This is a genomic window from Pseudomonas sp. (assembly GCF_050739775.1).
Classification (GTDB): Bacteria; Pseudomonadota; Gammaproteobacteria; order Pseudomonadales; family Pseudomonadaceae; genus Aquipseudomonas.
The window spans coordinates 1-48,969 of record NZ_JBOICA010000035.1; the positions used below are offsets into that span (position 1 = coordinate 1).

The 48,969-nt window shown below is 60.5% G+C and carries 43 protein-coding genes and 1 pseudogene; 24 read left to right on the forward strand and 20 right to left on the reverse strand.

From position 1 onward, the window contains the following. Positions 1 to 107 precede the first annotated feature (107 nt). Complete coding sequence (locus ACRESH_RS18225) at positions 108 to 656, forward strand: tyrosine-type recombinase/integrase (RefSeq protein WP_431743284.1); 549 nt, start codon at positions 108 to 110, stop codon at positions 654 to 656. Between the two features lie 352 nt (positions 657 to 1,008). Here the strand turns inward: ACRESH_RS18225 and ACRESH_RS18230 are convergent, their stop codons facing one another. Together ACRESH_RS18230 and ACRESH_RS18235 are read right to left on the reverse strand one after the other, a co-directional pair. Beyond that, on the reverse strand, positions 1,009 to 1,299 hold the full coding sequence (locus ACRESH_RS18230; RefSeq protein ID WP_431743285.1) for a hypothetical protein: 291 nt from the start codon (positions 1,297 to 1,299) through the stop codon (positions 1,009 to 1,011). 314 nt (positions 1,300 to 1,613) lie between these two features. Further along, the gene (locus ACRESH_RS18235) at positions 1,614 to 2,561 is read right to left on the reverse strand and encodes a LysR family transcriptional regulator (protein ID WP_431743286.1); all 948 of its coding nucleotides are present in this window, start codon (positions 2,559 to 2,561) and stop codon (positions 1,614 to 1,616) included. A 137-nt stretch (positions 2,562 to 2,698) separates the two neighbouring features. On the opposite strand from ACRESH_RS18235, the gene ACRESH_RS18240 reads away from it, so the two are divergent. Together ACRESH_RS18240 and mmsB are read left to right on the forward strand one after the other, a co-directional pair. Then, positions 2,699 to 4,225: a CoA-acylating methylmalonate-semialdehyde dehydrogenase gene (locus ACRESH_RS18240; RefSeq protein WP_431743287.1), complete on the forward strand. Its 1,527-nt coding sequence runs from the start codon at positions 2,699 to 2,701 to the stop codon at positions 4,223 to 4,225. A gap of 10 nt (positions 4,226 to 4,235) precedes the next feature. Beyond that, positions 4,236 to 5,123 (forward strand): 3-hydroxyisobutyrate dehydrogenase, encoded by an 888-nt coding sequence (gene mmsB, locus ACRESH_RS18245; RefSeq protein ID WP_431743288.1) that lies wholly within the window; start codon positions 4,236 to 4,238, stop codon positions 5,121 to 5,123. 102 nt (positions 5,124 to 5,225) lie between these two features. Here the strand turns inward: mmsB and ACRESH_RS18250 are convergent, their stop codons facing one another. After that, complete coding sequence (locus ACRESH_RS18250) at positions 5,226 to 5,570, reverse strand: cupin domain-containing protein (protein ID WP_038614945.1); 345 nt, start codon at positions 5,568 to 5,570, stop codon at positions 5,226 to 5,228. Between the two features lie 100 nt (positions 5,571 to 5,670). After that, positions 5,671 to 5,985: a putative quinol monooxygenase gene (locus ACRESH_RS18255; RefSeq protein ID WP_431743289.1), complete on the reverse strand. Its 315-nt coding sequence runs from the start codon at positions 5,983 to 5,985 to the stop codon at positions 5,671 to 5,673. Positions 5,986 to 6,182: 197 nt separating this feature from the next. Here ACRESH_RS18255 and ACRESH_RS18260 point away from each other — a divergent pair, with 197 nt between their 5' ends. The 3 genes from ACRESH_RS18260 (at position 6,183) to ggt (ending at position 9,523) form a co-directional block, all read left to right on the forward strand. Beyond that, a complete protein-coding gene (locus tag ACRESH_RS18260; RefSeq protein ID WP_431743290.1) occupies positions 6,183 to 6,773 on the forward strand; it encodes an NAD(P)H-dependent oxidoreductase in 591 nt (196 codons plus the stop codon). Between the two features lie 67 nt (positions 6,774 to 6,840). Beyond that, positions 6,841 to 7,737, forward strand: coding sequence for a LysR substrate-binding domain-containing protein (locus ACRESH_RS18265; RefSeq protein WP_431743291.1), 897 nt, complete (start codon positions 6,841 to 6,843; stop codon positions 7,735 to 7,737). 118 nt (positions 7,738 to 7,855) lie between these two features. After that, on the forward strand, positions 7,856 to 9,523 hold the full coding sequence (gene ggt, locus ACRESH_RS18270; protein WP_431743292.1) for a gamma-glutamyltransferase: 1,668 nt from the start codon (positions 7,856 to 7,858) through the stop codon (positions 9,521 to 9,523). A gap of 110 nt (positions 9,524 to 9,633) precedes the next feature. Here the strand turns inward: ggt and ACRESH_RS18275 are convergent, their stop codons facing one another. The 3 genes and pseudogenes from ACRESH_RS18275 to ypfJ form a co-directional block, all read right to left on the reverse strand. Next, positions 9,634 to 10,497: a methyl-accepting chemotaxis protein gene (locus tag ACRESH_RS18275; protein ID WP_431743323.1), complete on the reverse strand. Its 864-nt coding sequence runs from the start codon at positions 10,495 to 10,497 to the stop codon at positions 9,634 to 9,636. Further along, positions 10,489 to 11,589, reverse strand: a pseudogene (locus ACRESH_RS18280) (methyl-accepting chemotaxis protein); the annotation flags it as partial. The pseudogene ACRESH_RS18280 and the gene ACRESH_RS18275, both read right to left, overlap by 9 nt. 164 nt (positions 11,590 to 11,753) lie before the next feature. Then, positions 11,754 to 12,635 (reverse strand): KPN_02809 family neutral zinc metallopeptidase, encoded by an 882-nt coding sequence (gene ypfJ, locus ACRESH_RS18285; protein ID WP_431743293.1) that lies wholly within the window; start codon positions 12,633 to 12,635, stop codon positions 11,754 to 11,756. A gap of 199 nt (positions 12,636 to 12,834) precedes the next feature. On the opposite strand from ypfJ, the gene pcaH reads away from it, so the two are divergent. The 4 genes from pcaH (at position 12,835) to ACRESH_RS18305 (ending at position 16,017) form a co-directional block, all read left to right on the forward strand. Beyond that, complete coding sequence (pcaH, locus tag ACRESH_RS18290; RefSeq protein WP_431743294.1) at positions 12,835 to 13,554, forward strand: protocatechuate 3,4-dioxygenase subunit beta; 720 nt, start codon at positions 12,835 to 12,837, stop codon at positions 13,552 to 13,554. Positions 13,555 to 13,565: 11 nt separating this feature from the next. Next, entirely contained in the window at positions 13,566 to 14,171 is a 606-nt protein-coding gene (pcaG, locus tag ACRESH_RS18295) for a protocatechuate 3,4-dioxygenase subunit alpha (protein WP_431743295.1), read from the forward strand. Between the two features lie 108 nt (positions 14,172 to 14,279). Continuing rightward, positions 14,280 to 15,056: an IclR family transcriptional regulator gene (locus ACRESH_RS18300; RefSeq protein WP_431743296.1), complete on the forward strand. Its 777-nt coding sequence runs from the start codon at positions 14,280 to 14,282 to the stop codon at positions 15,054 to 15,056. 82 nt (positions 15,057 to 15,138) lie between these two features. Further along, positions 15,139 to 16,017 (forward strand): DMT family transporter, encoded by an 879-nt coding sequence (locus ACRESH_RS18305; RefSeq protein ID WP_431743297.1) that lies wholly within the window; start codon positions 15,139 to 15,141, stop codon positions 16,015 to 16,017. On the opposite strand, the gene ACRESH_RS18310 is transcribed toward ACRESH_RS18305, so the two are convergent. Continuing rightward, the gene (locus ACRESH_RS18310) at positions 16,014 to 17,354 is read right to left on the reverse strand and encodes an MFS transporter (RefSeq protein ID WP_431743298.1); all 1,341 of its coding nucleotides are present in this window, start codon (positions 17,352 to 17,354) and stop codon (positions 16,014 to 16,016) included. The two genes, ACRESH_RS18305 and ACRESH_RS18310, sit on opposite strands and share 4 nt — an antisense overlap. 302 nt (positions 17,355 to 17,656) lie before the next feature. On the opposite strand from ACRESH_RS18310, the gene quiC reads away from it, so the two are divergent. Both quiC and ACRESH_RS18320 read left to right on the forward strand, forming a co-directional pair. Further along, entirely contained in the window at positions 17,657 to 19,564 is a 1,908-nt protein-coding gene (gene quiC, locus ACRESH_RS18315) for a 3-dehydroshikimate dehydratase (RefSeq protein WP_431743299.1), read from the forward strand. 77 nt (positions 19,565 to 19,641) lie between these two features. Beyond that, positions 19,642 to 20,310, forward strand: coding sequence for a TetR/AcrR family transcriptional regulator (locus ACRESH_RS18320; protein ID WP_431743300.1), 669 nt, complete (start codon positions 19,642 to 19,644; stop codon positions 20,308 to 20,310). Between the two features lie 36 nt (positions 20,311 to 20,346). Here the strand turns inward: ACRESH_RS18320 and ACRESH_RS18325 are convergent, their stop codons facing one another. Beyond that, positions 20,347 to 21,207: a shikimate dehydrogenase gene (locus ACRESH_RS18325; protein WP_431743301.1), complete on the reverse strand. Its 861-nt coding sequence runs from the start codon at positions 21,205 to 21,207 to the stop codon at positions 20,347 to 20,349. 159 nt (positions 21,208 to 21,366) lie between these two features. On the opposite strand from ACRESH_RS18325, the gene ACRESH_RS18330 reads away from it, so the two are divergent. Further along, a complete protein-coding gene (locus tag ACRESH_RS18330; RefSeq protein WP_431743302.1) occupies positions 21,367 to 22,536 on the forward strand; it encodes an alkaline phosphatase family protein in 1,170 nt (389 codons plus the stop codon). Positions 22,537 to 22,608: 72 nt separating this feature from the next. On the opposite strand, the gene ACRESH_RS18335 is transcribed toward ACRESH_RS18330, so the two are convergent. The 4 genes from ACRESH_RS18335 to ACRESH_RS18350 form a co-directional block, all read right to left on the reverse strand. Beyond that, positions 22,609 to 23,055: a cupin domain-containing protein gene (locus ACRESH_RS18335; protein WP_431743303.1), complete on the reverse strand. Its 447-nt coding sequence runs from the start codon at positions 23,053 to 23,055 to the stop codon at positions 22,609 to 22,611. Positions 23,056 to 23,155: 100 nt separating this feature from the next. Next, positions 23,156 to 24,061, reverse strand: a complete 906-nt coding sequence (locus ACRESH_RS18340; protein ID WP_431743304.1) for a LysR family transcriptional regulator — start codon at positions 24,059 to 24,061, stop codon at positions 23,156 to 23,158. A 72-nt stretch (positions 24,062 to 24,133) separates the two neighbouring features. Next, a complete protein-coding gene (gene trmA, locus ACRESH_RS18345) occupies positions 24,134 to 25,219 on the reverse strand; it encodes a tRNA (uridine(54)-C5)-methyltransferase TrmA (RefSeq protein ID WP_431743305.1) in 1,086 nt (361 codons plus the stop codon). Further along, entirely contained in the window at positions 25,216 to 26,511 is a 1,296-nt protein-coding gene (locus ACRESH_RS18350; RefSeq protein WP_431743306.1) for an NCS2 family permease, read from the reverse strand. Before ACRESH_RS18350 ends, trmA begins: the two co-directional genes overlap by 4 nt. A gap of 216 nt (positions 26,512 to 26,727) precedes the next feature. Between ACRESH_RS18350 and ACRESH_RS18355 the strand changes: the two genes are divergently transcribed. The 5 genes from ACRESH_RS18355 to ACRESH_RS18375 all read left to right on the forward strand — a co-directional run bounded on the left by ACRESH_RS18355 (position 26,728) and on the right by ACRESH_RS18375 (position 30,731). After that, positions 26,728 to 27,207, forward strand: coding sequence for a GNAT family N-acetyltransferase (locus ACRESH_RS18355; protein ID WP_431743307.1), 480 nt, complete (start codon positions 26,728 to 26,730; stop codon positions 27,205 to 27,207). Positions 27,208 to 27,245: 38 nt separating this feature from the next. Continuing rightward, on the forward strand, positions 27,246 to 27,794 hold the full coding sequence (locus tag ACRESH_RS18360) for a DJ-1 family glyoxalase III (RefSeq protein WP_431743308.1): 549 nt from the start codon (positions 27,246 to 27,248) through the stop codon (positions 27,792 to 27,794). A gap of 318 nt (positions 27,795 to 28,112) precedes the next feature. Further along, the gene (locus tag ACRESH_RS18365; RefSeq protein WP_431743309.1) at positions 28,113 to 29,552 is read left to right on the forward strand and encodes a cytochrome ubiquinol oxidase subunit I; all 1,440 of its coding nucleotides are present in this window, start codon (positions 28,113 to 28,115) and stop codon (positions 29,550 to 29,552) included. Positions 29,553 to 29,555: 3 nt separating this feature from the next. Continuing rightward, a complete protein-coding gene (cydB, locus tag ACRESH_RS18370; protein WP_431743310.1) occupies positions 29,556 to 30,563 on the forward strand; it encodes a cytochrome d ubiquinol oxidase subunit II in 1,008 nt (335 codons plus the stop codon). 12 nt (positions 30,564 to 30,575) lie between these two features. Further along, a complete protein-coding gene (locus ACRESH_RS18375) occupies positions 30,576 to 30,731 on the forward strand; it encodes a DUF2474 domain-containing protein (RefSeq protein WP_038614870.1) in 156 nt (51 codons plus the stop codon). 102 nt (positions 30,732 to 30,833) lie between these two features. Here ACRESH_RS18375 and ACRESH_RS18380 read toward each other — a convergent pair whose 3' ends face one another. Continuing rightward, a complete protein-coding gene (locus tag ACRESH_RS18380; protein WP_431743311.1) occupies positions 30,834 to 31,958 on the reverse strand; it encodes a methyltransferase in 1,125 nt (374 codons plus the stop codon). Positions 31,959 to 32,045: 87 nt separating this feature from the next. Further along, complete coding sequence (locus ACRESH_RS18385; RefSeq protein WP_431743312.1) at positions 32,046 to 32,753, reverse strand: autoinducer binding domain-containing protein; 708 nt, start codon at positions 32,751 to 32,753, stop codon at positions 32,046 to 32,048. 245 nt (positions 32,754 to 32,998) lie between these two features. Between ACRESH_RS18385 and ACRESH_RS18390 the strand changes: the two genes are divergently transcribed. Then, complete coding sequence (locus tag ACRESH_RS18390) at positions 32,999 to 33,775, forward strand: ferredoxin--NADP reductase (protein ID WP_431743313.1); 777 nt, start codon at positions 32,999 to 33,001, stop codon at positions 33,773 to 33,775. A 51-nt stretch (positions 33,776 to 33,826) separates the two neighbouring features. Here ACRESH_RS18390 and mscL read toward each other — a convergent pair whose 3' ends face one another. Beyond that, complete coding sequence (mscL, locus tag ACRESH_RS18395) at positions 33,827 to 34,240, reverse strand: large-conductance mechanosensitive channel protein MscL (protein WP_431743314.1); 414 nt, start codon at positions 34,238 to 34,240, stop codon at positions 33,827 to 33,829. Positions 34,241 to 34,415: 175 nt separating this feature from the next. Between mscL and radA the strand changes: the two genes are divergently transcribed. Then, positions 34,416 to 35,783: a DNA repair protein RadA gene (gene radA / locus ACRESH_RS18400; protein WP_431743315.1), complete on the forward strand. Its 1,368-nt coding sequence runs from the start codon at positions 34,416 to 34,418 to the stop codon at positions 35,781 to 35,783. A 72-nt stretch (positions 35,784 to 35,855) separates the two neighbouring features. On the opposite strand, the gene ACRESH_RS18405 is transcribed toward radA, so the two are convergent. Together ACRESH_RS18405 and ACRESH_RS18410 are read right to left on the reverse strand one after the other, a co-directional pair. Continuing rightward, complete coding sequence (locus tag ACRESH_RS18405) at positions 35,856 to 37,376, reverse strand: nucleobase:cation symporter-2 family protein (RefSeq protein WP_431743316.1); 1,521 nt, start codon at positions 37,374 to 37,376, stop codon at positions 35,856 to 35,858. Positions 37,377 to 37,638: 262 nt separating this feature from the next. Beyond that, on the reverse strand, positions 37,639 to 38,004 hold the full coding sequence (locus ACRESH_RS18410) for a PilZ domain-containing protein (RefSeq protein WP_431743317.1): 366 nt from the start codon (positions 38,002 to 38,004) through the stop codon (positions 37,639 to 37,641). A 182-nt stretch (positions 38,005 to 38,186) separates the two neighbouring features. On the opposite strand from ACRESH_RS18410, the gene ACRESH_RS18415 reads away from it, so the two are divergent. From ACRESH_RS18415 to yjiA, 3 genes are all read left to right on the forward strand, one after another. Next, a complete protein-coding gene (locus tag ACRESH_RS18415; protein ID WP_431743318.1) occupies positions 38,187 to 40,253 on the forward strand; it encodes a carbon starvation CstA family protein in 2,067 nt (688 codons plus the stop codon). An 18-nt stretch (positions 40,254 to 40,271) separates the two neighbouring features. Further along, positions 40,272 to 40,469, forward strand: a complete 198-nt coding sequence (locus ACRESH_RS18420; protein WP_008094130.1) for a YbdD/YjiX family protein — start codon at positions 40,272 to 40,274, stop codon at positions 40,467 to 40,469. An 85-nt stretch (positions 40,470 to 40,554) separates the two neighbouring features. Further along, the gene (gene yjiA, locus ACRESH_RS18425) at positions 40,555 to 41,526 is read left to right on the forward strand and encodes a GTPase (RefSeq protein ID WP_431743319.1); all 972 of its coding nucleotides are present in this window, start codon (positions 40,555 to 40,557) and stop codon (positions 41,524 to 41,526) included. Between the two features lie 75 nt (positions 41,527 to 41,601). On the opposite strand, the gene glyA is transcribed toward yjiA, so the two are convergent. Next, on the reverse strand, positions 41,602 to 42,855 hold the full coding sequence (glyA, locus tag ACRESH_RS18430; RefSeq protein ID WP_431743320.1) for a serine hydroxymethyltransferase: 1,254 nt from the start codon (positions 42,853 to 42,855) through the stop codon (positions 41,602 to 41,604). A gap of 196 nt (positions 42,856 to 43,051) precedes the next feature. Continuing rightward, entirely contained in the window at positions 43,052 to 46,879 is a 3,828-nt protein-coding gene (locus ACRESH_RS18435) for a sensor domain-containing protein (RefSeq protein WP_431743321.1), read from the reverse strand. 267 nt (positions 46,880 to 47,146) lie between these two features. On the opposite strand from ACRESH_RS18435, the gene ettA reads away from it, so the two are divergent. Then, the gene (gene ettA / locus ACRESH_RS18440; RefSeq protein ID WP_431743322.1) at positions 47,147 to 48,811 is read left to right on the forward strand and encodes an energy-dependent translational throttle protein EttA; all 1,665 of its coding nucleotides are present in this window, start codon (positions 47,147 to 47,149) and stop codon (positions 48,809 to 48,811) included. Positions 48,812 to 48,969 lie beyond the last annotated feature (158 nt).

Sequence of the window (48,969 nt, forward strand, 5' to 3'; positions counted from 1 at the left end):
TTTGGATAAGAGCTTCGTTGGCGCATGAGAATCCTGGCGATAAGGGTGATCGCGTCCGCTTAAAGATAGGCGGACACCATCGCCCTTAATACGGGGATTCTGAAGGTGTGTTCGCTGGCCGCTTACAAACCTCGTGGAAGCGCTGGCTGCTTAGCCTTGGAGCAATCACAGGCGGGCGTCTAAACGAAATCTCTCAATTGACGGTAGGTGATATTCAGACCCTCTCATCTGGCATCACGGTCATTCATATCAATGAGCTGGGTGAAGGGAAGTCAATCAAGAACAAGCGCAGTGAGCGTCTGGTGCCTCTGACTGACGGTGCCTACGGATTCGACCTCACAGCGTTCTTGCGGTACGTCGATGAGTGCCGGACAGGCCCTTTGGCTCAGATTGGCTACAAGACAGCCGGTGAGTGGGTGAACCAGCAAGCAATCCCAGCTGCTTTAAAAGATTCATTTGGACCCGGCTTAACATTCCACTCACTGCGGCACTCGTTGGCGTCCTTGATGCAGGCCAAGGGCGTTCCTACGGCTTACGCACAGGCCGTAATGGGCCATGCATCGGGTACGATTACTTTTGATGTTTACGGTTCTGGAGTGCCTGTGGAGACAGTTGCGGAGATGCTTGTGGGGTTGTTCGTAGGTGATTGGCAATGACTGGATTGTTGAAAACTGTTCTGGCAGTTCCCTATCTGTACAGACGGAAAGAAGTCTTTTACCTCCGCTTGCGGACTCGGGGAGTAGCGTCAGATAGCACCACTATTTCGTTGCGCACTTTCGATAAAGCGGTAGCTACGAAAATCACTGCTGACATCTTGAAGCGACTTGAGGAGTTTCATCTTGGAGAACCCTCCGCGACATGGGAGCGACTCAAAGAAAATCTGCATGACATTGTCCAAGGTTGTTTGGTCAATGCTCACGGCGACCCCTCGCTCACAGCTTACGGGGCTGGTCGTTCAAAACCTCGTGGCTCGGATGGTTTTAATCAGGCGCCCCTCAAAAGAGCGTTTTACATCTTGTCATTCTGAAATCTGAGTGTTTTCTCCTTAAGGATGTCGAGTTCTCGCTTGGTCGCCTCAAGTTTAGAGGCAAGCTCTGCTTTGGTCGCCTCAAGCTCAGACGCATGAGTCTTCTTGATCGCCTCAAGCTTGGAGGACAGTTCGAGGCCCTGTTTAGCCAACATACTGCCAACCACGAGCTTGGAGACTAAGGCGGACAGCCCGACAATGACCACGCCAAGCCCGCCTACCGCTGCGAGTCCCGTGCCGATTATCTGCAATGCTTCTTCTTGCCAGCTCATAGGTTGCACCCTTAGAGGAAAGGCTAAGTATGGTCGATTTAACACCTGCCCCTCCCAAGGCCTTTGAGAATCTGGCAGAAAAATCTGAATGACCACCTCACTACAGGTACGTGCGCGCATCCCCCGTGGGTGCCCTCGCGTGGCCCTTAATCGCGCCTGCGTGGGTCCTTATCACGTGCCCATGCGCGCCTCTGGATGAGTGACTTTGAGGCGCTCTCAGGTGTTACAAGTCACGTATCAACCCCTGACACAAAACCTTGGCAAAGGCCTGCTGACCTCGTTACGATGCGGCCACCTGATTCCTTGAAATTCTGTCAGTCGGCAAACTGCATCTCCCGGGTCTGACCCAGCAACAACGGGCTATTCAGCTCGGTCACCTCGCGGATGTAATCCCACAACAAGGTGATCCGCTTCAACTTGCGCAAGTCCTCCCGGCAGTACATCCAAAACTGCCGGGTAATCTCCACCTCTTCAGGCAAAATCGCCACCAGGCGCGTATCCTGTGCGGCCAGAAAACACGGCAGAATCGCCAGTCCGCGACCTTGTTGCGCCGCCACATACTGGGCAATCACGCTGGTGCTGCGCAGGTTGGCGCTGGCGGCCGGAATCAGGTTGGCCAGGTACAGCAGTTCGGAACTGAAGGCCAGGTCGTCGACGTAACTGATGAATTGATGACGCGCCAGGTCGCTGCTGCGGGTGATCGGTTCGTGGCTGTCGAGGTACTCCTGGGTGGCGTACAGGCGCAGGCGGTAGTCGCACAGCTTGCAGCAGACATACGGGCCATGCTCCGGGCGCTCCAGGGCAATGACGATGTCCGCTTCGCGCTTGGACAGGCTGATGAAGTGCGGCAGCGGCAGGATGTCCACGGAGATGGCCGGATAGGCATCGACGAAATGGCTTAGCTGCGGGGTGACGAAGAAGCTGCCAAAGCCCTCGGTGCAGCCCATGCGCACATGCCCGGAAAGCGCCACGCCGGAACCTGAAACCTGCTCGCAGGCCATGTGCAGCGTACTTTCGATCGACTCGGCATAGCTGAGTAGGCGCTGGCCTTCGGCGGTCAGGACAAAGCCGTTGGTCCGCGATTTTTCGAACAGTAAGGTGCCCAGCGCCACTTCCAGCGAACTGATCCGCCGCGACACCGTGGTGTAGTCCACCCCCAGACGCTTGGCCGCGCTGCTGGCCTTGCGAGTACGGGCCACTTCGAGAAAGAACTTCAGGTCATCCCAGTTCAAGGCGCCCAGGGAGGTGATGTTTTTTTGCATGTTGGTCCGGCTTTTATGTGCGTTTTTATTGGATCTTTGCACATCTATACTCCAAAACAACCCCTAGACCCAAGCGTCCGTCGAGGCTGCCCCGGCGACGTCGATCTCTCCCTAACAACAATTTCAGGAGAACGCCCATGAACGCAACCCTCACTCCCGGCCAGACCAAGGTCGAGCAGGTCAAGCTGCTGATCGACGGCCAGTGGGTCGAATCGAAAACCAGCGAATGGCGTGACGTGGTCAACCCGGCCACCCAGCAAGTGCTGGCTCGCGTGCCGTTCGCCACTGCCGAAGAAGTCGATGCCGCCATCGCCGCCGGCCAACGTGCCTTCCAGACCTGGCGCGACACCCCGATCGGCGCGCGCATGCGCATCATGCTCAAGCTGCAGGCGCTGATCCGTGAACACTCCAAACGCATTGCCGTGGTCCTCAGTGCCGAGCAGGGCAAAACCATTGCCGACGCCGAAGGCGATATCTTCCGCGGCCTGGAAGTGGTCGAGCACGCTTGCAGCATCGGTAGCCTGAAGATGGGCGAGTTCGCCGAGAACGTCGCCAGTGGTGTCGATACTTACACCCTGCGCCAACCCATTGGTGTCTGCGCCGGTATCACCCCGTTCAACTTCCCGGCCATGATTCCGCTGTGGATGTTCCCGATGGCCATCGTCTGCGGCAACACCTTCGTACTCAAGCCGTCCGAACAGGATCCGCTGTCGACCATGATGCTGGTGGAGCTGGCGCTGGAAGCTGGTGTACCGGCTGGCGTGCTCAACGTCGTACACGGTGGCAAGCAGGTGGTCGATGCCCTGTGTACCCACCCGGATATCAAGGCAATCTCCTTCGTCGGCTCCACCGAGGTCGGCACCCACGTCTACAACCTCGCTGGCCAGCACGGCAAGCGTGTGCAGTCGATGATGGGGGCGAAGAACCACGCGGTGGTCCTGCCTGACGCCAACCGTACCCAGACCCTCAATGCCCTGGTCGGTGCCGGCTTCGGTGCGGCCGGTCAGCGTTGCATGGCCACCTCGGTGGCGGTGCTGGTGGGCAAGGCGCGCGAGTGGCTGCCGGAACTTAAAGAGCTGGCCGCCAACCTCAAGGTCAACGCTGGCAGTGAGCCGGGCACCGATGTCGGCCCGCTGATTTCCAAGCGTGCCAAGGAGCGCGTGCTGGGCCTGATCGAAAGCGGTATCAAGGAAGGCGCCAAGCTTGAGCTCGATGGTCGTGAGGTGAGCGTGCCGGGTTACGAGCAAGGCAACTTCGTCGGCCCGACCCTGTTCTCCGGGGTGACCACTGACATGCAGATCTACACCCAGGAAATTTTCGGCCCGGTGCTGGTGGTGCTGGAGGTCGAAACCCTCGACGAGGCCATCGCCCTGGTCAACCGCAACCCCTTTGGTAACGGCACCGGCCTGTTTACCCAGAGCGGCGCTGCGGCGCGCAAGTTCCAGAACGAAATCGACGTCGGCCAGGTCGGTATCAACATCCCGATTCCGGTACCGGTGCCGTTCTTCAGCTTCACCGGTTCCCGTGGTTCCAAACTCGGCGACCTGGGCCCGTACGGCAAGCAAGTGGTGCAGTTCTACACTCAGACCAAGACTGTCACCAGCCGCTGGTTCGATGACGACAGCGTCAACGACGGTGTGAACACCACCATCAGCCTGCGCTAAGGAGCTCATCATGCGTATTGCATTTATCGGCTTGGGCAATATGGGTGCGCCAATGGCGCGCAACCTGATCAAGGCCGGGCATCAACTGCAGCTGTTCGACCTGAACAAGACCGTGCTGGCCGAGCTTGCCGAACTCGGTGGGCAGATCAGCAGCTCGCCGCGCGATGCCGCGCAGCAGAGTGATATGGTCATCACTATGCTGCCAGCTGCCGCTCATGTGCGTGCTGTGTACCTGAACGAAGACGGCGTGCTGGCGGGTGTGCGAGCCGGCACCCCGGTGGTCGAGTGCAGCACGATTGATCCGCAGACCGCCCGTGATGTATCGGCGGCCGCGGCGAAGCAGGGTGTGGACCTGGCCGACGCGCCGGTGTCCGGTGGCACTGGTGGTGCGGCGGCAGGCACCCTGACCTTCATGGTGGGCGCCAGCGATAAGCTGTTCGCCACGCTGCAGCCGGTGCTGGCGCAGATGGGCCGCAACATCGTGCATTGTGGTGAGGTAGGGACCGGGCAGATCGCCAAGATCTGCAACAACCTGCTGCTGGGCATCTCGATGATCGGTGTGTCGGAAGCCATGGCCCTGGGCAATGCCCTGGGCATCGATACCAAAGTGCTGGCGGGCATCATCAACAGCTCCACCGGGCGTTGCTGGAGTTCGGACACCTACAACCCGTGGCCGGGCATCATCGAAACGGCTCCGGCCTCGCGTGGCTACACCGGCGGTTTCGGTGCCGAGCTGATGCTCAAGGACCTGGGCCTGGCCACCGAGGCGGCGCGTCAGGCGCACCAGCCGGTGATCCTCGGTGCCGTGGCGCAACAGCTGTACCAGGCCATGAGCCTGCGCGGTGACGGCGGCAAGGATTTCTCGGCGATTGTCGAAGGCTATCGCAAGCCCGAGTAAAAGAGCATCGCCAGCAAGGCTGGCTCCTACAGGTACTGCGCACACCTGATTCTGTAGGAGCTGGCCTTGCCAGCGATGGGCTGCGCAGCAGCCCTGAGATCGTCAGGCAAAAACGAAGTATTTGCGCACCGTCTCGACCACCTCCCAGGTGCCTTTCATCCCCGGTTCGATGACGAACACGTCCCCCGCTTTCAGATGCACCGGCTGCTCACCTTCAGGGGTGATCACGCAGTAGCCGTCGAGGAAATGGCAGTACTCCCACTTCTCGTAGTTCACTTCGAACTTGCCCGGGGTACAGATCCAGGTGCCCATGATCTTGCTGCCATCCTCGGACAGGTAGGCATTGAGGTTCACCGTGTGCGGGTCGCCGCCGATGCGCTTCCACTTGGTTGCGTTCAGCACGGGGGTAGGGCAGGTGTCGCGCAGGACAGTGATGAAATCGGACATGTCAGCTCCAGATGATCTGATGAGAGGTCCGTCACCATAGGTCCGATCTAACCTTGGGAGTTGTCTGGGGTCGACGTCAAGCGCTCGATCTGCGCCTCACTCAACGGCTAGCGGAGGACGGGCTGAGCATTTCGATCGGTTGAATGTCGAAGTCGCGTTCCAGGTAGTCCATGCGCTTTTCGAAGAACTGCTGCATGTGCGGCAGGGCCGAGTGCACGTCCAGGGCGGCCTTGCTGGCCCAGATCTCGTAGAACACAAACAGGCTCGGGTCTGCCTTGTCGCGCAGCATGTGGTATTCGATGCAGCCGGGCTCGGCACGGCTCGGTTCGACATAGGCGCGGAACAGCGCTTCGAAGGCCTCGGCTTTATGCGGATGGGTCTTGGCTTTGAGAATGAAGCCGTAGGGTTCGCTCATGAGGTCGACCTCTGGTTGGGGAGGACCTGATTTTATTTCAATAATGTGCTTGTCATTCGTGCTTTTAAGTCAAAAGTATTTTGCGCCGACGACGGTGTTTCCAACACTGTGCATCCCCTAATCTGCCGCCATCCAAATTCACCCGATCCCGGCCGTCGCAGACACCGCAGTGGATCGAACGACAGATGAGGCAAGCGATGAAAAAAGTCCTGTTGCTCAACGGCGGTAAAAAGTTCGCCCATTCCGATGGCCGCCTGAACGAGACCCTGCACGAGGCCGCCCTGGCATTGCTCGACCGTGCCGGTTTCGACATCAAGACCACTTACATCGACGGCGGTTACGACAACGCTGAAGAAGTGCAGAAATTTCTCTGGGCCGACGTGATCATCTATCAGATGCCGGGCTGGTGGATGGGCGCGCCCTGGACCGTGAAACAGTACCTGGATGAAGTCTTTACCGCCGGTCACGGTAGCCTCTACGCCAGTGACGGCCGCACCCGCTCCGATGCTTCGCAAAAGTACGGCAGCGGCGGTCTGATCCACGGCAAGCAGTACCTGCTCTCGCTGACCTGGAACGCGCCGCAGCAGGCGTTCGATGACCCGAGCGATTTCTTCGAAGGCAAGGGCGTGGATGCGGTGTATTTCCCGTTCCATAAGGCCAACCAGTTCCTCGGCATGAGCGGTCTGCCAACCTATTTGGCTGTGGATGTGATGAAACGCCCAAACGTCGAGGCCGCGGTAGCCGCCTATGAGCAGCACCTGGCCCGGGTTTTCCAGATACAGGCCTGATGAATCCTTGCGTTGACCGCGCCAAGCGGCTATCTATCACGGCTGTCGCTCACCCCGGGGTACAGCTGTGAAAGCCAGGTCCGATGAATTGCAGGTGTTCGTCTCGGTAATCGAGTGCGGCTCGATTAGCGCTGCCGCCGAGCAAGGCGGGCAAACGCCCTCGGCGATCAGCCGGACCCTGTCGCGCCTGGAAGCCAAGCTCGGCACTACGCTGATCAACCGCACCACCCGGCGCATGGACCTGACCGAAGAAGGACGGTTCTTCTTCGAGCGGGCCAAGTCGATCCTGCAGCAGATGGATGAGCTCGAAGAGCAGCTGTCGGTGCACCACCAGACGCCTTGCGGACGTCTGCGGATCAATGCCGCCTTGCCTTTCATGCTGCATGCCATCGTGCCCTGGATTGGCGAGTTTCGTGCGCTGTACCCGCAGATTCAGCTGGAGCTCAACACCAGTGACCTGATCATCGACCTGATCGAGCAAAGCACTGATGTTGCCATCCGCATCGGCGAACTGGCCGACTCCAGCCTGCATGCCCGTTCCCTTGGCTGCAGTCCGTTGAATGTACTGGCCAGTCCCGAGTACCTGGCGCGTCACGGTACACCCGAGCGGGTCGAAGACTTGCAAGCGCATTCGCTACTCGGCTTTACCCAGACCGAAACCCTCAACCATTGGCCGCTACGTCATGTCGAAGGTGATCGCCTGCTGATTCGCCCGAGCCTGTCGGCTTCCAGCGGTGAGACCGTGCGCGAACTGGCCCTGGCCGGCGAGGGCATCGCCTGCCTGTCGCACTTCATGACCCATGAAGATATCCGCGCCGGTCGTCTGCAGGTGGTTCTACCCGAGCACAACAGCGGTTATCGCCAGCCGATCAACGCGGTGTACTACCGCAACTCGCAGTTGGCCCTGCGCATCCAGTGCTTCCTCGATTTCATCCAGCACAAGTTGGCGATCTACGCCTGCTGAACGCTCCCGCTGCGACAGGACTTTCCTGCGAGCGGCGATTTCTTCCTATGGTGTTTGATTACTTTTCGGACATAAGCCTTAATGGCTGTTCAACGAAAACAACACCAAGGAAGCTCTCATGCGCGTTGTGATGTTTCGAACCCTGGGCCTGAGTGCCGCGATAATCGCCAGTTCATCGGCTTACGCGGTGACGTTGGACGGTGGTGCAGTGGCCGCCCCCGATCAATATGGTGCACAGGTAGCCGCCGAAGTTCTCAAGAAAGGCGGTAACGCGGTAGACGCCGCTGTCGCCACCGCCTTCACCCTGGCCGTGACCTACCCCGAAGCCGGCAACATTGGCGGCGGCGGTTTCATGACCCTGTACATGGATGGCAAACCCTACTTCCTCGACTACCGCGAAGTGGCGCCCAAGGCTGCCAGCCGCAACATGTACCTGGATGAAAAGGGCGAGATCATCGAGAACCTGAGCCTGGTCGGTGCCCGTGCCGCTGGTGTGCCGGGTACGGTAATGGGCTTGTGGGAGGCGCATCAGAAGTTCGGCAAGCTGCCTTGGGCCGAGTTGATCACCCCGGCAGTGGGCTACGCGAAGAACGGCTTCAAGATCGCCGCCAAGCAGTACCAGTACCGCGAAGATGCCCTCGGCCTGTTCAAGGACAGCACCAACTTCAACGACTACTTCGGCACCATGAAAGTCGGCGAGACCTTCAAGCAGCCGGAGCTGGCGCAAACCCTGGAGCGCATTGCCGACAAGGGTGTCAGCGAGTTCTACCAGGGCAAGACCGCCGACCTGCTGGTTGCGCAGATGCAGGCCGACAAGGGCCTGATCAGCAAAGACGACCTCAAGGATTACAAAGCGCTGTGGCGTGAGCCGATGGGCATCGAGTGGCGCGGCAATATGGTTTACACCGCACCGCTGCCAAGCTCCGGCGGGGTGGCGCTGGCGCAGCTGCTGGGCATCAAGGAAAACCGAGCGGCCGATTTCAAGGGTGTCGAGCTGAACTCGGCGCGCTATATCCACCTGCTGGCGGAAATCGAGAAGCGGGTGTTCGCTGACCGTGCCGACTACCTGGGCGACCCGGATTTTTCCAAGGTGCCGGTGGATCAGCTGATCGCCAAAGACTACATCGCCAAGCGTGCCCAGGAGGTCAACCCGACTGCCATCTCGGCAACCGAGAAAGTCCGCCCTGGCCTGGAACCGCATCAGACCACGCACTTCTCCATCGTCGACAAGCAGGGTAACGCGGTCAGTAACACCTACACCCTGAACTGGGACTACGGCAGTGGTGTGGTGGTCAAGGGCGCAGGCTTCCTGCTCAACGACGAGATGGACGACTTCAGCTCCAAGCCGGGTGTGGCCAACGCCTTCGGCGTGGTTGGCGGCGACGCCAATGCCATTGAACCGGGCAAGCGCATGCTCTCGTCCATGGCTCCGACCCTGGTCACCCGTGATGGCCAGGTCACTCTGGTGCTAGGTACGCCGGGCGGTTCGCGGATCTTCACCTCGATCTTCCAGGTGCTGAACAACCTGTATGACTACAACCTGCCGCTGGAGAAAGCCGTGGCCGCGCAGCGCGTTCATCACCAGTTGCTGCCTAAGGACACCATCTACTTCGACGCTTATGCACCGCTGACTGGCAAGGTCGCGGACGAGCTGAAGAAGATGGGCTACACCCCGGAGGATCAGGGTTGGGAGATGGGTGATATCCAGGCCATCCGGGTGAATGGTACGGTGCTGGAGACCGCTTCCGATCCACGTGGTCGTGGGGTAGGGCAGGTCGTTAAGTAAGCGGAGTCGGTGGGAGCGGATTCATCCGCGAAGGACTGCGCAGCAGGCCCAGCCCTTGGGGCCGCGTTGCGGCCCTTCGCGGATGAATCCGCTCCCACACCAATCAACGGTCAGACGCGGAAGTGGCTGACCATGGTCTGCAACTGATTACCTAGCCGCGCCAACTCGACACTGGAGGCCGCCGTTTCATCGCTGGCCGCCGCTGTCTGTTCCGACACATCGCGCACGTTGATGATGCTGCGGCTGATCTGCTCGGCCACCGCGCTCTGCTGTTCCGCTGCCGCCGCGATCTGCTGGTTCATCGACTGAATGTTCGACACTGTGCGGGTGATGCTTTCCAGTGAGGCGCCGGCCTTGCGGGTCAGCTCGACACTGCTGTCGGTCAGGTTGCGGCTGCCGAGCATTACATTGGCCACTTGCTGAGTCCCGCTCTGCAGGCCGGCGACAAGCTCTTCAATCTCTTCGGTGGACTTCTGCGTGCGCTGGGCCAGGCCGCGAACCTCGTCGGCAACCACGGCAAAGCCACGTCCGGCTTCACCGGCACGAGCCGCTTCGATGGCGGCGTTGAGCGCCAGCAGGTTGGTCTGTTCGGCCACCGACTTGATCACATCCATGACGCTGCCGATCTTCTGGCTTTCCTGCTGCAACAGGCCCATGGCTTCGGTGGAACGGTGCACTTCTTCGGCCAGGCGTTCGATCTGGCTGATCGCCTCGGCAACCACCTGGTCACCGGCACGCGCTTGCGCGTCGGCATCGGTGGCGGCAGACGAAGCGTGCTCGGCGTTGCGTGCGACTTCCTGCACGGTGGCGGCCATTTCGTGCATGGCCGTGGCGACCTGGTCGGTCTCGACTTTCTGGCTGTTGACCCCGGCGCTGGTTTCTTCGGTCACGGCCGACAACTCTTCGGCGGCGCTGGCGATCTGGGTGACGCCATCGCGGATGCCGCTGATCAGGTCGCGCAGGGTCGAGCCCATGCGCTGAATGCCTTGCTGCAGCACGCCCAGTTCGTCGCGACGGGTGACGCGCAAGTTGTGGGTGAGATCGCCGGCAGCGATCTTTTCCACCACGGCCAGGGTTTCGCGCAGTGGACGGGTGATCTGGCGGGTGATGATCACCGCGGCCAGCACGCCGACCAGCAAGGCCAGCAGCGTAGCAGTGAGCTGCAGAGTACGGGCCTGGGCGCTTTCGTTGTCACGGCGTTCGAGCTGAATCTTGTACAGCGCATCGCTGATCTTGACGATGGTGGCGCCTTGTACGGTCATTTCCTGGCGGGCGACGGCCACATCGGCGGTGGCATCGCGGAACTGGCGCACAGCATCACGGTAGCCCAGCACCGCGCTTTCGAACTGCTGGATGCGCGCGGCTTCGTTCGGCATCTGACGGTCCAGGCTGGCAATCTCGGCCAGGGCACCATCGAGCTGGCGCAGCGCCAGTTGTTCGGTTTCGCTGCTGATATCGGCAATGTAGCTGCGCACAGCCAGGCGCACCTGGAACAGCTGCTCCTTGGCCTGGGTGATAGTGCGGAATTGCTCCAGGCGGCTGGCGTCACCTTCAGGCAGGGCGAGGATGTCGCGGTTGATCGCCTCGACCAGCTCGATGGCGCGTGAAGCGGCCAGGTTCATCGCCTCCCGAGCGGCAAGACTGGTCTTGTAGCCGGCGCGCATCTTGTTGATCGAAACCTGATACTCGCTGATGGTCTGGCCCAGCTCCTGGAGCAACTTGACGTTCTCCGGGCTCTTGAAGCTCTTGAGCAGCTTTTGCTGCTGTTCACTGAAGGCATTCAACTTGACCTGGACATTGCCAGCGGCGGCATCGTCGCCATTGGCCAGCATGTATTGCAGGCGGGTGATCCGCAGGTTGGTCAGGTCACTGTTGAGCTGGGTGATGTCGCTCATCCAGTTGCTGCGATCGATCAGTCCACTCATGCTGTTCCAGCCGGTCAAGGCCAGCAGGCTGGTGAGCAGCAGCACCAGGCCGAAGCCCAGGCCGAGTTTCAGGTTGACGCTGATGTTGGCAATCCAGCTATTCATGCAATCCCTCCAGGAACGTTGTGGTTCTTGATCCATATCGCTGGAAGGTTGTTGTTATTTATGGCCAGCCGATGTTCTGAGCAGGGTTTATCGGCGGATTGCGTCGGAGCTGAAACGCTTTTTCAGCAAAAATGCTCAGCGGTAGTTTCTGGGTATGTCCGCGGCAGTTTCAAGGGCTGCCGCGGATCAACAGGGAGGGATTACAGCGAGCGGGCGGTGAAGGTGTCGCACTGGTTGACGTCGCCCTTGGCAAAGCCGGTTTTGAACCAGCGCACACGTTGCTGCGAGGTGCCGTGAGTGAAGGAGTCCGGTACCACCCGGCCCTGGCCCTTCTGTTGCAGGCGGTCGTCGCCGATGGCATTGGCGGCGTTCAGGGCTTCCTCGATGTCACCGGGTTCAAGCCAGTTCAGGCGTTGCTGTGCCTGGTAAGCCCAGACGCCGGCGAGGCAGTCGGCTTGCAATTCCTGACGCACCAGCAGGCCGTTGTCGCCTTCCATGCGTTCACCACGCTGGCGCGCGGCCTGGACCTTGGCCGAGACACCTAGCAGGGTCTGCACATGGTGGCCGACTTCGTGGGCGATGACGTAGGCCTGGGCGAAATCGCCAGCCGCCGAGAAGCGCTGCTCCATCTCGCGGAAGAAGCTCATGTCCAGGTAGACCTTCTGGTCGGCGGGACAATAGAACGGGCCGACAGCCGAGGAGGCGAAGCCGCAGGCCGAGTTGATCTGGCCGCTGAACAGGGTCAGGGTCGGGTCTTTGTACTGGCGCCCGGCCTGGGCGAAGATCGCCTGCCAGGTATCTTCGGTGTCGCCCAGGATAGAGGCGACGAATTCGGCCTGTTCGTCGTTGGCGGGCGGAGCCTTGCCGGTGCCGGTACTGACTGGTGCGCTTTGCTGGCCCATCTGCCCGGTCAGTTGGCCGAGGATCTGCAGCGGATCCTGCCCGGTCATCCAGCCGATGCCGACGATCAACAGGATCGCACCGATGCTCAGGCCCTTGCCACCGCCCAAGCGCATGCCGCCGCCACCCTCTCCACGGGCATCGACCACATTGTCGCTACGCCTGCCTTTTCGCCATTGCATGAGTGCTCTCCCGAGCGTGGAAACATGAGCACAGAGATTAGTTCACCGTGCGTCGCTCTGTCAGATTCCTGATAGTCACATAACCATATGGTTATGAATGACTGGCTTATTTTCAATGTTCCCCAAGCCGAACATGCCGGAAACTGCAAGCGCGCCTGCCACGCCAGGCGCTCCAACAATTCTAAAGCAGGAGAACGGCATGTCTGCGCAAGACCCTAGTCGCTTCGCTATCCGTGATCGCAACTGGCACCCGAAAGCCTTGACCCCGGATTACAAAACCTCCATTACCCGTTCGCCACGTCAGGCGTTGGTGAGCATTCCCCAGTCGATCAGCGAAAGCACAGGACCGGACTTTTCCCACCTGAAGTTTGGCCAACATGACCATGACCTGCTGCTCAACTTCAACAACGGCGGGCTGCCCATTGGTGAGCGGATCATTCTCGCCGGCCGTGTTTGTGATCAATACGGCAAACCGATCCCGCATACCCTGGTAGAAATCTGGCAAGCCAACGCTGGTGGCCGCTACCGCCACAAGAACGATCGCTACCTGGCGCCGTTGGACCCCAATTTCGGTGGTGTCGGCCGTGCCCTGAGCGACAGCGAGGGCTACTACAGTTTCCGCACCATCAAGCCGGGCCCGTACCCATGGCGTAACGGTCCGAATGACTGGCGCCCGGCGCACATTCACGTATCGATCAGCGGTCCGTCGATTGCTACCCGGTTGATCACCCAGCTGTATTTCGAAGGTGATCCGTTGATCCCGATGTGCCCGATCGTCAAATCGATCGCCAACCCTGAGGCAGTACAGAGCCTGATTGCGCGGCTGGATATGAGCAACGGTAACCCGATGGATTGCCTGGCCTATCGCTTCAACATCGTCCTGCGCGGCCAGCGCAAAACCCACTTCGAAAACTGCTGAGGAGAATCCCCATGCCTATCGAACTGCTGCCGGAAACCCCTTCGCAGACCGCTGGCCCGTATGTGCACATTGGCCTGGCTCTAGAGGCAGCCGGCAATCCGACCCGCGACCAGGGAATCTGGAACTGCATGGCCCGCCAGGATGCGCCGGGTGAACATATACTGGTGTTCGGCAACGTCTATGACGGCAACGGTCATCTGGTCAGGGATTCGTTCCTGGAGTTCTGGCAGGCAGACCACAATGGCCAATACCGGGGCGACTTCGATCTGGAACAGCCCTTCAACAGTTTTGGCCGCACCGCCACCACATTCGATGCGGGTGAGTGGACCCTGCACACCATCAAACCCGGTGTCGTGCGCAATGCCGCAGGCGTGCCGATGGCGCCGCACATCAACGTCAGCCTGTTTGCCCGGGGCATTAACATCCACCTGCAGACGCGCCTGTACTTCGATGATGAAGCCCAGGCCAACGCCCAGTGCCCGGTGCTTAACCTGATCGAGCAACCGCAGCGGCGCGAGACGCTGGTGGCTACACGTTGTGAGGTGAATGGCAAGTTGGCTTATCGCTTTGACATCCGTATCCAGGGTGAGGGTGAGACGGTGTTTTTCGACTTCTGATTTGTGTGGTCCTATCGCGGGGCTTGCTCCGCGATTACGCCTGTTCCTGTAAATTTGCGCTTTCGCCGTGGCTCTTTAAAATCGGCACAAACTTCAGGAACCATGACCATGGCCGGCAGTCAGATCGAACGCGCGTTCAGTGTTCTCGAACGCCTCACCAGCGAACCGCGCGGGTTGCCCCTGCAGACCCTGGCCGAAGAGCTGGATATTCCCAAGAGTGCAACACATCGCATGCTCGCCGAGTTGATGCGCCTGGGTTATGTGCGCCAGAACCTGGAGAGCAGCCGCTATCATCTGAGCACTCGCCTGGTGGCCATGGGTTTTCGCTATTTGGCCAGCAGCGGCGCTGACATCGTCCAGCCGATACTCGATGAGTTGGCCCAGCAGACTGGCGAGCTGGTGCGCCTGGGAGTGGTCGACGGTGACCGCCAGACATGGATCGCCAAGTCCCAGGGGGCTCGCTCGGGTCTGCGCTACGACCCGGACATGGGCCGTGATGCGCCGCTGTTCTACACCGCTTCCGGGCATGCCTGGCTGTCAAGCCTGAGCAATGCCCAGGCCTTGCTGCTGGTCGAACGCCAGGGCATTGCCAAGCGTGAAGCGTTCGGTCCCAACGCCCCAGCCTCCAATGCCGAATTGTTCGAGCGCCTGCGTCTGGCCCGGGAGCATGGCTACGCCTGGGTGGTAGAGAGTTCGGCGGTGGGCACCTCGGCACTGGCGGCAGTGGTGCGCCATCCTGTGGATGGCCATACGGTGGGTGTTCTCAGCGTTGCTGGGCCCAGCGCGCGGATGAGTGAGGCGCGCATGCACGAGTTGGCGCCGTTACTGCTGGCCGCTGCGGCGGAGTTGTCGGCAGCAAGTCCAGCGTCCGAATTGTTTGTTTAATCCCCGGCGATGTTTCTGCTTGCAATAAAAATGGAACTTGGTTCTAAATAACTGAAATTCCAGTTCCCCGAGATTGCACCGCATGCCCCGTCCCACTGCGCTCAACGATGCCAGCCAGCCACTGCGGGGCATTTTGCTGGTGGTATTGGCAACGTTCCTGTTTGCCAGCCATGACGCCCTGTCCAAGTACCTGGCCGGGTTCTATCCGATTCTCTGGGTGGTCTGGGCCCGCTACCTGGTGCACACCCTGCTGATGATGGCGATCTTCCTGCCACAGTCCGGGTTGCGCGTGTTACGCACGCGTCGGCCGGGGCTGCAGGCCTTGCGCGCACTGTGCTTGCTGGGCACCAGCCTGTTGTTTACCACCGCCTTGCAGTACATCCCGCTCGCCGAAGCCACCGCGGTCAACTTCCTTGCACCCCTGCTGGTGACGGCATTGTCATTGCCTTTGCTGGGCGAGAAGGTGACCCGTGGCCAGTGGGTGGCGGTGCTGGTGAGTTTCGTCGGGGTAACAGTGATCATCCATCCCGGAGGCGCACTGTTCACGCCCGCAGTGCTACTGCCCTTCGGTTCGGCGCTGTGTTTCTGTTTCTACCAGCTGCTGACCCGCAAGCTCAGCGGCATCGATAGCCCGACCACCAGCAACTTCTTTACCGGTGTGCTCAATACGCTGGTGATGAGTGCCATTGTGCCGATGTTCTGGCAAACCCCGAGCCTGATCCACGGATTGATGGCGGTGGCGCTCGGTACTTGCGGGATGACCGCGCACCTGTTTCTGACCCAGGCCTTCCGCCATGCCCCACCGGCCATGCTGGCGCCGTTCAGTTACTGTCAGATCGTGTTTGCCGGGATACTCGGCCTGGTGCTGTTCAGGCACAGCCCGGACATGGCCGGGCTGGTCGGTATTGCGCTGATCTGCCTCAGTGGGCTGGGCGCTGCCTGGTTGCAGCGTAAACCCTAGGCTTCGACTTTCGGCACCTTGCGTGGGGCCATCAGGTACATCCAGGCCAGGGCAATGAAGTACATGGCCGGGATCATGGTGAACAGCAAGGTGTAGTTGTTGTTGGTCGTGGTCAGGATGTAGCCCACCAACTGGGTCATGAACATCCCGCCGATGGCGGCGCACATGCCACCGAAGCCGAACACCGTACTCATCATGTGCTTGGGCGTGTAGTCCATCACCAGGCTCCAGATGTTGGCGGTCCAGGCCTGGTGTGCGGCGATTGCCAGGGAGATGGCCAATACTGCAATCCACAGGCTGCTGGCGCCCGCGGCAAAGATCACGCCGATGATGGTGACCGCGAACAGCAGCATCGACAACAGGCGAGCCTTGACCGGCGCCATGCCCCGGCCAATCAGCAACGACGAGAGAATGCCGCCGCCGACGCTGCCGAAGTCGGCGCTGATGTAGATGACGATCAGTGGAATACCCATCTGGGTCACGCTGATGCCCAGGTTGTACTGCTGGTTGAGGAAAGGCGGCAGCCAGTACAGGTAGAACCAGAACACCGGCGCGGTCATCGAGTAGGCCAGGGCGAAGGCCCAGGTGCCGCGCATGCGCAGGATTCGCGAGAAGGGCACGCGGGCCTGCTCCGGTTCCATTTCGCCCTGCACATAGGCCAGTTCTTCCTTGCTGAGCGTTGGATGGTCTTCCGGATTGAAGTACTTAAGGCTCCAGAAAATCACCCACACCAGGCCCAGTGCGCCCATGCCCATGAACGCGGCCTGCCAGCCCCAGACGGTGAGTATCAGTGGCAGCAGCATGGGGGTGAACATCGCCCCGACGTTGGTCCCGGCATTGAATATGCCGGTGGCCACTGCCCGTTCGCCGGCCGGGAACCACAAGCGGGTGGTCTTGACGCAGGCCGGGTAGTTGGCCGCTTCGGTCAGGCCGAGAATGAACCGGCAGACCATAAAGCCCACTGCCGAGGTGGCCAGGCCATGGGCACCGGTGGCCAGGCTCCAGAGCAACACGGCGCAGAAGAACACGCGCTTGACCCCAATGCGATCGATCAAGCGGCCCTGGAGGACGAAGCCGATGGCGTAGCCGACCTGGAACCAGAAGTTGATGTTGGCGTAATCCATCGCCGTCCAGCTCATTTCCTTGGCCAGGATCGGCTGCATGACGCCCAGGGCGGCGCGGTCGATGTAGTTCAGGGTGGTGGCGAAGAACACCAGGGCCAGCATGACCCAGCGGGTCTTGCCGACCGCCATGGCGCCACGGATCTTGTCGCCGATGCCGGCGTGCGGGGTGCTGGCCAGCGGCTGGGCTATGCGGGTGCTGTGCGAATGGATCATGGGAGGGTTACCCGTATTTTTATGTTTATGGGTCTAGCCTTGGTGACGCAACGCTAAGGACGCCGGGGTGCTCGGCTGTCGATTGAAACGGCAGGGGTCGAGGAGCTTTTGGCTCGTTGAGCAACTCTGCCCGGTGTCGAAATGGTGCGCCTGTGGTCAAAAAAGGGTCAATTCGTTGAGCGCTATTATGGGCGATAATCGAACACAAAACTAACCGGTTAGTCCCTTTTTAATTGAGCAAAAAGTGTTCACCGCCAATAATCGCAGCATCCGGGTTTTGCCTGCCCATCGGAGCGATAAAAATGCAGCGTTCGATTGCCACCGTATCCTTGAGCGGTACTTTGCCTGAAAAACTCGAAGCCATTGCCGCCGCAGGCTTTGACGGGGTCGAGATCTTCGAAAATGATTTGCTCTACTACGCCGGCAGTCCGCGGGAAATCCGCCAGCGCTGCGCTGACCTGGGCCTGGCAATCACCCTGTTTCAGCCGTTTCGCGACTTCGAAGGCTGCCGCCGTGATCGTCTGGCGCGCAACCTGGAGCGCGCCGAGCGCAAATTCGACCTGATGCAGGAGCTGGGCACCGATCTGGTGCTGGTGTGCAGCAACGTCGCCGCCGATTCAGTGGGCGAACACCAGGTGTTGGTCGATGACCTGCGGCTGTTGGCCGAACGCGCCGAGGCTCGCGATCTGCGCATCGGTTACGAAGCGTTGGCCTGGGGCCGTCATGTGAACACCTGGCAGCAGGTCTGGGAGGTCGTCCAGGCAGCGGATCACTCAAGCCTGGGGATGATTCTCGACAGCTTCCACACCTTGTCGCTCAAGGGTGATCCGAGCGCCATAGCCCAGATCCCCGGTGACAAGATCTTCTTCGTGCAGATGGCCGATGCACCGCTGCTGGCCATGGATGTGTTGGAGTGGAGCCGGCATTTTCGCTGCTTCCCGGGGCAGGGCGAATTCGACCTGGCGGGCTTTCTGGCACCGGTTCTGGCCAGCGGCTATCGCGGGCCGTTGTCGCTGGAAATCTTCAACGATGGCTTCCGCGCCGCGCCACCGCGGGCCAACGCCGCCGACGGCCTGCGCTCGTTGCTGTACCTTGAGGAAAAGACCCGCCAACGCCTTGAGCAGCAGGCCCGGCAACCTCAGGATGAGCTGTTGTTCGCGCCGCCCACGGCCAGCGCATACGATGGCATCGAGTTTCTTGAGTTTGCCGTGGATGATGCCCTCGGGGCCAAGCTGGGCAACTGGCTTGAACGCCTGGGTTTCACCCGTGCCGGTGCACATCGCTCGAAGAATGTCAGTTTGCTGCGCCAGGGCGATATCAATCTGATCCTCAATGCTGAGCCCTATTCGTTTGCCCACAACTTTTTCGAAAGCCATGGTCCGTCTTTGTGCGCTACGGCAATCCGGGTCAAGGACAGCGTTCAGGCCCTGGCCCGCGCCGTGGCCTTCCACGGCCAGCCTTACTGTGGCCTGGTCGGGCCTAACGAACGTGAACTGGCTGCCGTGCGTGCACCGGATGGCAGCCTGATCTATCTGGTCGATCAGGATGCTGAAGGCCGGACCATCTACGATACCGATTTCAGCCTGGTGCCAGCCTCGGGCAATGACCTGGGTCTCAAGCGCATCGATCACATGGCCCTGGCGTTACCGGCCGATGGTCTGGACAGTTGGGTGCTGTTCTACAAAAGTCTGCTGGATTTCACTGCCGATGACGAGGTGGTGCTGCCAGATCCCTATGGTCTGGTGAAGAGCCGCGCCCTGCGCAGCCGTTGCAGTTCGATCCGCTTGCCGTTGAACATCTCGGAAAACCGCAACACGGCAATTGCCCATGCGTTGTCGCATTATCGCGGCTCGGGCGTGCACCACATCGCCTTCGACTGCGACGACATCTTTGCTGCGGTCAAGCAGGCCAAGGAGGCTGGCGTGGCCTTGCTCGACATTCCGCTCAACTATTATGACGACCTGGCCGCGCGCTTTGATTTCGACGACGAGTTCCTCAGCGAACTGGCCTACTACAACGTGCTCTATGACCGTGATGCCCAGGGCGGCGAGCTGTTTCACGTGTACACCGAACCGTTCGAGGAGCGCTTTTTCTTCGAGGTCTTGCAGCGGCGCAATGGCTACAGTGGCTATGGCGCCGCCAACGTCGCCGTACGCCTGGCGGCCATGGCCAAAGCACGGGTGGGCGCACCGGCACAAGCGCGATTATAGGGGCAGGGCCTGCAGGCTTTCTTCCTTGTCCCCCGGGGCTCATAATCACCGGGTTAACCGTTGGCCACGAGTTTCGTATGACAACTACTCCAGCACTCTGCGCTGCCCCGGAACCGGTGGTGCGCAAGGGTCGCAAGAACAACCCGGAAAAGACCCGCGAGAACATTCTCCAGGCGGCAATCAGCGAGTTCGTCCAACAGGGGCTGGCTGGCGCCCGGGTCGATGCCATCGCCGAGCGCACCCAGACCTCCAAGCGCATGATCTACTACTACTTCAACAGCAAGGAGCAGTTGTACGTCGAGGTGCTGGAGAAACTCTACGGTGATATCCGCAACACCGAAAGCAGCCTGCACCTGGCCGAACTGGAACCGCGCCAGGGCATTCGCCGGCTGGTGGAATTCACCTTTGATCACCATGATCGCAACGTCGATTTCGTGCGTATCGTCTGCAACGAGAACTTGCACCATGGCGAGTATGTGAAGCGTTCCTCGGCCATTCGCTCAATGAACAAGACCGTGCTCACCGCGCTGGACGAGATCCTGCGCCGCGGTGCTGCCGAGGGGGTCTTCCGCCAGGGGCTGGAGGCGCTGGATGTGCACCTGTTGATCAGTTCGTTCTGCTTTTATCGGGTATCGAACCGCAACACCTTTGGCGAGATCTTCCAGGTCGATTTCGAGGATGCGGCGCTCAAGGCGCGTCATCGCGAGATGATTTGCGAGTCGGTGTTGAGATACTTGCAGGCCTGACTTGCTGTAATCGCGGGGCTTGCCCCGCGATGCTGTTCAGGCGCCCATGCTGTTGAAATGCTCGATCATCCGCGCTGCATCCGGCCTCAGTCCGCTAAACAATTCAAACGCCTTCACCGCCTGAAACACCGCCATGTTCGACCCGTCCAGCGTACGGCAGCCCAGGGCCCGGGCTTCACGCAACAGTTCGGTTTCCAGCGGAAAGTAAACGATCTCCGCCACCCACAGATCAGCCCTGAGCAAAGCCTTGGGCACCGGCATGCCCGGCAGTTTGACCATGCCCATGGGCGTGGTGTTGACCAGGCCGTCGGCTTCGCTCAGCGCGCTGGCCAGGTCATGCCCGACGCGGGCAGGGGCGCCACTGAAATGCGCGTTGAGGTTATCCACCAAAGCCTGGGCCCGAGCCACTTCGACATCGAACACCGTCAACTGCCTGACCCCTTCGGCCAGCAGCGCATGGGCTACTGCCGCCCCGGCGCCACCGGCTCCCATCTGCACCACCTGGCGGCGCGGCGCGTCGGCCAGGCCCCGGCGAAAGCCTTCGGCGAAACCCAGGCAGTCGGTGTTGTGACCTAAACGCTTGCCGTCCTTGAACACTACGGTATTGACCGCACCAATGCCTCGGGCTTCTGCGGAAAGGTCGTCGAGCAGCGGCAGGATTGCCTGTTTGCACGGGAAAGTGATGTTCAGGCCGGTGTAGCCCATGGATTCGGCGGCGGTGAGCAGTTGTTCCAGAGCGCTGCTGTCGAGTTGCAGGCGGTCCAGATCGATCAGCCGGTACAGGTAGTTAAGGCCCAACGCATGGCCTTCGTGTTCATGCAATGCCGGAGTGCGCGAGGCCTGGATGCCTGCACCGATCAGGCCGGCAAGGATGCCGGGAGAGGGGAGCGGATTCATAGGGGGACTCCATTGTTGTTCTTGGGAAGAGGCTTTTGCTGAAAATGTACCGTTTGGTTAATTTGGTCAATCGATGAATGCAGCCCAGGGTGTTTTCTGTGCGCTGATCGCACAGCCTGTGCTACACCTGTTGCTTTGCACCTGACCACGGAGGGAGACATGGCAATGCCGTTCAACGACTCACAGTTGATGGGGGAAACCTGGCCGGGCCTGGCCAACCTGACCCAGTCGATCTTTGCCGCCCTCGGTGGCCATGGCTTTCGCAACAGCTTTCGCTTCGACCACTCGCCGGCCACTTGCCTGCTACTGATCGATGGCCTGGGTTGGAACCTGTTGCAGGCCCATGCCCGGCATGCGCCGTTCCTGGCCTCATTGATGCAGCCGGATTCGTATTTTTGCGTGGGCTTCCCGGCGACGACCGCCACAAGCCTGGCCTCGGTGACCTCGGGGCTTGGCGGCGGTGCCCATGGCATTGTGGGCTGCAGTTTTGCCCTGGATGAGCAGACCGAGCTGTCGCCCTTGTCCTGGACCACCGCAGCGCTGCAAGCCGAAGCAGCGCCAGGCGCGGCACCGTCGCCTGAATCCTTTATCGTGCCGCCCGATGCCTGGAGCCTGGCCAGCAAGCAGGGTATTGCCATCAGCACGGTTATGCTCGGACGTTATGCCAACTCGGCGTTCAGCCAGGCGATCTACAAGGCAGGGCAGATTCTCCCAGCACCGGCCTATGACGCGTACCCGGAACTGATCAAGGCAGCCTTGGACACTTGCGGACCGGCCTTCTGTTTTGCCTATTTCGGTGACCTGGATTTTGCCGGGCACTTGTTCGGCCCGGGCTCCGACGGTTGGATCAAGCAACTGCAAATCGCCGACCAGTTGGCCCAGGCCATTGCCCACAAGCTACCGGAGCGGGTGCAACTGATGGTCATCGCCGACCACGGCATGCTCACGCTGGACAGCGCACAGGTGCGTGACTTCGACCTCGACCCGGTGTTGCAGGAGGGTGTGCGCGCTATCGCTGGCGATATCCGCGCGCGCTATTTGTATGTCCCGACCCAGCAGGACCGTGTGCATGAGCGTTGGCAGAACCGCCTGGGAGATAATTACCGGGTATGGAGCAAGGCCCAGGCGATTGCCAAAGGGCTGTTTGGTGACGTGCTGCTGAGCCAGGCCGAAGCGCGAATTGGCGACCTGATCGTGGTGCCGACTGGCGCGGGCGGGATTATTCGCAGCGAAATGGAGAAGCACCCCAGCCAGTGGCGTGGGCACCATGGGGCGTTGACGGATGAAGATCAGCAGGTGCCCTTGTTGATGTGTTCGGGGCTGGGCTGAAGGCGCCTGGCGCGGGACAAGCCCGCGCCGTAAAGACAAAGCCAGGATGGCGTTCGCCGATTCGGTCCGACCTCAGCCTTTCACCGGTACCAGGTCGAATTTGTCGCTCTGGTACTGGAACAGCAGGCAATCGGCTGCGGCGGTGCAGCCGCTTTCATGCACCAGGTTGGCCGGCAGTTTGTAGTACGAGCCGGCCGGGAATTCAGTGCGGACCTTGTCGATTACGGCATAGAACGTGCCTTTCAGGACCACCGTCGGCAGGGTCTTGCTGTGGGTGTGCAGGCCGTTGTCGGTGCCCGCCTTGAACGTGACAAAGGCCGAGTAGTCGCCCTTGCCGAAGATATCCCCTTCGGTATTGGCGTAAGTGACTGCGCCGTTGGTGTTCGGCACTGCCTGCCACTGCAGGGCGGCGTTGGGCAGCGAGATCAGTGCCTCTGGCTTGATCTCGCTGTGGGCGAAGACGGTAGTGGTAGAGGTGGCCAGGACCAGGCCGAGCAAGGTGGTTTTCAGCGCTTTCATGGGAACAACCTTCGTTGAGTGGAGTGAGCGAAGGTTAATTGAATGCTTTATGCAGAAATACGCCCGTTGCGCTTCAAGACTTGTGCGTTTTTTACACCAATCAAGTCAGCCAGCGTGGCAGTCGATAGTACGCCTGCACGTAATCCAGCAGCGCCCGAACCTTGGGCGCCAGGTAGCGGCTCTGCGGGTAAAGCGCATACAGGGTGCGCGCGGGTTGTTGCCAGTCCGGCAGCAGTTGCACCAGGCGGCCATCTTGCAAGGCATCGTGGACAATGAAGCGGTCAAAGCTGGCGATGCCCAGGCCGCCGATAGCGGCGGCACGTAATGCCATGGGTGAGTTGGCGCTGACACGACTGGACATCACCACCTCGCGCTGGCTGCCCGATGGCCCGACAAGTTGCAGGCGCTGCGGGTGGGCGAGGCGATTGTAGCCCAGCAGCGGATGTTCACCCAGGTTGTCGGCGCTGATCGGGTTTGGCAGGCGCTTGAGGTAGGGCGCAGCGGCGACCAGGATCACTTCGCTCGGTGCCAGCGTGCGTGCCACCAGGCTGGAATCCGGCAGGTGATCGGTGACCCGCAGGCACAGGTCGATACCCTCTTCGAGCATGTCGACGAAGCGGTCGGTGCAACTCAGTTCAATCCGCAACTCAGTGAAGCGTTCGACGAAGCCCGGTAGCCAATGCCCCAGTTCCAGCTCGCCAAACGCGCTGGACACGCTCAGGCGCAAGGTCCCGGAGGGCTGTTGCTGGTGCTCGGAGAGCTCCAGTGTCATGGCCTCCATCTGATCGAGGATTTGCACGCAGTGACGGTAGAACAGCGCGCCAGCCTCGGTCAGCTGCAGGCGTCGGGTGGTACGGTTGAGCAGTTGGCTGCCGAGCTGGCGTTCGAGGTTCTTCACCTGGCGCGACAGCACCGTATGGGATTGGCCCGCCAGGGCGGCAGCGGCGCTGAAGCTGCCGTGCTCTACCACGCGGCGGAAGGACTGCATGGCGCTGAACTGGTCCATCGGGGGGCGATGCTCCTTGAGATCTGCGGCCCGTTGCAGGCGCTGGCAGAGCCGGCGCCTGCAACGCTGAGGTCAACGTCGAACCAGCAACACCCCACTCTCCATATGGTGGGTATACGGGAACTGGTCGAACAGCGCACAACGCTCGATACGGTGTGTGTCATGCAGCTGGGCGATGTTCGCCGCCAGGGTTTCCGGATTACAGGAGATGTACAGGATGTTATCGAAGCGCCGGGTCAGCTCGCAGGTGTCCGGATCCATCCCGGCACGTGGCGGGTCGACAAAGACGCTGCCGAACTGGTAACTCTTCAGGTCGATGCCTTCCAGGCGGCGGAACGGGCGCACTTCATTCAGCGCCTCGGTCAGTTCTTCGGCGGACAGACGTACCAGGCGCACGTTATCCACAGCATTGTCGTCGAGGTTATGCAGGGCGGCGTTGACCGAGGTCTTGCTGATCTCGGTGGCCAGTACCTTGCGCACCCGAGTCGCCAGGGGAAGGGTGAAGTTGCCGTTGCCGCAGTACAGCTCGAGCAGGTCGTCCTGGCGCTCACCCAGGGCCTCATAGGCCCAGTTGAGCATCTTCTGGTTCACCGCGCCGTTCGGTTGGGTGAAGGCGCCTTCCGGCTGGCGGTAGCGGAAGCTGCGCCCGGCAATCTGCAGTGTTTCAATCGCGTAATCGCGACCGATCACCACACGCTTGCCCTTGGAGCGGCCGATGATGCTGACGTCCAGGTCTTTGGCCAGCTGCTGCGCGGCGGCCTGCCAGTGCTCGTCCAGGGGACGGTGGTAGCACAGGGTGATCATCGCATCGCCGGCCAGGGTGGTGAGGAACTCCACCTGGAACAGTTTGAAGCTCAGCGCCGAACTGGCCTGCCAGGCGGCCTTGAGCCGTGGCATCAGTTCATTGATGCGCAGGCTGGCAATCGGGAAGTCTTCGATCAGGATCGGTGTGTGTTTCTCGCCGGGGGCGAACATCGCGTAGAAGCGTTGCTCGTTCTCACGCCACAGGCGGAACTCGGCGCGCAGGCGGTAGTGCTCGCGTGGCGAATCGAACACCGCAGGTTCCGGAGCATCGAAAGGCGCCAACAGCCCGCGCAGGCGCGCGGCCTTGGCGTCGAGCTGTTGGGTGTAGGTCGAAGGGTCTAAGACAGCACTCATGCGTTGAACCAGCCCAGCTTGATAACGAACAGGATCGAGAGGATCACCAGTGCCGAGTTCAGGTCACGGCCACGGCCGGAGATCAGCTTGATCGCGGTCCAGGAAATGAAACCGAAAGCGATGCCGTTGGCGATCGAGTAGGTCAGCGGCATGGCCAGGGCAGTGATGACCACGGGCGCAGCCTCGGTAACGTCGTCCCAGTTTATTTCAGCCAGGCCCGAAGCCATCAATACAGCGACGAACAACAGTGCCGGGGCGGTGGCGAAGGCCGGTACGCTACCCGCCAGCGGTGCAAAGAACAGCGCCAGCAGGAACAGGATGGCGACCACGATGGCGGTGAGGCCAGTGCGTCCGCCAGCACTCACGCCGGCAGCCGATTCGATGTAGCTGGTGGTGGTCGAGGTGCCCAGCAGGGAACCGGCCATGGCCGCGGTACTGTCGGCGATCAGGGCGCGGCCCATTTTCGGCATGTGGCCGTCCTTGCGCATCAGGCCGGCGCGTTTGGCTACGCCGATCAGGGTGCCGGAGTTGTCGAACAGGTCAACGAACAGGAAGGCGAAGATCACGCTGATCAGGCCGACATCCAGTGCACCCTTGATGTCCAGTTGCAGGAAAGTCGGGGCCAGCGAGGGTGGCATCGAGACCACGCCGTTGAACGGCGTGACGCCCAGGACGATCGAGGCCACGGTCACCGTCAGGATGCCGATCAGCACTGCACCACGCACCTTCATGGCTTCAAGCGCGACAATCAGGAAGAAGCCCAGGGTAGCGAGGATCGGTGCCGGTTGCTTGAGGTCGCCCAAACCCACCAGGGTGGCAGGGTTATCAACCACGATACCGGCGTTATGCAGGGCGATCAGCGCCAGGAACAGGCCGATACCGGCGGCGATGGCCGAACGCAGTGGCAGCGGGATGCTGTTGACGATCCACTCACGGATGCGAAAGATCGACAGCAGGAAGAACAGCACTGCCGAAATGAATACCGCGCCCAGGGCCACCTGCCAGGTGTGGCCCATATGCAGGACCACGGTGTAGGTGAAGAAGGCGTTCAAGCCCATGCCCGGTGCCAGGGCGATCGGATAGTTGGCGATCAGACCCATGGTCGTCGAGCCGATGGCGGCTGCCAGACAGGTGGCGACGAACAGTGCGCCCTTGTCCATGCCGGTCTCGCCGAGAATGCTCGGGTTGACGAACAGGATATAGGCCATGGCCAGGAAGGTGGTCACGCCCGCGAGAATTTCGGTGCGGACATTGGTGTCGTGTGCTTTTAGTTGAAACAGCCTTTCCAGCATGCCTGCTCCCCGTGGCGCGCCCCGGCGCCGTGAATGTATCGAGCCCATCAGCAAAGCACAGACCGTAGCGGACGATATGTGGAATTTGATTGGGTCGGAAAAAAGCCGCGCATCATACCAGCATGCTCGGCGAGCGGTAATTAATGTCGCGATACACTGCAGATATCTGCAGATTCTGCGCCGATCCAGCCAATGCCACCTTCATGAGAGCTAGCTGTGCAGCTGACTGACTACCGCGACCTGAGCCAGGCGCAGCGCGAACATCTGATCGAGATCGAAGTGCACCCCGGGCAACAGCACTATGCCGGTGATATGGCCAGCGCGCTGTACATCCTGCTGAGTAGCGAAAGTGATGACATGCGCGGCGTGGTGCTGTTACTGGACGCCATGCCACGGGCCTTTCTGTTGCTTCAGCGTGGAGCGTTTCTGCCGCCCTGGGCCCATGCCGATGCGGTTACGATCAACGCCTTGCAGGTGGATCGACGGTTACAGGGGCGCGGCTTGGGGCGATTTTGTATGCTGGCATTACCGGGCCTGGTTCGCACCTTGTGGCCCGATGTTCGCCGCCTGCAATTGTCGGTGGACCCGGACAACCACGCCGCCCTGGCGTTGTACCGGGGCACCGGCTGGATTGACAGTGGTGATGGCTACCGCGCCCGCAAGGGTTACGAGTGTCAACTGACCCTCATGCTGTAAGCGACTACGCTTTATCCATACCCTGGCGGAGCGCAGTGATGACCCATAGAGCCCTGATCGTAATCGCCGAAGGCGTAGATGACCTGCAAAGCGTGACCCTGATCGATGTGTTGCGCCGCGCCGCAGTGGAAGTGGTGGTGGCCAGCATCGAGGGCCGGCGGATGCTCACCTGTGCCCGTGGTACGCGGTTGACCGCTGACGGCATGTTGGTGGATCTGCTTGCCCAGCCGTTCGACCTGATCGTGTTGCCGGGCGGCGAGAAAGGTGCACAGCACATGGCCAAGCATCAGCCGCTGGAACAACAGGTGAATGATCAGGCCAGGGCCGGAAAGTTTTTTGCCGCCATTGCCGAAGCACCTTTGGCTTTGCAAGCCTTCGGGGTGTTGCGTCAGCGGCGCATGACCTGTCATCCGGATGTCAGCCAGCAGTTGTCCGGGTGTAGTTTTGTCGATCAGCCAGTGGTGGTGGATGGCAATTGCATCACTGCCCAGAGTTCGGGGGCGGCGCTGGAGTTTGCTCTGACGCTGGTGGAACAGCTGGTGAGCAAGGCGGTTCGTAACCGAGTGGCAGGGCAGTTGAGGGTGTGACCGTTCTGGCCTCATCGCCGGCAAGTCCTTGGAGGTCGACCATTGCGTCTTGCGTGCACCATTTTGGGGCTCATAAATCGGCGTACAACTGATCTGCGGCAATCAACCACACAACCGTGCAGGCCTTTCAGGGCTATTCTTTCGGGCAACCGTTGACCTGGATCAATAGTTTCATTTGCAACGGTAGGGCCATACGGCCGAACTCCCTGCGTTGTGAAGTTCTCAGAACAATTTCAACTAGCCACACTCAACTACCGTGGGGGCAGTTGGCGCCAAGGCCCAGCGCCTGACGCCGGATTACCTGACAGAGGAAGCACTATGTTCGGATTAGAGGCCCTAGATCTCGCCCGAATTCAGTTCGCATTTACCGTGTCTTTTCACATCCTGTTTCCGGCCATCACCATTGGCCTGGCGAGTTACCTTGCGGTGCTTGAAGGGCTGTGGCTCAAGACCAACAACAACGTCTATCGTGACCTTTACCACTTCTGGTCGAAAATCTTTGCCGTCAACTTCGGCATGGGTGTGGTCTCCGGTCTGGTCATGGCGTATCAGTTCGGTACCAACTGGAGCAAGTTCTCCGACTTTGCCGGCTCCGTTACCGGGCCGCTGCTGACCTATGAAGTGCTCACTGCCTTCTTCCTCGAGGCTGGTTTCCTCGGTGTCATGCTCTTTGGCTGGAACCGTGTCGGCCGTGGCCTGCACTTCTTTGCCACCGTCATGGTCGCGATCGGTACCATCATTTCAACCTTCTGGATTCTTGCTTCCAACAGCTGGATGCAGACCCCGCAGGGCTACGAGATCGTCAACGGCGTAGTGGTCCCGGTGGACTGGTTCGCGGTGATTTTCAACCCGTCGTTCCCCTATCGTTTAGCACACATGGCCACTGCGGCTTTCGTTGCCACGGCATTCTTTGTGGGCGCTTCGGCGGCCTGGCACTTACTGCGTGGGCGTGACAACCCGGCCATTCGCAAGATGCTCTCGATGGCAATGTGGATGGCCTTGATTGTTGCCCCGGTTCAGGCAGTGATCGGCGACTTCCACGGTTTGAACACCCTCAAGCACCAACCGGTGAAAATTGCGGCGATCGAAGGCCATTGGGAAAATGTTGGTGACGAGCCGACCCCGCTGATCCTCTTCGGTATCCCTGACATGGAAGCCGAGACCACCCGCTTCAAGGTGGAAATTCCGGCCCTGGGCAGCTTGATCCTGACCCATAGCCTGGACAAGCAAGTACCGGCGATGAAGGAGTTCCCGAAGGAAGATCGGCCCAACTCCACAGTGGTCTTCTGGTCGTTCCGGATCATGGTTGGTTTGGGCATGCTGATGATCCTCGTCGGCCTGTGGAGCCTGTGGTTGCGCAAGGGTGACAAACTCTACAGCTCGCGTCCTTTCCTCTACCTGACCTTGTGGATGGGGCCTTCAGGCCTGATCGCAATTCTCGCAGGCTGGTTCACGACCGAGGTGGGCCGTCAGCCCTGGGTGGTCTATGGCCTGATGCGCACCGCCGATGGTGTCTCGAACCACAGTTATACCCAGTTGGGCGTGACCCTGGTGATGTTCGTGGTGGTCTATTTCGCCCTGTTCGGTGCGGGTCTGGGCTACATGATGCGCCTGGTACGCAAGGGGCCGAAAACCGGTGAGGGAGAGGAAACTATCTCCGGAGGGCCAGGCCAGAAACGTACGCCAGCACGGCCGCTGTCGGCTGCCGATGACGATCACGACGATGGCGAGCACGCCAGCCTGAGCAAGGGGAACTGAATCATGGGTATTGATCTTCCACTGATCTGGGCCGTGATCATCATCTTCGGCATTATGATGTACGTGGTCATGGATGGCTTCGACCTGGGGATTGGCATTCTCTTCCCCTTCGTCAAGGGCGAGCAGGACCGTGACGTGATGATGAACACCGTCGCGCCGGTCTGGGACGGTAACGAAACCTGGCTGGTACTCGGCGGTGCAGCGCTGTTCGGTGCTTTCCCGCTGGCCTACGCCGTGGTGCTCTCGGCACTTTACCTGCCGTTGATGCTGATGCTGGTCGGGCTGATCTTCCGCGGTGTGGCCTTCGAATTTCGCTTCAAGGCCACGGCCGAAAAGCGTCACCTCTGGGATAAGGCGTTCATCGGCGGTTCGCTGGCTGCGACCTTCTTCCAGGGTGTGGCCTTGGGCGCCTTCATCGAAGGTTTCGAGGTCGTCGACCGCAGCTTTGCCGGTGGTTCCCTGGACTGGCTGACCCCGTTCAGTCTGTTCTGTGGGCTGGGGCTTATCGTTGCCTACGCCTTGCTCGGCTGCACCTGGCTGATCATGAAAACCGAAGGCAAGCTGCAGCTGCAGATGCATGATCTGGCCCGCCCTTTGGCCTTGGTGCTGCTGGCGGTGACCGGTATCGTCAGTATCTGGACGCCGCTGGCGCACCCGGATATCGCCACGCGCTGGTTCACTCTGCCTAACCTGTACTGGTTCCTGCCGGTGCCGATCCTGGTGCTGGTAACCCTGTACGGTTTGCTGCGGGCGGTGGCACGCAATGCTCACTACACCCCGTTCCTGCTGACCTTGGTGCTGATCTTCCTCGGCTACAGTGGCCTTGGCATCAGCTTGTGGCCGAACATCATCCCGCCGTCGATCTCGATCTGGGAGGCTGCCGCACCGCCGCAGAGCCAGGGCTTCATGCTGGTCGGGACGCTGTTCATCATTCCATTCATCCTTGGCTACACCTTCTGGAGCTACTACGTGTTCCGCGGCAAGGTGACCCACGAGGACGGCTACCACTAGGAGGGCCTGGCGATGACTGGCAAACACACCTTCGATGAAGAGAAAAAACCGCTCTGGCAACGGCTGGGCTGGCTGGCCGTGATCTGGGCCGGCAGCGTGGTGGCCCTGGGGATTGTTGCCTGGCTGATGCGCATGTTCATGGCTGCGGCAGGCCTGAGCACCCACTGACTGTATTTCCCATCCCGCCTTGCGGCGGATTTACAGCCCTTCGCAGCGTGAGCTGCGGAGGGTTTTTTTATGCTGATCGCCGGCTCCTACACCCGCGCTGTTTTACTTGCGCGCCTTGAGCACCACAAACTTGGGCGTCGCCGCCACTTGCTCAACGCCACGGAACAGCCGCGCCAGTTTGCTGTGGTAACCCAGGTGACGGTTACCGACGATATACAGCGCACCGCCGACCACCAGCGCTTCGCGGGCCTGCTGGAACATGCGCCAGGCGAGGAAGTCGCCGACCACCTGCTGTTGGTGGAAGGGAGGATTGCACAGCACTACGTCCAGGGATTGTGCAGGCTGGCCGGCCAGGCCATCGTCGGCGCGTACGCTGACTTCACGATCACCCAGCGCTGCTTGCCAGTTCTCCAGCGCTGACTGGGTGGCCATGTAGGACTCATCGACCAGGGTGTAATGTGCCTGCGGATTGCTCAGGGCGCTGGCGATGGCCAGCACGCCATTGCCGCAACCAAGGTCGGCGACCCGCGCTGAACCGAGGTTGCCGGGCAGGTGGGGCAGGAATGCGCGGGTGCCGATATCCAGGCCTTCGCGGCAGAACACATTGGCATGGTTGAGCAGTTCCAGGCGTGGCGCATCCAGTTGGTAGCGGGTCGGATAGGGGGAGGTGGAAGGCCCCTTGTCCTGCGCCGTGGCAATCAGCAGGCGGGCTTTTTTCTGCGCGAGCGATGCCTGTACCGGGCCAATGTATTTTTCCAGCAGGTCACCGGCAGCGCGTGGCAAGTGTTTGATCATCGCCCCGGCAATCACCTGGGCGCCAGGCGCCAGATGAGCCTGTAAGCGGATCAGTTGTTCTTCGAGCAAGGCCAGGGTCTTGGGCACGCGCACCAGCACCCGGTCGAACGGGCCTTGCCAGGTAGCGTTGGCTGGAATGAACGGCACTGCGTCGAAAACCTGGCCATTGCGCACCAGGTTCTTCTCCAGCGCCAGGCGGGCCAGGTGTGAGTCGCCACTGCTGGTGACCTGCAGATGGCGGCTCAGGCTGATGCCCAAGGCACCGAAACTGTCATTGAGAACCAGCACGTGGGTGCTGGAATCTGGCGACTGTTCGGCCAGATACGCCAGCAGGTACTCGTCGGCGGCATCGAATGCCTGCAGGGGATCGTTGGCTTGCTCGGGCTGGCGAAGCAGATCGAGTTCGGCGAAGGGGCTGGTCAACAAGGGCATGGCGTAAGGCTCTGAGGCATGGTCACGCGGCGCAGTCGGACGCGTTTTACAGGGGCATGATTCTACAGGGCTTTGAGAACTTAGGGGTTAGCCCAGGAGACCGTTCATAGCGGCAATCGCAATAGCGCCGGCTTTGTTGCTGGAGTTCAGCTTGCTGATGATACTGCGGATATGGAAGTTCACCGTGCTTTGCGACAGGGTGAGGATGCAGGCGATGTCGGCAGCAGTCTTGCCGGCTGCGGACCATTTCAGCACTTCGGTTTCACGACTGGAGAGTTGAAAGGAAGAGTGGGGCTTGGTTGATTGTCGGTCAAATATCAGTGTGTGCATCAGGTTGCACAGCCAGATGGTTTTCCCGGCCGTCTCGTAGAACTCATTGGTATCGACCTGCGTATGATTACGGACCACGCTCAAGATGCTTTCATTTTGCCGTAGATCGTGTGCAGATTGGCTCCAGCCGTAACGTAGCCCATGGAGTCGGGCTTGCTCCCAGAGCTCGGGTGTCTCTCGGAAGACCTCGTCCTGCCAGAGAATGGGTAGTATCGATGTATGGCAATGGGCGAGGATCGGGTCGATGCTCAGATAATTACACTGCTGATAGCGTTCATTCCAGGCTTTGGGATAGTTGTTGTAAGTCCTGACCTGCGGTTGCGCAGTCGCGATGTGAGTGCGGGTGACGAATGAAAGATATTCCATGCCCAGCTGTTTTGCCAGGGAGGTCGCCATGTCGAACATCCGTTGTTCATTTGTTTCACTGAGCAGTTGTTGCAGCTGCTCTTCCTTCCAGTGTGGCATGGGGATGGCCTCGCGTGGATTGGATCCAGAACCAGAACAACAGTGTAGGAAATACCTGATAATCTTGCTAAGTTTTTTCGCTACATGCGAGTGAACATTTGGACAACTTGGTTCTTTGACAGTACTGCAAACCTGAGCGTCGACCGTGGTCGCCATGCTGCACACTGCGATGTCACTACAATCCAGCGGTGTTTATCCTGACGCGTTTGCGCGACACTGGGCGCATCTGTTCTTTGGAGTAAGTCATGACTGCCAGCGCTGAAAAGTTCACCCGCCAGACGTTGCTTGACGTCCAGCCGCTGACCCCCAGCCTGTTCAGCCTGCGTACCACCCGTGATCCGGGGTTCCGTTTCCGTTCCGGTCAGTTTGCCCGCCTGGGTGTGACCAAGGCCGATGGCAGCGTGGTCTGGCGCGCCTATTCGATGGTCTCGTCGCCGTATGACGAACACCTGGATTTCTTTTCTATTGTGGTGCCGGGTGGTGAGTTCACCAGTGAACTGAGCCGCCTGAAGGAAGGTAACAGCTTGCTGATCGATCGCCAGGCCTTCGGTTTTCTGACCCTGGATCGCTTTGCCGATGGTCGTGATCTGTGGTTGCTGGCCACCGGTACTGGCATCGCGCCATTCGTCTCGATCCTGCAGGATTTCGAGGTATGGGAGCGTTTCGAGTCGATCAAACTGGTTTATTCGGTGCGAGAGGCGAAGGAGCTGGCTTACCTCGACCTGATCGCCGGCCTTGAGCAGCGCGATTATCTGGCCGAGTACGCGGGCAAGTTGCAGTTCATCCCGGTGGTCACTCGTGAACAGCACCCGGGAGCCCTCAATGAGCGTATCACCAGCCTGATCGAGAACGGCGGGCTTGAGCGTGCCGCAGGTCTGGCGCTGACGCCTGAGCATTCGCGAGTGATGCTCTGCGGCAATCCGCAGATGATCGATGACACCCGCCAGGTGCTTAAGCAGCGCGGCCTGCAACTGAGCTTGAGTCGCCGACCGGGGCAGGTCGCGGTAGAAAACTACTGGTAAGCTGGGCGGTAATGGAAACGGCGCTTTGGGCGCCGTTTTTGTTCCCCGGAATCAGGGCTGCCGATTCTGCGACTTGAGCAAGTCGCGGATTTCGCTGAGCAGCTCTTCTTCCTTGCTGGGCACTGGCGGCAGGGTTGGCGCTTGTGCTTCTTCGCGCTTGAGGCGGTTGATCACCTTGACGCCCATGAAGATCGCGAAGGCGACGATGATGAAGTCGAGGATGGTCTGAATGAACTTGCCGTAGGCCATCACCACTGCCGGAATATCCCCTTCGGCAGCTTTGAGGATTACGGCAAGATCACTGAAGTCGACACCGCCGATCAGCAAGCCGATCGGTGGCATGATCACATCACCGACAAAGGATGAAACGATTTTGCCAAAGGCGGCGCCGATAATGATACCGACGGCCATGTCGACCACATTCCCTTTGACCGCAAAGGCCTTGAATTCACTGAGCACGCCCATGGTTTATTCCTTGTAACAGATGAGGTTGGTAAACGCAGTGTAAATCAGCTACGCGCTTCATGCTCCGCGCGGCCACTACAGACTGCGGTTATATCGAATAGTTTTGTCGTTTTCTGTGGCGGCCCAGGTTCCCGAGGTCAGCTATCATGGTCCCTTTTTTCCGAGGACCGTCCCCATGGCCAAGGCCAAGCGCATGTACGGCTGCACCGAGTGCGGCGCGACCTTTCCGAAATGGGCCGGGCAGTGTGGCGAGTGCGGTGCCTGGAACACCCTGGTCGAGACCGTGCTGGAGAGCGGCGCAGCCGCAGCGCCCAGTGGACGCACCGGCTGGGCCGGACAGCAGGCGCAGATCAAGACCCTGGCTGAAGTCAGCGTCGAAGAGATTCCACGCTTCAGCACCGCCAGCACCGAGCTCGATAGGGTGTTGGGCGGCGGTCTGGTCGACGGCTCGGTGGTACTGATCGGTGGCGACCCGGGCATCGGTAAGTCGACCATTCTCTTGCAGACCCTGTGCGCCATCGCCACGCGCATGTCGGCGCTGTATGTCACCGGTGAAGAGTCCCAGCAACAGGTGGCGATGCGTGCGCGCCGCCTGGGCCTGCCCCAGGATCAGTTGCGGGTGATGACCGAGACCTGCATTGAGGCGATCATCGCCACCGCCCGGGTAGAAAAGCCCAAGGTTATGGTGATCGACTCGATCCAGACCATCTTCACCGAGCAGTTGCAGTCGGCGCCTGGTGGTGTCTCCCAGGTCCGCGAAAGCGCCGCCTTGCTGGTGCGCTATGCCAAGCAGAGTGGTACGGCGATCTTTCTTGTCGGTCACGTTACCAAGGAAGGCGCGTTGGCTGGTCCCCGGGTGCTGGAGCACATGGTCGATACCGTGCTGTATTTCGAAGGCGAGTCCGATGGCCGCCTGCGTTTGCTGCGGGCGGTGAAAAATCGCTTTGGTGCGGTCAATGAGCTAGGCGTGTTCGGTATGACCGATCGCGGTCTGAAGGAAGTTTCCAACCCTTCGGCGATCTTCCTCACGCGTGCTCAGGAAGAGGTCCCAGGCAGTGTAGTCATGGCCACCTGGGAAGGTACCCGGCCGATGCTGGTGGAAGTCCAGGCCCTGGTCGACGACAGTCACCTGTCCAATCCCCGTCGGGTCACCCTGGGCCTGGACCAGAACCGCCTGGCCATGCTCCTGGCGGTGCTCCACCGCCATGGCGGCATTCCGACCCATGACCAGGATGTATTCCTCAACGTGGTGGGCGGAGTCAAGGTGCTGGAGACAGCGTCCGATCTGGCGCTGATGGCAGCGATCATGTCCAGCCTGCGCAACCGTCCGCTGGACAACGGCCTGCTGGTGTTCGGCGAGGTTGGCCTGTCGGGTGAGGTGCGCCCGGTGCCCAGCGGCCAGGAGCGCTTGAAAGAAGCGGCCAAGCATGGCTTCAAACGCGCCATCGTGCCCAAGGGCAATGCGCCCAAGGAAGCACCGGCGGGGCTTCAGGTCATTGCCGTGACGCGTCTGGAACAAGCCTTGGATGCACTGTTCGAATAGTCCTTTGGCGTGCTTTGAAATAAAAAGGGCCGGTGCATGTGCACCGGCCCTTTTGTATCGCCGTAGTGTCGATCAATGTTCCGAGACGGCCTCTCGTCGCGCGGGTGGCTCGCCGTGTTCACCTTCTGCCATCACTGGTACCTCCTTGCCTTCGGCGTTGAACAGCTTGCCGTCCTCGAAGTAGTCGCCATCACGCAGGGCAGAGATATCCGAGTAGTGGATGGTGCGTTCGTAGGCGGCGGCGAATACCGATTGCTGGTCGGAGTTACCCGCAGTGAAGTGGTTGAACACCAGGTTCAGGATAATGGCCATGATCGCCGCCGAGCTGATGCCGGAGTGGAAGATGGTCTCGAACCAGTTGGGGAACTGCGCGTAGAAATTCGGCGCGGCAATCGGGATCATGCCAAAGCCCAGGGAGGCGGCGACGATGATCAGGTTGACGTTGTTCTTGTAGCTGACTTTGGACAAGGTACGGATACCGCTGGCGGCCACGGTGCCAAACAGCACGATACCGGCACCACCGAGCACCGAAGTCGGTACGGCGGCAATCACCCGGCCCATGATCGGCAGCAGGCCGAGTACGACCAGGATCACCCCGCCGGTTGCCACCACGTAACGGCTCTTGACCCCGGTCACGGCGACCAGACCGACGTTCTGGGCGAAGGCGCTCTGGGTGAAGGAACCGAAGATCGGCGCCAGAATGCTCGACGCCATGTCGGCGCGCAGGCCATTGCCCAAGCGTTTGGAGTCGACCTTGGTGTCGATGATTTCACCGACGGCGAGGATGTCAGCCGAGGTTTCCACCAGGGTCACCATGATCACGATGCACATCGACAGGATCGCAGCGATGTGGAAGGTCGGCATACCGAAGTGGAAAGGACTTGGCATTGCCACCAGCGGACCTTCAAGGACCTTGCTGAAGTCAGCCATGCCCAGCGACCAGGCGATCAAGGTGCCGATGACCATGGCCAGCAGGATCGACAGGCGCGAGATGGTGGCGCTGCCCAGTTTGCTCAGTACCAGCACGATGACGAAGGTCAGCGCTGCCAGGCCGATGTTGGCCATGCTGCCGAAGTCTGGAGCCTTGCTGTTGCCGCCCATGACCCAGCGTGCTGCAACGGGCATCAAGGTCAGGCCGATGGTGGTGATGACGATACCGGTCACCAGGGGGGGGAAGTACTTGGTGATGCGCGAGAACACCGGCGTGATCAGAAAACCGATGAAAGACGCTGCCATGACCGCACCCAGGACCCCGGGCAAGCCGCCACCGCCTTCACTGCTGAGGATCGCGCCCATGGTCGCTACACCGGCAAACGAGACGCCTTGCACCAGCGGCAGCTGGCAGCCGAACCACGGCAGCCCGAGTGTTTGTAGCAGGGTCGCCAGGCCGCCGGCAAACAACGAGGCGGCGATCAGCAGGCCGATGTCCGCCGGCGTCAGACCGGCTGCCTGACCGAGGATCAGCGGCACGGCGACGATACCGCCATACATGGTCAATACGTGTTGCAGGCCGTACGCCAGGTTGGCACCTAGGCCCAGGTTCTCGTCTTCGGGACGTGGGGCTGAAGACGTGCTAGGGGAGGACGTATTCATGGGGCGGGGTCTCTGTTTTATTGTTGTGGCGCTACTGTAGACAAGTCAGGCCTATCAGTGCCAGAAAAATTGTATACAATTTTTAGATTGGCGTAGGAACAGTCTGGCCGTCAGTTTGGGTGTGAAACTGAATGCAGTTATCGTTCCAACGCTCGCGCGCAGGCCTCGCAAGGCTGCGTAAAAAGTGACGGGAAGGGGTAGAAAGCTGTCCGAATGGACAGAAACGCGATGAACGGAAAACTAGGTAGCAGGCTAAAAGATTTTAAAGTTCGATCAATTCGCGCAGTTCGCGCATCATTTTGGGGTTGTCGGCCAGGTTGAGCTCCACCAAACGGCGCAAATGGCACGATGAGTCGATATCAGTACGCAGGCAAACAAAACCCAGCCGATTGCCTTCTTCATGGCGCAGTTCCACCTGCATCCATAGCGTTACCTGCTCCCCCAGGTGGACAAGGGCCTCGAAATCCTGGGTCAGGTCAGGGTCCCAGGGTTCCGGGCACTTGATCAGCAAGCCCTTGAGAGACAGGTCAATCAGCTCGACCGGCCAGCGCCGATCACCCTGACGCAATTCGGTGGGGCCATCAAAGGCAACACGCTGGAAACGTCGACGTTCTTGGTGGTCGCTCATGTTCAGGCACTCCGGGGTTCTTCCTGACTATAGCTCAGCTCTTGCCAAGGCCCGTGCAAGGGTGCATAACGAGTTTTGCTCAACCTGCGTTGAAGGCTCTAGACCAACGTGGGGGGTGGTCTTTCCTGTCAGTATCGCTAGACTCGGAGGGCTGTCTTTTATCCACTAGCTGGAAGCAAACCATGAACAACAATAATAGCCTGCTGCGCCACATTCCGTGGCTGCTGCTGGCAGTCATAGGAGCCTGTGCGCTGGGTGTGGTCGCCCTGCGTCGTGGCGAGGCCATCAACGCCTTGTGGATTGTCGTCGCTTCGGTGGCCATCTACCTGGTCGCCTACCGCTACTACAGCCTGTTCATCGCCACCAAGGTGATGCAGCTGGACCCACGTCGGGCCACCCCGGCGGTGCTTAACAACGATGGTCTGGACTATGTCCCGACCAACAAGCACATCCTTTTCGGTCACCACTTTGCCGCTATCGCCGGTGCCGGCCCGCTGGTCGGTCCGGTCCTGGCCGCGCAGATGGGCTACCTGCCCGGCACGCTCTGGCTGATTGCCGGCGTGGTGCTGGCCGGTGCGGTGCAGGACTTCATGATCCTGTTCCTGTCCACCCGCCGCAACGGTCGCTCACTGGGTGACATGGTTCGCGAGGAAATGGGCCGGATTCCGGGCACCATCGCCCTGTTCGGCTGCTTCCTGATCATGATCATCATCCTCGCGGTACTGGCGCTGATCGTGGTCAAGGCGCTGGCCGAGAGCCCATGGGGCATGTTCACGGTCATGGCGACCATCCCGATCGCGATGTTCATGGGCATCTATATGCGCTACATCCGCCCAGGTCGCATCGGCGAGATCTCGCTGATCGGCGTGGTGCTGCTGTTGCTGTCGATCTGGCTGGGGGGCCAGGTTGCCGCGGATCCGGTCTGGGGGCCGGCGTTCACCTTCACCGGTGTGCAGATTACCTGGATGCTGGTGGGCTACGGTTTTGTCGCAGCAGTACTGCCGGTGTGGCTGGTGCTGGCACCCCGTGACTACCTGTCGACCTTCCTCAAGATCGGCACCATCGTTGGCCTGGCCATCGGTATCCTGATCATCGCGCCTGAGCTGAAAATGCCGGCGCTGACCCAGTTCACCGACGGCACCGGCCCGGTCTGGAAAGGTACCCTGTTCCCGTTCCTGTTCATTACCATCGCCTGTGGCGCGGTGTCGGGCTTCCACGCGCTGATCTCCTCGGGCACCACACCCAAGCTGCTGGATAACGAAACCAACGCCCGTTACATCGGTTACGGCGGCATGCTGATGGAGTCCTTCGTAGCGATCATGGCCATGGTTGCCGCTTCGGTGATCGAGCCGGGTGTGTACTTCGCCATGAACAGCCCGGCCGCCGTGGTCGGTTCCGACGTCGTGTCGGTAGCGCAGACCGTCAGCAGCTGGGGCTTTGCGATCACGCCTGACGCGCTGGAAGCGGTGGCCAGGGACATTGGCGAACACACCATCCTCGCCCGTGCCGGTGGTGCGCCAACCCTGGCGGTGGGTATCGCGCAGATCCTGCACCAGGTGCTGCCGGGTGAAAACACCATGGCCTTCTGGTACCACTTCGCGATCCTGTTCGAGGCGTTGTTCATCCTCACCGCAGTGGACGCCGGTACCCGTGCCGGGCGCTTCATGCTGCAGGACCTGCTCGGCAGCTTCGTACCGGCGCTCAAGCGCACCGAGTCGTGGGGTGCCAACCTGCTCGCTACCGGCGGTTGCGTGGCTCTCTGGGGTTACCTGCTGTACCAGGGTGTGATCGATCCGCTGGGTGGCATCAACACCTTGTGGCCGCTGTTCGGCATCTCCAACCAGATGCTCGCCGGTATCGCGCTGATGCTCGGTACTGTGGTGCTGATCAAGATGAAGCGCCAGCGTTACATGTGGGTCACGCTGCTGCCCGCGGTGTGGCTGCTGATCTGCACCACCACTGCCGGCTTCATCAAGCTGTTCGATCCGAACCCGGCGGTCGGCTTCCTGGCCCTGGCCAACAAGTACAGCGTGGCGCTCGACGCCGGGCAGGTACTGGCGCCAGCCAAGGACATCGACCAGATGCAGCACGTGATCTTCAACGCCTATACCAACGCGGGTCTGACGATCCTGTTCCTGTTCGTGGTCTTCAGCATTCTGTTCTTCGCCCTCAAGGTCGGTATTGCCGCCCTGGGCAAAAAAGAACGGACTGACAAAGAGTCCCCGTTCCAGGCGCTGCCGGATGCGTAATCGAAGAGGAATGCAGTGATGTTCAACGATCTCGGTCGACTGGGTAAGTACCTGGGGCAGGCAGCCCGCCTGATGGTCGGCATGCCCGACTACGACAACTACGTCGAGCACATGCAGACCAAGCATCCGGACAAGCCGGTGATGAGCTACGAGGCGTTCTTCCGCGAGCGCCAAGAGGCCCGTTACGGTGGCAAGTCCGGGCCCAAGTGCTGTTGAATGACAGTTACTGACCGCTGTTGAACCTGTGGGAGCCCGGCTTGCCGTGCTCCCACAGTCATTTTCAGTTGAGGAGATTTTCCGTTTGCACGCGCCCATTCCGGTAACAGTACTCAGCGGTTTTCTGGGGGCCGGCAAGACTACCTTGCTGCGCCATCTGCTCAAGGCCGAACATGGCCTGAAGATCGCTGTGATCGAAAACGAATTCAGTGACGCCGGCATCGACACCCAGTTGCTCGGCGATGAGCCGGTGCAGGTCATGACCCTGGCCAATGGTTGTGTCTGTTGCAGTATCCACACCGACCTGACCAAGGCCCTGTACCTGCTGCTCGAACGCCTGGATGCTGGCGAGATCGCCTTCGACCGCCTGGTGATCGAGTGCACCGGGCTCGCCGACCCGGCGCCGGTGGCGCAGACCTTCTTCATCGACGAGGAGCTGCGTGAGCGCTATATCCTCGACGGCATCATCACCTTGGTTGATGCCGCCCATGCCGAGCAGCACCTGACCCAGGCCATCGCCCAGGCCCAGGTGGGTTTTGCCGACCGCCTGCTGGTGAGCAAGACCGACCTTGTCGACCCTGCCAGCTTTCAGGCCTTGAGTGAACGCCTTGCTCGTATCAACCGCCGCGCACCGATCCGGGTGGTTGAGCACGGGCGCATTGATCTGGCTGAACTGCTGGACGTGCGCGGCTTCAACCTCAATGCCGACCTGGGCGGCGGCCTGAATCTGCGCCTGGTCAGCCAGCCAGCCACGCCCGACCGTATCTCCAGTTTGGTGCTGCGTACCGACACGCCGCTGGATATCGACCGGCTCAGCGACTTCATGAACCAGCTGTTGGAAGACCACGGCAAGCAGCTGTTGCGCTACAAGGGCGTGCTGAGCATTGCCGGGGAAGATCGACGCCTGGTGTTCCAGGGGGTGCTGAAGCTCTATGGCTTTGATTGGGATACCGAGTGGGCCGATGGGGAAGCACGAGAGAGTGTGATGGTGTTTATTGCCGATGAGTTGCCGGAGGCGAAGATTCGCGAAGGGTTTGAGGCGTTGAGCCGATCCTGAGGGCCTTACTGCGGGACAACAGATGCAAAAAAGCCCGGCTCAGGAGCCGGGCTTTTTCACATCAAGCGACTGCGATTACTTGCCGTACACCGGCAGCTTGGCGCAGATGGCCTTGACCTTCTCGCGAACGGCGTCAATCACCGCTTCGTTGTTCAGGTCAGCCAGGATGTCGCAGATCCAGCCAGCCAGTTCTTTACACTCAGCCTCTTTGAAGCCACGAGTGGTCACAGCCGGGGTGCCGAAGCGCAGGCCGGAGGTGACGAACGGGGAGCGTGGGTCGTTCGGTACCGAGTTCTTGTTGACGGTGATGAAGGCGCGGCCCAAGGCAGCGTCAGCATCTTTACCGGAGATCTCTTGCTTGATCAGCGACAGCAGGAACAGGTGGTTCTCGGTACCACCGGAAACCACGTCGAAGCCGCGCTCGATGAACACGCCGGCCATGGCCTGGGCGTTTTTCACCACCTGCTGCTGGTAGGCCTTGAACTCAGGCTGCAGGGCTTCCTTGAAGCAGATCGCCTTGGCCGCGATAACGTGCTCCAGCGGGCCGCCTTGGGCGCCCGGGAATACTGCGGAGTTCAGCTTCTTCTCGATGTCGGCGTTGGCACGGGCCAGGATCAGGCCGCCACGTGGACCGCGCAGGGTCTTGTGGGTAGTGGTGGTGACCACGTCGGCGAACGGCACCGGGTTCGGGTACACGCCTGCAGCGACCAGGCCGGCAACGTGGGCCATGTCGACGAACAGGTAGGCACCGACCTTGTCGGCGATTTCACGGAAGCGCGGGAAGTCCAGAATCTGCGAGTAGGCGGAGAAACCGGCAACGATCATTTTCGGCTTGTGCTCGACGGCCAGGCGCTCGACTTCGTCGTAGTCGATCAGGCCATTGGCGTCGATGCCGTACTGGACAGCGTTGTACAGTTTGCCCGAGGAGCTGACATTGGCGCCGTGGGTCAGGTGACCACCGTGGGCCAGGCTCATGCCCAGGATGGTGTCACCGGCCGACAGCAGGGCCAGGTAAACGGCGCTGTTGGCTTGCGAGCCGGCGTGCGGCTGGACGTTGGCGTAATCGGCGCCGAACAGTTCCTTGGCACGGTCGATGGCCAGTTGCTCGACCACGTCAACGTATTCGCAGCCACCGTAGTAGCGCTTGCCTGGGTAACCTTCGGCGTATTTGTTGGTCAGAACCGAACCCTGGGCTTCCATGACTGCCGGGCTGGTGTAGTTTTCCGAAGCAATCAGCTCGATGTGCTCTTCCTGGCGCTGAGCTTCTTGCTCCATGGCGGCAAAGAGATCGGCGTCGTACTTGGCAATGGTCAAATCACGGCTGAACATGGCGGTCCTCAAGGATCGTGCTGAAATAGGCGGGCATTCTACCTCATCAGCTTTTGTCTGGCATATGAAAGGGCATCATGTCGCAGACAAATGGAACTCATGAGCGACAAGCTGCAAGCTTCAAGCGGCAAACTAAAGGCCAAGCGCGCAGCGCTTCTATCTTGCCGCTTGTAGCTTAAGGCTTGCAGCTTCCGGCCTACTCAAACATGAACAGCGTTTCGTTGCTGAACTGCGCTTCGAACTGGTTGGCCGGCATCGGCCGCCCGAACAGGTAGCCCTGCACTTCGTCACAGCCGTGCTCGCGCAGGAACTCCAGTTGCTCGTGGGTTTCCACGCCTTCGGCAATCACTGCCAGGTTCAGACTGTGGGCCATGGCGATGATCGCCCGGGCGATCTGCGCGTCCTGTTCGCCTGCGGGCAGGCCGTCGACGAAGGTACGGTCGATCTTGAGTACGTCGATGGGGAACTGCTTGAGGTAGTTGAGCGACGAGTAGCCGGTGCCGAAGTCGTCGACCGCGATACTCAGGCCAAGCTGCTTCAGGCTGTCGAGGATCACCATGGCCTCGTCAACCTCACGCATCAGGATACTTTCGGTCAGCTCCAGTTCCAGGCACGCCGGTGGCAGGCCGGTGTCCTTGAGGATGGTAGCGATCCGCGTGCCCAACTGGCCGTCGGAGAATTGCCGCGCCGAGATGTTCACCGAGACCTTGGGCACCCGTACCTTGGCCTGATGCCAGGTCTTGAGCTGGCGACAGGCTTCCTTGAGCACCCAGTCGCCAACGTCTACCACCAGCCCCAGTTCTTCGATCACCGGGATGAAATCACCCGGCGGCACCAGCCCGCGACGCGGATGGCGCCAGCGCAGCAGGGCTTCGGCGCCGGTCAGGCGCTTGCCGTCGCCGCTGAACTGCGGCTGGTAATAAAGAATGAACTCGTTCTGCTCTAGGGCATGGCGCAGGTCGCTTTCCAGTTCCAGGCGTTCCAGGGCGCTGGCGTTCATGTCGGCCTGGTAGAACTGGAAGTTGTTCTTGCCGCGCTCCTTGGCGTGGTACATGGCCGTGTCAGCGTTCTTCATCAGTTGGCTGAGCTCGCTACCGTCTTGCGGGCTCAGGGCAATGCCAATACTGGCTGTCACGAAGAACTCGCGGTTTTCCAGGACGAACGGTCGCACCAAGCTGCCGAGAATTTGCTCGGCGACGTGGATGGCGCGGTTCAGGGCCATTTCCCGCGTCGCCCGCGGTTGCAGCAACAGGGTGAACTCGTCACCGCCCATGCGCGCCACGGTGTCGTCATCGTCAACACAGTCAAGCAGGCGCTCAGCCATGTCCTTGAGCATACGGTCGCCGGCGGCATGGCCGAGGGAGTCGTTGATCGGCTTGAAACGGTCCAGATCGAGAAACATCAGTACCACCCAGGCCTTGTGCCGTTCGGCCTGTTGCAGTGCGGTATGCAGGCGGTCCTGGAACAGGGTGCGGTTGGGCAGGTGGGTCAGGGCGTCGTAGTAGGCCAGGCGGTGGATCCGTTGTTCACTGGCCTTACGCTCGCTGATGTCGGTGAAGAAGCACACGTAGCTGGCCAGGTCGCCTTCGTCGTCGAGGACCGCAGTGATGCCGACCCAGGCCGGGTAATGCTCGCCATTACGGCGCTTGAGCCAGACTTCACCTTCCCAGGTGCCGCGCTGGTTGAGCTGCTTGAGCACATAGCGCAGGTGGGCTTCCTGGTGTTCGTCGACGGTGAGCATGCTCGGCAACTGATCGAGCACATCGGCCACGGCATGGCCGCTGACCCGGCTGAAGGCCTCATTGGCCTGGACGATATAGCCGGCCGGGTCAGTGATCAGAATTGCCGATGTCGAGTGCTCGAAAACCGTGGCGGCCATGCGCAGGTCTTTCTCGGCGCGGCGTTGTTGGCTGATGTCGCGGCCGACACCGAGGATGCCTTCGAAGCGTTCCTGATCATCCCAGACCAATACCAGGCGCAACTCGATAGGAATCTTGCGGCCATCGGCGCGCAGGCAGTCGAACAGGAACAACTGGTTCGGCAGTTGAGTACGCAGTTGCTCCAATTGCTCAGGATCGCCCAAGGCTCGATTGACCCGTTCGACCAGACTGTAAATGCCAGTCAACTGCGCCGGGTTGGCGATGGTCGAATGCCAGCCGTTGTCGAAGATCCAGTCGACCTCATAACCCAGCACCGATTGCACCGATGGGCTGACATAGTTGAGTTGCAGTTGGTTGTCGGTGGAGAAGATCACGTCGCTGATGCTTTCGGCGAGCATGCGGTAGCGCTGTTCGCTGTCGCGCAGGGATTCGCTGGCCTCGATCTGATCGGTGACGTCCTTGCCCACGCCGATAATGCGGGTGACAACGCCGCTGCCATCGCGGGTCAGGGCCTGCTCGCGGATATCGAAACGCCGCCAACGTTGATCGTAGTGACGGAAACGCAGTTGGCAATGCAACTGCTCGACACCACCTGAATCGAGCAGCTGCTTGCGTATCTGCTGATACAGCTGTGCATCGTCCGGGTGCAGGAGGATCTCCCAGAAGCGTTCGCCCATCCGTGCCAGTTGCGTACGATCGTAACCCAGGGTCTGGCCCAGGTTGCGGTTGCTGAAGATCATTTGCTGGCTGTGTACATCCTGCACGTACAACTGGTCGGGCACGGTACGCACAACGTCCGACCAGAAACTTTCGCGCTCGAGTAATGACAGCTCGACCTGCTTGCGGCTGGTGATGTCGCTGATGCTGAGGATCACTGCCTGGTAGTCGCGACGCTGCTCGGGGAATTTCACCATCAGCCACAGGTGCAGGTCCTGGCCGCCAGCGATTGGCAGGTGTACTTCCAGCTCCAGCTGTTGCTGGTTGTCCAGCACCGCTTCGAGCAACTGCACGCCAATGCCTTCGATACCGGCACCGGTACCTTCGACAAGGCATTGCCAAGCCTCGTTACAGCAGTTGACGCCCAGCAGTTGCAGGGCTACCTGGTTGACCTCGGTGACCTTCAGTTCCTGCAGCAAGGCGCGGCGCAACGACAGATCGAAGGCCAGGCGCTGTTGCAGGACCTGGCGGTTGCGCAGGCGGTGACGCTCCAACTGCGCAGGCAAGCTGGAGAGGTCCAGGACGCACAGGGCAACGCCAGTGCCTTCGAAAATATCGTGATAGCGCCGACGGCTTTCCTGCAGCATGCGATGGCGGCGACGCATGTTGATCAAGGCGAGCAAGGGCAGCAGGGCGCAAAACAAGCCGAGCACGCACTTGCCGACCAGGGCCGGCAGTAGTTGTTCGCGGGCCAGTCCCGCATCGAACAGGCCGCGTAGCTGCCAGGTACTGTTGTCGAGGAAGGCCAGCATCACGCTTTGCAGCGGTTCGTCACTGCCCGGAGCGGGTTGGTGGCGATTGATGACTTCACCGCTACGGCTGTTTTCCAGGAGCCACAGCGGGCGGTTGGGACGGTCCAGGTGCGAGGTCAGTTCGCTGTAGTACGCCGGTCCCAGGCGCAGCAGCCAGTAGCCCGGCGTATCGCCGGGCTGACGCAGCAACAGGTAGATCTGTCGATTGTCTGCCGAGTTGCTGTAGTAATAGTCGCGGCCCTGATTCAGCCGCAGGAGCTCTTCCAGGGTAGATCGATCAGGGCTATCGCCAAGGCTGTCGACGCCTACGGCGCCACTTGCATCGATCCAGGCCAGGCTTTGCAAGGCAGGCATCTGAGCCTGTAACCGGGCGAGCACGCCCGGCACTTGCGCGGGACTTGGCGACGAACGGTAAGGCTGGACAATATTGTGTGCCACTTGTGCCTTGAGCGACATGTTCAGGGCCATGTGGTCGGCCAGCTCGGCGCTGGCATTGAGGCTGTGCTGGTACTGGTCGGCCTGGGTGTGGCGGTACTGGTCGACCAGTTGCCAGAGCAGCAAGCCGAGCAGTAGCAGCACCAGCAGGGCGAGCGCGCTTTTCAGGGAGCCACGCAATGCCGAACCGGGTGCGCTGGACGGCGTGCGCAGGGATGGCGGCTGAGTGAGATTGGTCAAGCGATGATCCTGCGGTATGGCTGGATGGCAGCTTTAGAGCTGCTGGCTGGCAAGCGCCGCGGTCCTGGCGGCGGCTCTGGTCACGCACTATAAGCCCGACGCCCGAAGGGCGGCTAGCATGCCCGCAAACGTGGCAAAGTGCCAGCCCTATTCGTCGGCGGTTTGCCCAACAAGGCGCATTGCGGTAGCTTTGGCCCTTTCCTGGGGGCAACGGCTCCCTTTATCTGTTTCGCGCTCATTTTTTCGTCTCTGACGCTAGGTTTTTCCATGGCTCAATACGTCTACACCATGCATCGGCTGGGCAAAGTTGTCCCGCCGAAGCGGGAAATCTTGAAGAACATCTCCCTGTCGTTTTTCCCCGGCGCCAAGATCGGCGTGCTCGGCCTGAACGGCTCGGGTAAATCCACCCTGCTCAAGATCATGGCTGGCGTCGACAAAGAGTTCGACGGCGAAGCCCGTCCGATGCCGGAGCTGAACATCGGTTACCTGCCACAGGAACCGCAGCTGGACCCAACCAAGACCGTGCGTGAAGTGGTCGAGGAAGCGGTCAGCGTGATCAAGGACGCCCAGGCGCGTCTGGACGAAGTCTACGCGGCCTACGCCGAACCGGATGCCGATTTCGACAAGTTGGCCGCCGAACAGGCCAAGCTCGAAGCCATCCTGCAGGCCAGTGACGGTCACAACCTGGAGCGTCAACTGGAAGTAGCGGCCGATGCCCTGCGCTTGCCGGCCTGGGAGGCCAAGGTCGAACACCTGTCCGGTGGTGAAAAGCGCCGTGTGGCGCTGTGCCGTCTGCTGCTGTCGGCCCCCGACATGCTGCTGCTCGACGAACCAACCAACCACCTGGACGCCGACTCCGTCGCCTGGCTGGAGCACTTTCTCCACGACTTCCCGGGCACTGTGGTAGCGATCACCCACGACCGTTACTTCCTCGACAACGTCGCGGGCTGGATCCTCGAACTCGACCGCGGCGCCGGTATCCCGTACGAAGGCAACTACTCGGGCTGGCTGGAAGCCAAGTCCGATCGTCTGGCCCAGGAATCCAAGCAGCAGTCGGCCCACGAAAAGGCCATGAAGGAAGAACTGGAGTGGGTGCGCCAAGGCGCCAAGGCCCGTCAGTCCAAGTCCAAGGCGCGTCTGCAACGCTTCGAGGAAATGCAGTCGCAGGAATTCCAGAAGCGCAGCGAAACCAACGAGATCTACATCCCGGCCGGTCCTCGCCTGGGTGACAAGGTCATCGAATTCAAGAACGTCACTAAAGGCTATGGCGATCGCGTACTGATCGACAACCTGTCGTTCAGCATGCCCAAAGGCGCCATCGTCGGCGTAATCGGCGGTAACGGTGCCGGTAAGTCGACCCTGTTCCGCATGCTCATGGGCAAGGAGCAACCGGACTCGGGCAGCATCGAGATCGGTGAAACCGTGCAACTGGCCTGTGTTGACCAGAGCCGCGAAGACCTGGACGGCAGCAAGACCGTGTTCCAGCAGATCTCCGACGGTTCCGACCAGCTGCGTATTGGCACTTACGAGATTCCGTCGCGCACCTACGTCGGCCGCTTCAACTTCAAGGGTGGCGACCAGCAGAAGTTCGTCAAGGACCTTTCCGGTGGTGAACGTGGCCGTCTGCACCTGGCCCTGACCCTCAAGGAAGGCGGCAACGTCCTGCTGCTCGACGAACCGTCCAACGACCTCGACGTAGAAACCCTGCGTTCGCTGGAGGAAGCCCTGCTGGATTTCCCGGGCGCCGCCATTGTGATCTCTCACGATCGCTGGTTCCTGGACCGTGTGGCTACCCACATCCTGGCTTACGAAGATGATTCGCAAGCGGTGTTCTTCGAGGGCAACTACACCGAGTACGAAGCCGATCGCAAGAAACGTCTCGGCGAAGCTGCCGCCCAGCCGCACCGGGTACGGCACAAAAAACTGGCATAACGCTTCGGGGTTTGCACTGAAACGGGGCCTGCGCAGACTGTGTGAAAACACGCTGACAGGCCTTAAGCCAAACGCCCCGACTTGTTCGGGGCGTTTGTTTTTGTGCTGTAAAAGGCCTTTCAGCCCATCAGTTGCATCATTTTTCGGGCACCCAGGAC

Coding starts and splice junctions, on each gene's coding strand:
- ACRESH_RS18230 (WP_431743285.1), bottom strand. CDS start 1,299: ATGAGCTGGCAAGAAGAAGCATTGCAGATAATCGGCACGGGACTCGCA.
- ACRESH_RS18235 (WP_431743286.1), bottom strand. CDS start 2,561: ATGCAAAAAAACATCACCTCCCTGGGCGCCTTGAACTGGGATGACCTG.
- ACRESH_RS18240 (WP_431743287.1), top strand. CDS start 2,699: ATGAACGCAACCCTCACTCCCGGCCAGACCAAGGTCGAGCAGGTCAAG.
- mmsB (WP_431743288.1), top strand. CDS start 4,236: ATGCGTATTGCATTTATCGGCTTGGGCAATATGGGTGCGCCAATGGCG.
- ACRESH_RS18250 (WP_038614945.1), bottom strand. CDS start 5,570: ATGTCCGATTTCATCACTGTCCTGCGCGACACCTGCCCTACCCCCGTG.
- ACRESH_RS18255 (WP_431743289.1), bottom strand. CDS start 5,985: ATGAGCGAACCCTACGGCTTCATTCTCAAAGCCAAGACCCATCCGCAT.
- ACRESH_RS18260 (WP_431743290.1), top strand. CDS start 6,183: ATGAAAAAAGTCCTGTTGCTCAACGGCGGTAAAAAGTTCGCCCATTCC.
- ggt (WP_431743292.1), top strand. CDS start 7,856: ATGCGCGTTGTGATGTTTCGAACCCTGGGCCTGAGTGCCGCGATAATC.
- ACRESH_RS18275 (WP_431743323.1), bottom strand. CDS start 10,497: ATGGGCTCGACCCTGCGCGACCTGATCAGCGGCATCCGCGATGGCGTC.
- ypfJ (WP_431743293.1), bottom strand. CDS start 12,635: ATGCAATGGCGAAAAGGCAGGCGTAGCGACAATGTGGTCGATGCCCGT.
- pcaH (WP_431743294.1), top strand. CDS start 12,835: ATGTCTGCGCAAGACCCTAGTCGCTTCGCTATCCGTGATCGCAACTGG.
- pcaG (WP_431743295.1), top strand. CDS start 13,566: ATGCCTATCGAACTGCTGCCGGAAACCCCTTCGCAGACCGCTGGCCCG.
- ACRESH_RS18300 (WP_431743296.1), top strand. CDS start 14,280: ATGGCCGGCAGTCAGATCGAACGCGCGTTCAGTGTTCTCGAACGCCTC.
- ACRESH_RS18305 (WP_431743297.1), top strand. CDS start 15,139: ATGCCCCGTCCCACTGCGCTCAACGATGCCAGCCAGCCACTGCGGGGC.
- ACRESH_RS18310 (WP_431743298.1), bottom strand. CDS start 17,354: ATGATCCATTCGCACAGCACCCGCATAGCCCAGCCGCTGGCCAGCACC.
- quiC (WP_431743299.1), top strand. CDS start 17,657: ATGCAGCGTTCGATTGCCACCGTATCCTTGAGCGGTACTTTGCCTGAA.
- ACRESH_RS18320 (WP_431743300.1), top strand. CDS start 19,642: ATGACAACTACTCCAGCACTCTGCGCTGCCCCGGAACCGGTGGTGCGC.
- ACRESH_RS18325 (WP_431743301.1), bottom strand. CDS start 21,207: ATGAATCCGCTCCCCTCTCCCGGCATCCTTGCCGGCCTGATCGGTGCA.
- ACRESH_RS18330 (WP_431743302.1), top strand. CDS start 21,367: ATGGCAATGCCGTTCAACGACTCACAGTTGATGGGGGAAACCTGGCCG.
- ACRESH_RS18335 (WP_431743303.1), bottom strand. CDS start 23,055: ATGAAAGCGCTGAAAACCACCTTGCTCGGCCTGGTCCTGGCCACCTCT.
- ACRESH_RS18340 (WP_431743304.1), bottom strand. CDS start 24,061: ATGGACCAGTTCAGCGCCATGCAGTCCTTCCGCCGCGTGGTAGAGCAC.
- trmA (WP_431743305.1), bottom strand. CDS start 25,219: ATGAGTGCTGTCTTAGACCCTTCGACCTACACCCAACAGCTCGACGCC.
- ACRESH_RS18350 (WP_431743306.1), bottom strand. CDS start 26,511: ATGCTGGAAAGGCTGTTTCAACTAAAAGCACACGACACCAATGTCCGC.
- ACRESH_RS18360 (WP_431743308.1), top strand. CDS start 27,246: ATGACCCATAGAGCCCTGATCGTAATCGCCGAAGGCGTAGATGACCTG.
- ACRESH_RS18365 (WP_431743309.1), top strand. CDS start 28,113: ATGTTCGGATTAGAGGCCCTAGATCTCGCCCGAATTCAGTTCGCATTT.
- cydB (WP_431743310.1), top strand. CDS start 29,556: ATGGGTATTGATCTTCCACTGATCTGGGCCGTGATCATCATCTTCGGC.
- ACRESH_RS18375 (WP_038614870.1), top strand. CDS start 30,576: ATGACTGGCAAACACACCTTCGATGAAGAGAAAAAACCGCTCTGGCAA.
- ACRESH_RS18380 (WP_431743311.1), bottom strand. CDS start 31,958: ATGCCCTTGTTGACCAGCCCCTTCGCCGAACTCGATCTGCTTCGCCAG.
- ACRESH_RS18385 (WP_431743312.1), bottom strand. CDS start 32,753: ATGCCACACTGGAAGGAAGAGCAGCTGCAACAACTGCTCAGTGAAACA.
- ACRESH_RS18390 (WP_431743313.1), top strand. CDS start 32,999: ATGACTGCCAGCGCTGAAAAGTTCACCCGCCAGACGTTGCTTGACGTC.
- mscL (WP_431743314.1), bottom strand. CDS start 34,240: ATGGGCGTGCTCAGTGAATTCAAGGCCTTTGCGGTCAAAGGGAATGTG.
- radA (WP_431743315.1), top strand. CDS start 34,416: ATGGCCAAGGCCAAGCGCATGTACGGCTGCACCGAGTGCGGCGCGACC.
- ACRESH_RS18405 (WP_431743316.1), bottom strand. CDS start 37,376: ATGAATACGTCCTCCCCTAGCACGTCTTCAGCCCCACGTCCCGAAGAC.
- ACRESH_RS18410 (WP_431743317.1), bottom strand. CDS start 38,004: ATGAGCGACCACCAAGAACGTCGACGTTTCCAGCGTGTTGCCTTTGAT.
- ACRESH_RS18415 (WP_431743318.1), top strand. CDS start 38,187: ATGAACAACAATAATAGCCTGCTGCGCCACATTCCGTGGCTGCTGCTG.
- ACRESH_RS18420 (WP_008094130.1), top strand. CDS start 40,272: ATGTTCAACGATCTCGGTCGACTGGGTAAGTACCTGGGGCAGGCAGCC.
- glyA (WP_431743320.1), bottom strand. CDS start 42,855: ATGTTCAGCCGTGATTTGACCATTGCCAAGTACGACGCCGATCTCTTT.
- ettA (WP_431743322.1), top strand. CDS start 47,147: ATGGCTCAATACGTCTACACCATGCATCGGCTGGGCAAAGTTGTCCCG.